Origin of the sequence: Caballeronia sp. NCF2 (genome assembly GCF_023631205.1) — a bacterium.
In the GTDB taxonomy this organism is placed as follows: Bacteria; Pseudomonadota; Gammaproteobacteria; order Burkholderiales; family Burkholderiaceae; genus Caballeronia; species Caballeronia zhejiangensis.
In genome coordinates this window covers 170538-227906 of the sequence record NZ_JALQDN010000062.1, presented here as the reverse complement: position 1 = coordinate 227906, position 57369 = coordinate 170538, and the positions used below count along the sequence as shown (strand labels likewise).

Genomic DNA, 57369 nt, shown 5'->3' with positions numbered 1-57369 from the left:
GACGGTCAATGCAGAAATGTGAAATGTTCATTGGCCTCTTCCGCGCGACGTGCTTGTCGTCAGATCAAATCACTTCACTTTTCGGTCCCGCCGCTTGCGTTCTTCGCGTCTCCGAGCGACGCCTCCTGCGCGCCCGATGCCGCCGCGCTGCCCGCGGCCGGTGCGGCGACGACGCGAACCTGCGTATCCGCGCCGACGCGTATCGCGCCATCGACGATGACGCGTTCGCCCGCCTTCAGGCCGTTCGTGATGAACCAGTCGTCGCCGTGCCATTCGCCGACTTCGACGACGCGCTGATGCGGCTTCGACTGTTCGTCGAGCACCCACACGAAGTGACTCTTCGCGCCCTGCAGCACGGCGCGTTGCGGCACGAGAATCGCGTTGGGTCGCACCGCGCCCGCCACGCGCGCCTTGACGAACTGTCCCGGTCGCAACGTGCCTTGCGGATTCGCGAACACCGCGCGCACGAGGAACGTGCCCGTCTCCGTGCTGAACGCCGGATTCGTGAAGTCGATGCGACCGGTTTGCGGAAAGACGGAGCCGTCGGCCTGGATGACGGTCACATCGAACTTGTTGTCGGGCGGAAAGCGCAGTTCGCCTTTCTTGATCTGCTCGCGATAGCCCAGCAGTTCGTTCTCCGAGATGCTGAAGTTCACCCACATCGGATCGAGCTGGTAGACGTAGGTGAGCAGGCCGCCCTGCGTCGGCGTCACGTAACTGCCTTCCTGGATGCGCGCGAAACTGGACAGGCCCTTGAGCGGCGAGCGGATCGTCGTGTAGCTGAGATTCAGTTCGGCGGTCTGCACTTCGCCTTTCGCGGCGATGACGGCGGCCTCGGCGCTCTTTTCGTTGCCGATGGCGTCATCGAGATCCTTCTTGCTCAATGCGTTCATCGCGGCGAGCGGCTTCACGCGCGCGAGATTCTGCTGCGTGACGAGCAGCCGCGCCTGCTGTTGCGCGAGCGAGCCTTTGGCCGTCTGCAGCGCGGCCTCGAACGGCCGTTTGTCCATGAGGAACATGACCTGATTGGCCGAGACGAGCGCGCCTTCGGTGTACATGCGCTTTTCGAGGAAGCCGTCGACGCGCGCGCGGATTTCGACCTCGCGCGAGCTTTGCGTCTGCGCGGTGAATTCGAAGTCGACGGGCGTCGATTGCGCCGTGACAGTCACGGCGGTGACATCGACGGCGGGCTTCTGCGCTGGCGGCGCCGGCTTCTTGCACGCCGCGAGCGAGAGCGACGCGAGCGCGGCGATCGCGCCCACGCGCAGCGCGCGCATGGAGCGCGAAGGTGGAGCGAACGAGCAGCAGTCCAGTACGTGTTCCGACACGAACGCCATGGGCGCCTCCCCCGTTGGGATGGCCGATCGTTGATGAGCGAACGCGCCAACAGAGCGCCTCGCCACGACAATGCTCGCGGTGTGCGTTTAGGCGGATGCGCCCGGAAAGCGTGCGCATTTCCGGTGCGCCTGCGCCATGCGATGAAATCGCGCGGGACAGGACTTAGGGCGACGTCAGCGAGCGCGAGCCTGATGCTTGTAATGTGGCGTAGCTGCCTCCGGTTTTGACGGTCGAGTTATAGCCAGAGAGATGCTCTTGGTTCGCCACCGAGTGGCGTGACGTGCGTGACGAGTCTACTAATAGCTGAACTCGGATGAAAACGCCATAGCGTTTATCGGCATTTTGACTGAATGGTGTGGATCGGGATGCGCAGCAATTACTGAACTGGCGTGCTGAATCGGCGGGGAAGGTATGGATGGCTTAGCGAGCCGTCGGATTCATCGTGACGATAAATGCAACGCCGAACCGAAATGTCGATATCCTGACTTGGGCGCCGTGACGCCGCCGCCGTGCGCTTTCCGGCGGCGAGTCGGAATCACAAATGCCCGAACAGCGCCCGCGGCCGGTCCCTCAACGTTCCCGCCAGCATCCGCAATCCGCTGACGAGCTGATCCCGGCTTTCCGCGCACGCGAGATTCACGCGCACCCCATGCTCGATTTCCGACCGGTCGACCGCGAACGCCGACGAGGGCATCACCACGACGCCGCGCGCCTTCGCATTCGCGGCGAAATCGTCCGCGCGCCACGGCAGCGGCAGCTTCAACCACACGAACATGCACGCCGGATCCGATTGCAGGAATTCCTGCGGCAGCAACTCGCGCGCGAGATCATGCCGCGCGCGGATTTCCGCGAGCTGCGCATTCATGATGTGCTGCGCGGTGCCGTCCTCGATCCAGACGGTCGCGATCAGCATCGACAGCGGCGCGGGCATCCACGCCGTCGTACGCACGGCCTCCGCGCATAGCGCGGCGTTGTCCTGCGGGCTCAGCAGATAACCGAGCCGCAAGCCGGGCGCTAGGATCTTCGACGTCGCCGAGATGTGATACGTCAGTTCGGGGCACAGACTCGCGAGCGTCGGCAGACGCTGCGCGACGAGCGGCCCGTACACGTCGTCCTCGATGATCGCGACGCCATGCCGCCGCGCGACATCGACGAGCGCCATGCGCCGTTCCAGGCTCATCGTCGTGACCGTGGGATTCTGCAGATTCGGCACCGTGAAAATCGCCTTCGCCGGCACGCGCCTGCACACGCGCTCGACCTCGTCGATCAGCAAGCCGTCGCGGTCGCTCGGAATGCCCACGATCTCGAACTGGAAGACGGGCGCGAGCGCCTTCAGCCCGTAATACGTGAGTTGATCCGCGAGAATCACGCCGTCCGTGCCGATCAGACTGTTGAGGACCGCATACAGCCCGTGCTGCGCGCCGCTCGTCACGACGACCTGATCCGGCGTCGGCGCGAAACCCGGCGCGCTCATCCAGCGCGCACCGGCCGCGCGCGCCCATGACGGCCCCTGCGGCGGCTGATATTCCTGCAATTGCGCAAAGCGCGGATCGCGCGGCAGTTCGCCCATTGTGCGCGCGAGGCACGCGAGGAATTCGCCGGTCGCGGGCCGGTTCACCGTAAGATCGATGACCGAGCTGCCCGTGCTCGCGGGCGGCATCTCGACGCTCGGCATCGCGCCTCCCGTGACGAGCGAGCCGCGCCGCTTGCTGCCGATCACGAGGCCGCGCAGCTGCAACTCCTTGTACGCGCGCGACACCGTCGACACGTTGATGCCCAGTTCGCTCGCCAGTTGCCGCTGCGGCGGCAGACGGCTGCCCGGCGGATACATGCCGCTGCGGATTTCCTTCTCGATGGAGCTCGACACCTCGATATAGGTCGATCGCTTCGTCGTGCCGTCGGCTTCGCCGTTTGCGCTCAGCGTCTGATCCTTGTCGGAAGCCATGAATCTGTGTCTCCATACAAACATTGCTTTGTCCGCGATTTGTGCGGAAGTCTGCCGATTCTAACTCAGCGCATCACCGACGCAATGTCTGTATGAGAGCTGAAACGCCTCTGCAAGTGCCGCTCCATCCTTCACTCAGGGAAAATCCCGGGACCACACAACCACGCTTTTAATTGCACACAAAAAAATATTGTGTGATTCTAGGATCAGAGTTTGTCTGGTGCGTGTCTCATCCCGCGCTTCCCGATTCATCCGATCTTTGTCCGCAGGAGATTCCCCGATGTCCTTGCCTGAAACCTCGCAACCCAAGCTAGGCTCCGCGCTGCGTCAGCGGCACGTCACGATGATCGCGCTCGGCGGCATCATCGGCGCGGGGCTGTTCGTCGGCAGCAGCGCGACGCTCGCGACCGTCGGTCCGGCGGCGTGCGTGTCGTATCTCGTCGCCGGCATCGTGGTGCTGATGGTCATGCGCATGCTCGGCGAAATGGCGCTTGCCGTGCCCGGCGTCGGCTCGTTCACCGAATATGCGCGCATCGGCCTCGGCAACTGGGCCGGCTTCACGAGCGGCTGGCTGTACTGGTATTTCTGGGTGATCGTCGTCGCGGTCGAAGCGGTCGCCGGCGCGGCGATATTGCAGCGCTGGATACCCGCGCCGGTTTGGGTCATCGGCCTCGTGCTGCTGTCCGTGATGACCGTCATCAATCTGCTTTCGGTCAAGTCGTACGGCGAATTCGAGTTCTGGTTCGCGTCGATCAAGGTCGCGGCGATCATCGTGTTCCTCGCCATCGGCGCGGGCTATCTGCTCGGCTTCGGGCACGCGGGCAGCGCCGTGGCGCATCTCACCGGCAATCGCGGCTTCCTGCCGTTCGGCGCGATGTCCGTGTTCGCCGCCGTGCCGACCGTCATCTTCGCGGTCGGCGGCGCGGAAATCGCGACCATCGCCGCGGCCGAATCCGACGATCCCGCGAAAAGCGTCGCCGCGATGACGCGCTCGGTCATCCTGCGCGTCATCACGTTCTATGTCGGCTCGCTGTTCCTGATTGCGTGCATCGTGCCGTGGGGCAGCATCGTGACGGGCCACTCGCCGTTCGTCGCCGCGCTGGAGACGATGCGCATTCCCTACGCCGCCGACATCATGAACGCGATCGTGCTCGTCGCCGTGCTGTCCGCGCTGAACTCGGGCCTGTACGTGTCGTCGCGCATTCTGTTCCGTCTCGCCGAACGCGGCGATGCGCCGAAGTCGCTGCTCGAGCTCACGCCGAACAAGGTGCCGCGTCTCGCGGTGGTGCTGTCGAGCGTCGTCGGTTATGTGGCGATCGTCGCCGCGATCGTGTCGCCGCAGGGCGTGTTCCTGTTTCTCGTGAACGCATCGGGCGCGGTGATGCTGTTCGTCTATCTCGCAACGGCGCTGGCGCAAATCCGCATTCGCCGACGCATTCAACGCGAAGCGCCCGAGCGTCTCACGCTGAAGATGTGGCTCTTCCCGTGGCTGTCGTATGCCGTCGTGATCGCGATCGTCGGTGTGCTTGCGGCCATGGGCGCGGACCACGAACTGCGTCCGCAACTGATGGCGAGTCTCGCGAGCCTCGCGGCCGCATCGGCGGCGTACTTCTTCGCCGCGAAGCATCATCATCGTCATGAAGAGAGCGAATCGGCGACGGGCTTCCTGTCGCAAGACAATCGGCTCGCATGGAAGGGGCAGGACTGATGTCGAACGTGGCGATCATCGGCGCGGGGTTCATCGGCATGGCGAGCGCGGCCTGGCTTACGCGCGACGGTCACAGCGTGACGCTGTTCGATCCGTCGGGCGTGGCGCAGGGCGCGTCGTTCGGCAACGCGGGCACGTTCGCGCCATACGGATGCGTGCCGGTGAACAATCCGTCCGTATTCCGCGATATTCCGCGCTTTCTCTTCTCGAACGATAGTCCGTTCAGATTGCGCTGGCGTTATCTGCCGCAACTCGCGCCGTGGCTCGCGCGCTTCCTGATGAGCTCGCGACAAAAGAATTTCGAAGCGAGCGCGCAGGCGCTGGCCGCGTTGTTGTCGCGTGCGCAGGAAGGCTATGCACCCTTGCTCGACGACGATGCCTTGAAGCGCTTCGTCAAGCCGCGCGAATGCCTTTATCTGTATTCGAGCGCGGCTTCGTTCGACGCGTCGCGCGATTCGCTGGCATTGCGCGAGAGGCTGGGCGTCGGCTTCGATGTGCTCGACAGCGGCGCGATCCGCGAACTCGAACCGCAACTCGCGCCGATTTTCGCGCGCGGCGTGCTGTTTCGCGATAGCTGGCATTTCAGCGATCCGGCGGGCTTTCTTCAGGCCTTGCACGAGCGGCTCGCCGCCCGTGGCGCGCAACTCGAACGCAAGAAGGTCGACGCGATCGAGCCGGGCGTGCAGGACGTCGCGTTGCGCGTCGAGGGCGATGCGCGCCGCTTCGATCATGTCGTCGTCGCGACGGGCGCGCGTTCGCGCGAATTCGCGCAGCAATGTGGCGATCGCGTGCCGCTCGATACCGAGCGCGGCTACCACATCCGTTATGCGTCGGCATCGAACCTCATATCGCGGCCGTGCGGCTGGGCGGAGCGCGGCTTCTACATGACGCCGATGAGCGATGGCATTCGCGTCGCGGGCACCGTCGAACTCGCGGGTTTCATCGAGGAGCGCAATCGCGCGCTGCTCGATCTCGTCACCGTATCGTCGAAGCGCGCGTTGCCCGCGCTCGGCACGCCCGATCGCGAATGGCTGGGCTTTCGTCCGACGCTGCCGGACGGCGTGCCGGTCATCGGCGCATCGAAGGCGAGCGAGCGCGTCGTGTATGCGTTCGGGCATCAGCATCTTGGCTTGACGCTCGCGGGCGTGAGCGGACGCATCGTCGCCGATCTCATCGCGCGACGTTCGCCGCCACTCGATCTCGCGAGTTATCGCGCGTCGCGTTTTCACTGAGGAGCATGAACATGAATCGCCGTATCTTTCTTTCGGGCGTGACCGCGGGCGTGCTTGCCGCGTACATGCCGATGTCGTGGGCCGCCGATCCCGAGGTCGTGAAGATCGCGTTCGTCGGACCGTTGACCGGGCCGGTTGCGCGCGTCGGCAAGGACTTGCAGTACGGCGCGCAACTCGCGATCGACGAAGAGAACGCGAAGCATCCCATCGTCGGCGGCAAGCCCGTCAAGTTCGAACTGGAGGTGTACGACGATCAGGCCGATCCGCGCGTCGCGATTCAGGTCGCGCAGAAAGCGGTGGATAGCGGCATCGTCGGCGTGATCGGGCATTACAACTCGGGATGCAGCATTCCGGCATCGACCGTCTATCACCAGGCGAATGTCGCGATGATCACGCCCGGCTCGACGAATCCGCAACTCACGAAACAGGGCTTCAAGAACGTGTTCCGCACGATGGGCCACGATGGCGTGGGCGGCGTGGTGGCGGGGCGCTTCGTCGTCGAGCAGATGAAGCCGAAGCGCATCGGCATCATCGACGATCGCACGGCGTTCGGGCAAGGTCTCGCCGATGCCTTCGAGAAGGGCGTGAAGGAAGCCAACGGCAAGGTCGTCGCGCGCGAATACACGAACGACAAGGCCGTCGATTTCCGCGCGATTCTCACGACGATGAAGAGCCAGAACGTCGATCTGATCTTCTTCGGCGGACTCGATGAACAAGGCGCGATGCTCGTCAAGCAGATGCGCTCGCTCGGCATGACGACGCAGCTCTTCGGCGCGGGCGCACTGAAGAGCAACGCGTTCCTGCAGATCGCGGGCACATCGGGCAACGGCACGCAGGACCTCGAGCCCGGTCCCGCGCTCGACAAGCTGCCTTCCGCGCAGGAGTTCGGCAAGCGCTACAAGGCACGCTTCAATCAGGATGTCGAACTATATGCGCCATTCGCCTACGATGCCGCGCTCGCGATGATCAAGGCCATTCACGATGCGAACTCGCTCGATCGCGGCAAGATCGTGGAAGCGCTCGCGAAGGTCAACGTCACCGGCGTGACCGGCAAGATTTCGTTCGATCCATATGGCGATCTCATCAAGCCTCCATACACGCTCTTTCAGGTCGAGCAAGGGCAATGGAAGAGTTTGAGGACGGTCGGCGGAAGCGGCGTATGAGCTTCAGCGAAACCGTAGGCGTTCGGACGTATCGTTTCGACGATCTCAAGACGCTATTGGCGAAAGCGAGTTCGCGACGTTCCGGCGACGAACTCGCGGGCATCGCCGCCGCGACGGAAGAAGAGCGCGCGGCGGCGAAGTTGGCGCTGTCGAGGGTGCCGTTGCGCGCGTTCATCGAAGAAGCGTTGATTCCGTATGAGGACGATGAAGTGACGCGCCTCATCATCGATGAACATTCGCGGGAGGCGTTCGCCGTCGTGTCGCATCTGACGGTCGGCGAGTTCCGCGAATGGCTGCTCGCCGATACGACCGATACCGCCGCGCTCGTCGCCGTATCGCAAGGGTTGACGCCCGAGATGGTCGCGGCCGTATCGAAGCTGATGCGCAATCAGGATCTCATTCTCGCGGCGAAGAAACGTCCGGTCGTCACGCGTTTCAGGAATACCGTGGGATTGCCGGGGCACATGTCGGTGCGCCTGCAGCCGAATCATCCGACCGACGATGTGCAAGGCATCGCCGCTTCGATGATCGATGGCCTCATGTACGGCTGCGGCGACGCGATGATCGGCATCAATCCCGCATCCGACTCGCCGCAGGCCATCGGCAAATTGCTCGCGATGATGGATGCGTTCCGCGAACGCTACGACGTGCCGACGCAAACCTGCGTGCTGACACACGTGACCAACACGCTTGCGGCGATCGAACACGGCGCACCGGTCGATCTCGTGTTCCAGTCGATCGCGGGCACGCAAAAGGCGAATGCGTCGTTCGGCATCTCGCTCGCGTTGTTGCAGGAAGCGTATGAAGCGGCTTTGTCGCTGAAGCGCGGGACGGTCGGCGAGAACCTGATGTACTTCGAGACGGGACAGGGCAGCGCGTTGTCGGCGAACGCGCATCATGGCGTCGATCAGCAGACTTGCGAAGCGCGCGCCCATGCGGTCGCGCGCAAGTTCGATCCGTTTCTCGTGAATACCGTGGTCGGCTTCATCGGTCCGGAATACCTCTACGACGGCAAGCAGATCACTCGCGCCGGACTCGAAGATCATTTCTGCGCGAAGCTGCTCGGCGTGCCGATGGGTTGCGACATCTGCTACACGAATCACGCCGAAGCCGATCAGGACGACATGGACAATCTGCTTACGCTGCTCGGCGCGGCCAACGTGAACTTCATCATGGGCGTGCCCGGCGCAGACGATGTCATGCTGAACTATCAGAGCACGTCGTTTCATGACGCGCTGTATGTGCGCGACGTGCTCGGTCTGAAACGCGCGCCGGAGTTCGAAGCGTGGCTGCGCGCGATTCAGATCACGAATGCGCGCGGCATGCTTCAGACGCGCGCCGAGTGGCCCGCCCTGAACGACTGGATGAGGGCGTGATGAGCGTCAGCCAGAATCCGTGGAAAGCGCTGCGCCGTTTCACCGATGCGCGCATCGCGCTGGGACGCGCGGGCAACAGCGTGCCGACCGCGCCGCTGCTCGCGTTCAATCTCGCGCATGCGCAGGCGCGCGATGCGGTGCATCGGCCGCTCGATGTCTCGTCGTTGCTGGGAGAACTGGCTTCGAAGCGATTCGCATGTGCTTCGGTATGCAGCGCCGCTTCGGCACGCGATGTTTATCTCCGTCGTCCGGATCTTGGCCGCATGCTGAGCGACGACAGCGCCGCGCGTCTCGCGACCCACGCGACGGACGCGGATGTCGTGTTCGTCATCGCCGATGGACTGTCGTCGAAAGCAGCGGCGACGCACGCGATACCGCTCATCGAAAGAACGATCGCGCGGCTCGACGGATGGCGCATCGGTCCGGTCGTCGTCGCGACTCAGGCGCGCGTCGCGCTCGGCGATTGCATCGGCGCGATATTGAGGGCGCGCATCGTCGCGGTGCTGATCGGTGAGAGGCCGGGGCTCAGTTCGCCCGCGAGCCTCGGCGTGTATGTGACTTACGATCCCGTGCAGGGCCGCAGCGATGCGGAGCGCAACTGCATATCGAACGTGCGTCCTGAAGGACTTGCTTACGACGCGGCCGCGTTCAAGCTCGCGTGGCTGCTGAACGAAGCGCGCACGCGCAAGCTGACGGGCGTGAGCCTCAAAGACGACAGCGCGACGACGCTGCCCGGGCGAACGATGGATCGCCTATCGGGTGCATAGCAATGGACGATGCTTCGCGTAAACCCCGTCGAAAGAAAACGCTTCACGTAAGAAACGGGTAAGCGGACGCTTTTACCTTAGTCTCCAGCGCATCGTAAACGAGGCATTCATGCAGGAGACGACGGAAATGGATCTGAAGATCGTAGAGAAAATAAAGTCGAGCGCCGCTTACGGCGAACTGGTGCGAAAGCGCTCGAAGCTCGGCTGGACGCTGACGGCACTCGTGCTGGTCGTCTATTACGGCTATGTGCTGCTCATCGCATTCAACAAGGATCTGCTCGCCGCGAAGATGGGCGCGGGCGTCATGACATGGGGCATGCCGATCGGCCTGTTCGTGATCGTGTTCACGGTCGTCATCACGGGGCTGTATGTGCACCACGCCAACAGCACGTACGACGAACTCACCGACAAGATCAAGCGGGAGGCCGCATGAAGCCGCAACGCATCGTCACGGCGGGCGCGCTTTTCGCGGCGTCCGCGAGTTCATTTGCAGCAGGCGGCGATCTCGGTCAGGCGGTCAAGCAGGCGACCAACTGGACCGCGATCTGCATGTTCATCGCGTTCGTGATCGCGACGCTCTTCATCACCAAATGGGCCGCGAAGAAGACGCGTTCCGCGGCCGAGTTCTACACGGCGGGCGGCGGCATCACGGGCTTTCAGAACGGTCTTGCGATCGCGGGCGACTTCATGTCGGCGGCGTCGTTTCTCGGCATTTCGGCGGCGGTTTATAGCAATGGCTATGACGGGCTGATCTATTCGATCGGCTTTCTCGTCGGCTGGCCGATCATCACGTTCCTGATGGCGGAGCGTCTGCGCAATCTCGGCCGCTTCACATTCGCCGATGTCGCCGCGTATCGCTTCAAGCAGACGCCGATTCGCGCGTTCGCTGCATCGGGCACGCTCGTGGTCGTCGCGTTCTATCTGATCGCGCAGATGGTCGGCGCGGGACAGCTCATCAAGCTGCTGTTCGGGCTCGAATACTGGATCGCGGTCGTGATCGTCGGCGCGCTGATGATGGTGTACGTGCTCTTCGGCGGCATGACCGCGACGACGTGGGTGCAGATCATCAAGGCGTGTTTGCTGCTTGCGGGTGCATCGTTCATGGCGTTCATGGTGCTGTGGCAATTCCACTTCAGCCCCGAGGCGCTCTTCGCGAAGGCCGTCGACGTGCACGAGAAGAAGGCGTCGATCATGGGTCCGGGCAACTTCATCAAGGATCCGATTTCGGCGATCTCGTTCGGCATCGCGCTCATGTTCGGTACGGCCGGTCTGCCGCATATCCTGATGCGTTTCTTCACCGTGCCCAACGCGAAGGAAGCGCGCAAGTCGGTGTTCTGGGCGACGACGTGGATCGGCTACTTCTACATACTCACGTTCATCATCGGCTTCGGCGCGATCGTGCTGGTGAGCACCAATCCGATGTTCAAGGATGCGGGCGGCAAGCTGCTCGGCGGCACGAACATGGCGGCGGTGCATCTCGCGAGCGCGGTCGGCGGCAACGTGTTCCTCGGCTTCATCTCGGCAGTTGCGTTTGCAACTATCCTCGCAGTGGTGGCGGGCCTGACGCTCGCGGGTGCATCGGCGGTGTCGCACGATCTCTATGCGACCGTGTTCAAGAAGGGCAAGGCGTCCAGCAAGAGCGAACTGAAGGTGTCGCGCATCACGACGATCGTGCTCGGCATCGTCGCGGTCGTGCTCGGCATCGTGTTCGAGAAGCAGAACATCGCGTTCATGGTGTCGCTCGCGTTCGCGGTCGCGGCGTCCGCCAACTTTCCGGTGCTCTTCATGTCGGTCCTGTGGCGCGGCTGCACGACGCGCGGCGCGGCAATCGGCGGCTTTCTCGGCCTGCTTTCGGCGGTCGTGATGACGGTCCTGTCCAAAGCCGTATGGGTCGATGTGTTCCACTACGCGGATGCGCCGTTCCCGTATGCATCGCCTGCGCTGTTCTCGATGGCGATCGGTTTCATCGGCATCTGGCTCTTCTCCGTAACCGATCAATCGGCGCGTGCGCGTGTCGATAAAGCAGGCTTCGAAGCGCAGACCGTGCGCTCCGAAACGGGCATCGGCGCGGTGGAGGGCGCGAGCCATTGATGTGATGTTGAGTGAGCGGCGCGCGCAGTATTCGTATACCCGGGATGCCGCGCGCGTCCGAATGGCGAGTGGAAAATGCGTTAAGCTCGATGCACCTGATTGCACGAAGCGCCAACGCATTGGAGCGAGCCATGGAACTGCAGTGCCCCAGTCTTTTCGAACAATCGGCGTATATCGGCGGCGCGTGGATCGACAATACTTCGCTGCCGCGCGTGTCTGTCATCAATCCATCCACTAAAGAAATCATCGGCTCGGTGCCGCAGGTCACGGACGAGCAGGTGACGGAGGCCATCCAGTGCGCGCACGCGGCGCTGCAGGACTGGCGCAGCTGGAGCAGTCGCGAGCGCGCGTCGGTGCTGAGAGAGTGGGCGCGCCTCGTCGAACATCATCGCGACGATCTCGCCATCATCCTCTGCCGCGAACAAGGCAAGCCGCTGCACGAAGCGCGCTCCGAAATCACGCAGGCCGCGAATTATCTCGACTGGTTCGCCGAGGAAGCGCGCCGCATTTACGGCGACAACATTCCCGCGCCGCGACGCAATCAACGCATACGTGTGCTGCATCAGCCGATTGGCGTGTGCGGCGCGATCACGTCATGGACCTTTCCTTCGTCGATGGTTGCACGACGCGTCGGCGCTGCGCTCGCGGCGGGCTGCACGGTCATCCATCACCCCGATCCGCAGACGCCATTCTCCGCGCTCGCGCTGTGCGTGCTCGGCGAGAACGCGGGCTTGCCGCGCGGCGTGCTCTCCGTGTTGACGGGCGAGGGCGAACCGGTTCGCAGCACGCTGCTTGCGAGCCCCGACGTGAGGAAAGTATCGTTCACCGGTTCCATCGAGGAAGGCAAGCGGCTGATGACTTTATGCGCGCCTACCGTGAAGAAGATGTCGCTCGAACTGGGGGCGAACTGTCCGTTTATCGTGTTCGACGACGCGGACATCGACCTCGCCGTGAAGGGCGCGCTCGATGCGCGGTTTCGTCATTCGGGCCAGGCGGCGATGTGCGCGAACCGCTTCTTCGTGCATGAGGACGTGTACGAGACTTTCGTCGCCAAGCTCGTGTCCAAGGTCGCGTTGCTGAAAGTGAGCGACGGGCTGGACGAGGGCGCGCAGATCGGCCCGCTTATCGGCGATGCGGCGGTGACGCGCATCGAAAGTCTCGTCGACGAAGCGGTCAGGCTCGGCGCGAAGATCGCAGCGGGCGGCTCACGCGTCGCGCCGGGATCGAACTTCTTCAGGCCGACGGTGCTGACGAACGTCGATCCGTCGATGAGCGTATGCGGCGACGAAGTGCTCGGCCCGATTGCCAGCGTGCTGCCGTTCAGGGACGAGGACGACGTCGTCACGCTCGCGAACGATACGCGCACGGGGCTCGCGGCGTACTTCTATACCGCCGATATCAGCCGCGCATTCCGCGTCATGGAAGCGCTCGAATGCGGCGTCGTCGGCGTGAATGACAGCCTCGTGTTCAACGAAGTTGCGCCCTTCGGCGGGATCAAGGAATCGGGCATGGGGCGCGAAGGGGCATCCTCGGGAGTCGAGGAGTATCTCGAAGCGAAGTATGTCTGTTTCGGGAATCTGGAGCGGTAGGACGGCGGACGCATCACTCCGGCGGCCTCACCACCAGAATCGGCAAATGACTATGTGTAAGCACTTTCTGCGTTTCACTCCCGAGCAATAGCCCGCGAATTCCGCCGTGCCCATGCGACGCCATCACGATGAGATCGCAGTGCCGCGCTTTCGCCGTATCGAGAATCGCCTCATACGGATGCGCTCCCGTCGGCGCTTCCGTATCGCAAGCGACGCCGGCCTGCGCGGCGATACTTCGCAGATTCTCGAGATATTGCCGCGCGCGGGCCTGATCCGCGGCGTGCGCCTCATCCTGACTCGCGCCGACCATCTCGGCGCTATAAACGGTCATATGAAATGGCCGCACCATATAAAGACCGGTGATGCGCGCACTGTTCTCTTTGGCGAGCGAGACCGCCATGCGGACAGCCGCTTCGGAGAGCGCGGACCCGTCAGTGGGAACCAGCAGATGGTTGAACATGATGACGTCCTCCGGTTCTCTGGGGACATGAAAGAAACACGCGAACCGACGATTCAAGTATAGGCGAGCGCCAGAATTCCAGCGCGAAAATCAGATCCACGAGAATGTTTTCATCGTCCGCATCCGCATGGTACAAACGTTCCGGCGGTACCCCGCGCACGAGAAAAATGTGTCGTCGAAAGCGACGGACAGGCGGCTTCTGTTTCGGCACCTACGCATTCGAAGTCGATTGCTTCATGACGCTAGCGTCCCATCTCGGCGCTCGCTTCTTCATGCAGACGCACGGCCATGACGGGCGCTTCCGGCCCCACGTGCGATAACTTCATCAGACGCGGTTGCAGCAGCAGCGCAACGAGCCCGCTCCATCCAGTCTGATGCGACGCACCGACACCGCGCCCGTTGTCGCCATGAAAGTACTCGTGAAAGAGAATGAGATCCTGCGAGCGCGGATCGGCTTGCAGCATCGGATACGCGGCCATCACAGGACGCTTGCCTTCTTCGTCTTTCAAAAAGAGCATGCTGATGCGCCGTGAGAGATCGTCGGCGATTTCGTTCAGCGAATGAAACTTGCCCGATCCCGTCGGATGCTCGACGCGAAAATCATCGCCGTAGTAGCGATGAAACTCGTAGAGCGATTCGATCAACAAGTAATTGACCGGCATCCAGATCGGCCCGCGCCAGTTCGAATTGCCGCCGAATACGCGCGAATCCGATTCCGCGGGCAAGTACCGGATGCAGACGTTCACGCCATCATGATCGAACACATAAGGCTTGTCGCAATGCACGCGGGATAACGCGCGTACGCCATAGTCCGACAGGAACTCCGCTTGATCGAGCGTGCGGCGCAACAGCGCTTTCATGCGATGTCCGCGCAAGAGCGAAAGCAAAGTCGTGTTGCCTTTGCCAGGCTCGGTCCAGCGCGATACGAGCTTCGCAAGGTTCGGCCGATGATCGAGAAACCATACGAGGCGTTCACGCAGTCCGGGCAAGTCGCCGTACACGCTTTCCTCGAGCACATGAACGGCGAAGAGCGGAATCAGTCCGACGATCGATCGAATGCGCATGGGCACGCGCGCGCCGTTCGGCAGATGCAGTACGTCGTAGAAGAATTCGTCGCTGCCGTCCCATAGGCCGGTATTGCAGACTTCGCCGCAGCTCACGGCTTCCGCGATATACAGGAAGTGCTCGAAGAACTTCACCGCGATCTCGACATATGATTCGTTCGTCATCGCGAGTTCGAGGCCGATCTGCATGAGGTCGAGCGCGTAGGATGCCATCCATGCGGTGCCGTCGGCCTGATCGATACGTCCGCCGGTCGGCAGCGGCTGCGAGCGATCGAAGATGCCGATGTTGTCGAGGCCGAGAAATCCGCCCTGAAAGATATTGCGGTCGTCGGCGTCCTTGCGGTTGACCCACCACGCGAAGTTGAGCAGCAGCTTGTGGAACATGACCTCGAGGAACGCGTGATCGCCGATGCCGGTCATCTCGCGATCGAGCTCGAACACGCGCCATGTCGCCCATGCGTGAACGGGTGGGTTCGCATCGCCGAATGCCCATTCATAAGCGGGCAATTGCCCGTTCGGATGCATGTAGCGTTCTTTCACGAGCAACAGCAATTGCTTCTTCGCGAAGTCGGGATCGATCGTCGCGAACGCGACCGCATGGAACGCAAGGTCCCACGATGCGTACCACGGATACTCCCACTTGTCCGGCATCGATACGATGTCGCCGTTGCACATGTGCCGCCAGTCAGCATTGCGGCCATGCCGCCGTTCTTTCGGCGGCGTGGGCTGGCCCGGATCGCCGTCGTGCCAGCGCGTGACGTCGAACTGATAATACTGCTTCGTCCATAGCATGCCGGCGAGCGCCTGGCGTTGCACGAGACGCGCGTCGGCATCGTCGATATCGTGTTGCAGCGTCGCATAGAACTCGTCGGCTTCCGCTTCGCGACGCGCGAAAAGCTGGGCCAGGTCGAGCGGCGGATCGTTCGAAACCGATGCCGGGCGCCAGCGCAAGTACATCACGGAACTTTCATGCGGTGAGAGTTGCAGATGCACATGCGCGGCGCAACGCGTGCCGCGATCGCGGCGTATCGCCTGTTCGTCGCCTTCGACGAGATAGTCGTTGAAGCCATCCTTGAACGGCCCCGCGCCTTCGATGCCGTATATGCGACGAACGTTCGTCTCGTTCTCGCAGAAAATCCATTCGACCGGCGCCTGCGCAGAAGCCGTGACATCCATCTCGCCATGCGACGGATTGTGCGCGATGACGCGGGCACCTTCGCGCGCATCGTGTTCGAGCTTCAGCGACGGCTTGCCCCATTTGCTCGACCACGCCCACCGGTTGCGCGCCCAGAATTGCGGCAAGAGATGAAGCGTCGCGGCTTCGTCCGCGCGATTCTCGACGGTCACGCGCATCACGATGTCATCGGGCGCGTGCTTCGCGTATTCGACATAGACATCGAAGTAACGGTCGCAATCGAATACGCCCGTGTCGGGCAGTTCGTATTCGGGCTGATCGGGACCGCGCCGTTTGTTCTCGTCGATGAGTTGCTGATACGGATACGCATCGTGCGGATACTTGTACAGCATCTTCATGTACGAATGCGTCGGCGTGCCGTCGAGATAGAAGTACAGTTCCTTTACGTCTTCGCCGTGATTGCCTTGCTCGTTCGTGAGACCGAAAAGCCGCTCCTTGATGATCGGATCGCGGCCGTTCCACAACGCGAGCGACACGCACCAGTCGAGCGGGTCGTTGCCGAATCCCGCGATACCGTCCTCCCCCCATCGATACATGCGGCTGCGCGCATGGTCGTGCGGAAAGTAGTCCCACGCCGTGCCGTATTCGCTGTAATCCTCGCGAACGGTGCCCCATTGACGCTCGCTCAGATACGGGCCCCAGCGGCGCCACCGGTCGAGCCCGGCGCCATGCAGACGGGAGCCTTCCTTCGTTTGCAGCAGATGGATTGCGCGTAGCGGTGGCATGCGACCTCCGTTGCGGTTGCTCATCCAGCACGTTCGATGCGCGGTTTTCCGATGATAAGCGAAGTGAAAAAAAGCGCGGCGATTGCCGCGCTGCGAGAATCATCGCGCCGTTTTTAGCGGGATACCGTCCGGATGACGATTCGCGTCGTTCATGTCTTCGGGGAGAAGATTGCCGTCCGCGAGCCGCCGGTCTGCTTCGGCGATCTCCGGATAGCGCTCCGGATAAAGATGCCGTTCGCTGACGGCCGCATCGAACGTGCGCGACCACTTCGCGATGACGACCGTCGCAAGGCTGTTGCCGATGGTGTTGCACGTCGCGATTGCCATCGACATGAAGCGGTACACGCCAAAGATCAACGCGAGTCCTTCGACGGGAAGGATGCCCGTCGACGTGACGGTCGCTGCAAACACCACGAACGATCCGCCGGAAACCGTGGCTGCGCCTTTGGACGTCAGCAGCATCAGCAGCAGAATGCCGATCTGATGTTCCAGCGTGATCTGCACGCCATAACCATGCGCGATGAACATGACGCCCATCGACATGAAGATCGACGTGCCATCGAGATTGAACGCATAGCCTGTGGGCAGCACGAGTCCGACCGTCTGCTTCGCGCAGCCGAGCCGTTCGAGCTTGATCAGAAGACGCGGCAGTGCGCTTTCCGACGACGCAGTACCGAGCACGATGAAGATCTCGTCTCTGATGTAGCGCAGAAAGCGCCACAGGCTGAAGCCCGCGAGCTTCGCGATGATGCCCATGACGACGACGATGAAGAGTACGACCACCGCATAGAAACTCACGACGAGCTGCGCCAGCGCGATCAGCACTGCCGTGCCGTTGCTGCCCACCGAATACGCGACCGCGCCGAACGTGCCGAGCGGCGCGAGCTTCATCACGAGGTTGATGAACGAGAACAGCACTTCCGAAACGAGATCGCGCGTCGTGCAGTCGACGCAGCACATCGAAACCTCCGCGAAGCTCGCGAAGACGCTGCGCTGCGCACAGGGCACACCGTGGCTGCGCATATCGAGCGTGCGTATCGACGGCGACAAGGACAGTCCGCCCGTTGGCTGGACCGATGTGTATATCGATCCGGAATACGAGGACGTCGCGCAAGCCGCGAAGGAGAACCCGGATACGCTCATCAGCGCGCTGATCGAAGCGCGTTACGGACGCTGCATCGACGAGATTCAGCAGGACGTGCGTGCCATTGCCGTATCGGCGGAGATGGCGAGACGCCTGCGCGTCGAGGCGGGAACGGCGGCGCTGGAAATCGTGCGCCGCTATCTCGACGCGAGCGGCGCGACGTTCGAGATATCGGTGACGGTGCATCCCGCAGAGCGCTTTTCGGTGTCGATGCGTCTCAAGCGATCGCCGGGCTAAAATCGTCGCGGGCGTGCTATCGAAGTTATCCGGCGTGCGTTTCCGAATAACGCAGAAGGAGGACGCCATGGGCAAGAACAGGGCGGCTACGCAAGCCATGAGCTTTAATCGGCTTGCGCGATAGCGGGCATCGGAAGCCGGCACAAACAGCACGCTCGTGTCGAGCTGCATCGAACCGAACGGACCGGGGCATTGATGCGCCCTGAGCGAAGCGAATCGATTCGTATGACGATGCGAGCTATAGAATAGGCCACCGGCGCCAGACGCTCACGAGCGCGCCCTGACTTCGATCCTCGCACCCTCATATGGATGTTCGCCAGCTTCGCTACTTCGTCAGCATCGTCGATTACGGCAGTCTCGGCAAAGCAGCGGAAAAGCTCTACGTGGCACAGCCTTCGCTCAGCCAGCAAATGGCGCGGCTCGAAGAGGAACTCGGCGTCACGCTCCTTCTGCGCAGCAATCATGGCGTCACCCCCACGGCCGAGGGCGACGCGCTCTATCGGCATGCACGCGTCGTGCTGCGGCAAATGGAGCAGCTCAAGCAGGAAGTGACGAAGGGCGCGGGCGCGGAATCCGGCACCGTGGCGGTCGGCCTGCCGACGACGATGGCATCCGTTCTCGCCGTGCCCCTGTTCGAGCGCATTCAGGACCGGTATCCCGGCATACGCCTGCAGTTCTTCGAAAGCATGAGCGGCTATCTGAACGAGTTGCTTGCCAATGGCCGGCTCGACCTCGCGATTCTGTTTCGTGAATCGGATACACCCGGCATCACCGCGTTGCCCGTGCTCGACGAAACGCTTTATCTTGCGGGCGAGCCGGGCGGCGGCATCTCGCCGCGCGCATCGACATGTCCGCTTGCGAAGCTCGCGGGCGTGAAACTCGTCGCGCCCGGCGCATCGAATGGCTTGCGCTTGCTGATCGAGCGCACGTTCGCGAGCGAGAAAGTCGAGCTGAACATCGTTGCGGATATCGACTCGTTGCCATCGCTTTTGCTTATCGCGCATTCGGGCAGAGCCTGCACGATTCTGCCTTCGTCCGCGATCGTGCAATGGAACGAGGCGTTGCTGCCGAAAATGCGCAGAATCGTCGATCCGATCATCAGGCGCCCGGCCAGCATTTGCTGGCCCAACGATGCGCCGATGAACTCAGCGACCGTCGCCGTGCGCGCGACGTTGATCGAGTTGATCGCCGAGCACATTGACCGCGATCGCTGGCAAGGCGTGACGATGCGACGAACCTAGATCGCCTTCGCCGCGCGCAAGCGTTCGATGGCTTCGCTATTCAGCCCCAGTTCGCGCAACACGGATTCCGTGTGCTCGCCGAGCGCGGGCACGGCGTCCATGCGCGGTTCATCGGCGCTGAAGCGTCCCGGCGGATAGAGCGCGGGAATCTTGCCGGCGGGCGTATCGACCTGTGTCCAACGATTGCGCGCTTCGAGCTGTTCATGCTTCCAGACATCGTGCATGTCGTTCATCCGCGCATTCGCGATGCCCGCTTCTTCAAGCCGTTCGATGACCTGTGCGGCCGTCAATGAGGCGAATGCATCGACGATGAGGCGCATCAACTCGTCGCGATGCTGCGCGCGAAGGCTGTTTGCACAGAAGCGCTCGTCGCGCTGAAGCTCGGGCATACGAAGAACGATTTCGCAAAACTTCTTCCACTCGCGCTCGTTTTGCAGGCCAAGCATGACGGTCTTGCCATCGCCTGCGGGGAAAGGGCCGTAAGGGAAGATCGTCGCGTGCGATGCGCCCGCCTTGCGCGGCGGCGTCTGACCGTCGATCGCGTAATAGAGCGGATAGCCCATCCATTCGACCATGCTTTCGAACATCGAAATGTCGATGCGTTTGCCGCGCCCGGTGCGTCCGCGTTCGATGAGCGCCGCGAGTATGTTCGTGTAGCCATACATGCCGGCGGCGATATCTGCGATCGAGCAGCCTGCTTTCGCCGGTGCGCCTTCCGAACCCGTGATGCTCAGAAAACCCGCTTCGCTTTGAATCAGCAAGTCATACGCTTTCTTGTCGCGCATCGGGCCATCGGAACCATAGCCGGAGATATCGCACACGATGAGCCGCGGATAGCGCTCCTTCAACGCGTCGTAATCGAGGCCGAGCCGTTGCGTCGCGCCGGGCGCGAGATTCTGCACGAATACATCGGCATCGGCGAGCAGCTTGTGCACGACATCGAGTGCTCCAGGATGCTTGACGTCGAGCGTCACGCTTTCTTTCGAGCGGTTCGTCCACACGAAATGCGATGCGAGTCCCGACACACGTTCGTCATAGTTGCGAGCGAAATCACCTGTGCCTGGACGCTCGATCTTGATGACGCGCGCGCCGAGATCGGCGAGCTGACGCGTGCAGAAGGGCGCTGCAATTGCATGCTCGAACGTGACGACCTTGATGCCTTGCAGCGGGCGCATGACCGGCCTCCTTCAGAACGAACGCGGCAGGCCGAGGATATGCTCGGCGACGTAAGAGAGAATCAGGTTGGTCGAAATCGGCGCGACCTGATACAGACGCGTCTCGCGGAATTTGCGTTCGACATCGTATTCCGCCGCGAAGCCAAAGCCGCCGTGAAATTGCAGACAGGCGTTGGCCGCTTCCCATGATGCATCGGCGGCGAGCAGCTTCGCCATGTTCGCCTGCGCGCCGCAAGGCTTGTGCGCGTCGAAGCGTTCGCATGCCTTGAAGCGCATCAGGTTCGCGGCTTCGACATTGACGTACGCGCGCGCAATCGGAAACTGCACGCCCTGATTCTGCCCGATGGGACGCCCGAACACGATTCGATCGTTCACATACTGCGTGACCTTGTCGATGAACCAGTAGCCATCGCCGATGCATTCCGCCGCGATCAGCGTGCGTTCGGCGTTTAGCCCATCGAGTATGTACTTGAAACCCATGCCTTCTTCGCCGATGAGATTCTCGGCAGGAATCTCCAGATTGTCGAAGAAGAGCTCGTTGGTTTCGTGATTCACCATGTTGAGGATCGGCTGCACCGTGAGGCCATTGCCGATTGCTTCACGCAAATCGACGATGAAGATCGACATGCCTTCGCTCTTCTTCTTCACGTCCGCGATCGGCGTCGTGCGCGCGAGCAGAATCATCAGATCCGAATGCTGCACGCGCGAGATCCACACCTTCTGGCCGTTTATCGCATAACGATCGCCTTTTCTTTCCGCGGTCGTTTTGATCTTTGTCGTGTCGGTGCCGGTGGTCGGTTCGGTCACGCCCATCGATTGCAGACGCAACTCGCCCGATGCGATCTTCGGCAAGTAGCGTTTCTTCTGTTCCGTCGAGCCGTGACGCAACAACGTGCCCATGTTATACATCTGCCCATGACACGCGCCCGAATTGCCGCCCGAGCGATTGATCTCTTCCATGATGACGGACGCTTCGGTAAGCCCCAGACCCGAGCCGCCGTATTCCTGCGGAATCAATGCGGCGAGCCAGCCCGCTTTCGTGAGGGCATCGACGAATGCTTCGGGATAACCGCGTGCTTCGTCGATCTTGCGAAAGTATTCGCCGGTGAACTGGCCGCAGAGATCGCGCACGGCCTCACGAATGTCCTGATAAGCGTCGGATGTCGATTCGATCATGATGTGCCTGCGGATGTGTGGAGATCGTCAGCCGAGCGTGGCGCGCGCCGTCATGCCGAGCCAGCCTTCGTGATCCTTCGACCAGAGTTCGACAGTCCTGCCATCCGCCGATGGCTGCCCGCACAGATGCAGCGTATTGCCCGCGAAACACGGGCGCTGCGCCTTGAATGCGAAGTCGATGACGGTCGCGTCGGGCAACTCGCGGCGCAGCAGGTCCATTAATAAGGTGGCAATGAGCGGCCCATGCACGACAAGTCCCGGATAACCTTCGACTTGCGTCACATAAGGCTTGTCGTAGTGAATGCGATGCGCGTTGAAGGTGAGCGCCGAATAGCGCAGCAGCAATGTCTCGTCAGGAACGAGGTCGCGTTGCCATTGCGCATCGCGAGGCGCGGCGACCGGAGCGGGCGCGGGCGCACCGGGCGCTGCCGGCTCGCGATACACGATGTCGTGCTCTTCCTCGATCGCGGTCGCATCGCCGCGGTAAATGCGATGCCTGACTGTCACGAAGCCGAGCTTGCCGGTGCGTCCTTGCTTCTCGCTGACATTGAGAATCGTCGATTCGCGCGTAATGCGTTCACCGACGATCACCGGCGCGGGGAAGCGCAGGCGTCCGCCGGCCCACATGCGGCGCGGCAAACCGAGATCGGGCAGAAAGCCGCCTTTCTTCGGATGACCGTCTTCCGCGATGAGCGACTGTTTTGCAATGGGCCGGAAGAAGATCCAGTGCCACAACGGCGGAAGGGCATCGCCTTCATGCGGGGCGGCATCGTGATCGAGTGTGGCCGCGAGGGCCGCGACGGATGTGGGCGCAACGATATCGACGGCGCGCTCTGTTTTCATTGTGTCGTCTCCATTGCCGGGCGGGGCCGGTGAATTACGACTTTAGAGAAATATCGCGCGGGGCGGAAATATCGCTTTCATGTGCCGGGCATAGGTTCAACCTATGACGTGGTGTCATCAATCTCATGACGCGCGGGCCATTTTTCTCCGCGATGCAGCGCCATAACATTCGATCCGTCGAAGTCAAACGCATCACGAGAAAGGAGCCGGATCATGTATGTCGTCACGGGAATCACAGGACAAGTCGGCGGTGCGCTCGCAAACGCGCTGCTGAAAGCGGGCAAGCCCGTACGCGCCGTCGTGCGCGATGAGAGGAAGGGCGCGGTTTGGTCGGCGCGCGGCTGCGAACTCGCACGCGCCACGATGACCGATGCCGATGCGCTCGCTCGCGCCTTCGAAGGCGCGCAAGCCGTGTTCATTCTGCCGCCGTCGGAATTCGATCCCGAGCCGGGTTTTCCGGAAGCGCGCGAAGTCATCGATGCGATCGTCGCGGCCATCGCGCGTGCCAGGCCGCGCCGGATCGTGTGCCTGTCGACGATCGGCGCGCAAGCCGCTCAAATCAATCTTCTGACGCAGCGCACGCTGCTCGAAGAAGCGCTTCGCAAGCAGCCTGTTCCCGTCACGTTTCTGCGGCCGGGCTGGTTCATGGAGAACTGCGCATGGGATGTCGATTCGGCGCGCAACGAAGGCATCGTGCATTCGTTTCTGCAGCCGCTCGATCGCGCGATTCCGATGACCGCCACCGACGACATCGGCGAACTCGCCGCGAAGCTCATGCAGGAAACATGGACGGGCATGCGCGTCGTCGAACTGGAAGGACCGCAACGCACGAGCCCGAACGATATCGCCGCTGCGTTTTCATCCGTGCTCGGCAAGCCGGTGCGCGCGCAGGCAGTGCAACGCGAGACGTGGGAAGGACTGTTCGCGAGTCAAGGCATGAAGCATCCGATGCCGCGCATTCAGATGCTCGATGGCTTCAACGACGGATGGATCGACTTCGAAGGGCGTAGCGAAGATATCGTCAAAGGCAAGACGCCCATCGTCGATGTGATCCGCAAGCTCGCCGGACGTCAATCGTGAACGCCCTCGGCCCGCGACGCGCACATCCGCCACGATGACGCCGGCTTCGGCGCATCGACGGTATCACGCCACCAGCGCTCGCCGCGATGCGGCGCTTCGAGATCGAGCCGCTCGCCCATGCGCGGTGTCGCCACCGCGACGCCTCGCGCGAGCGCCAGGCCCGTCACGCGCTCGAAAGGTTCTTGCCACGGATGCATCGCGAGATCGAACGTGCCGTTGTGAATCGGCACGAGCCAGCGTCCGCGCAAGTCGATGTGCGCCTGCACCGTCTCCTCGGGCTGCATGTGCACGTACGGCCATTGCGGATCGTATGCGCCGGTCTCGATCAGCGTGACGTCGAACGGGCCGAGGCGCTCGCCGATGGTCCCGAAGCCGTCGAAATAGCCGGTGTCGCCGCTGAAGAACACGCGCACGTCATCGTCGACGATGACCCACGACGCCCACAGCGTGCTGTTGCCATCGAAGAGACTGCGGCCGGAGAAGTGCTGCGCGGGCGTGGCGGTGAACGTCAGGCCGTCGATCTGCGCGCTTTGCCACCAGTCGAGCTGACGCACTTTTGCGGCATCGATGCCCCATTCGATCAAACGATCGCCGACGCCCAGCGGCGTGAGAAAGATCGCTGTCGTCGAGGCAAGCGCAAGCACGGTTTCGCGATCGAGATGATCGTAGTGATCGTGCGACAGGACCACGCCGCGCAACGGCGGCAGATCGCCAAGCGCGATGGGCGGCGCGTGAAAGCGCTTCGGCCCGACGTTCTTGAACGGCGACGCGCGCTCGCCGAACACCGGGTCCGTCAGCCAGTATTCGCCGCGCAGCTTGAGTAGCATCGTCGAATGGCCGAGGCGGAAAAGGCTGCGGTCGGGCGCGGCATCCAGATCGGCGCGGGTGAGGGTATCGACGGTCGGCGCTTGCGTCGGCACTGTGTTGCGCGGTTTGTGGAGCAGCATGTTCCACATGATGCGCAGCGTCTTGCCGAAGCCTTCGACAGGACGCGGCTTCACATTGCGAAAGCGCTCGCCGTCATGTTGCGGCGATGCGCTCGACAACGCGCGTCCGCGCTTTGCTGCGGCGAAACCCAGGGCACGGCTGATGCGATCGGCGAACGAAGTCATGAACGTGAAGGGACGTGAGCCCGAAGCGGAAAGTAGACTGCACAGTGTAGTTTAATTTTGAGAGAAAAGTAGACCGATCGGTGTAAAATGTGGGGATGGATTCAAGCGACATCAACGACATTCCCCAGCGTCTGACTGACCGGAAGCGCGCCGCGATCGTGAACGCGGCCGTTGCGGAGTTCATCGCCGCGGGCTACGACGCCACCAGCATGGACCGCATCGCCGCGCGCGCGGGCGTTTCCAAACGCACGGTCTATAACCACTTCGAGAGCAAGGAGGCGCTGTTCGCCGCGATCCTGCATCGGCTATGGGATACGAGCGAGACCGGCGATGCGGTGGCTTATAGCGCGAGCGAACCGTTGCGCGCGCAATTGCTCGCGATGCTCACGCGCAAGCTGCGCCTCATGAACGATGAGGCGTTTCTGTCGCTCGCACGCGTGGCGATCGCGGCGGGCATTCACTCGCCCGAGCGCGCGCGGGATATGGTGGCGCGCATCGGCGAACGCGAGGAAGACGTGACGGCCTGGATTCGCAAAGCCGCCGCCGATGGCCGGCTCGCAGTCACCGACCCTGTTTTCGCAGGGCAGCAACTGCATGGCATCGTCAAGGGTTTCGCGTTCTGGCCGCAAGTGACGATGGGCCAGCCGCCGTTATCGAAGAGCGAGCAAAAGAAAGTGGCCGAAGCCGCCGCCGACATGTTTCTCGCACGCTACGAACGCGCTGCGCCCGAACACGGGTGACGCAGCATCCGCGAAGAAGCCGAACGTTCATGCGCGAACCCGAATAAGCAGATTTCGCCGCGATTAAGGTATAGGGTCTAAAAGTGCGCGGATTCTTGCGCACGGCGTTCACCTGGCGGTTTTTATCGTCGGGCAGCGGTAAGCCTTCGTCGAAGGAGAAAGTCATGAAGACCGTCCTCGTTACGACCACGCTCGTGGCCGCGTTTTCCCTCGTCACCCTCACTCAGGCGCAAGAGCCGAGCGATACCCTGCAGTCCATCCCCGCACCCGTTCAGCAGAACGCGCAGGGCGCCGCGTCGTCCGGCGACACGGCCTATGGCGGCGTGGCACCGGGGCAGAGCAGGAGCGGGAGAACAGCGAACTGGACCGGCGGCACGCAGAGCAATTGCAGTCCGCGACCGTTCTGCAACGTCTATTCGGGCGGGCAGTAAGCGCGACGCTGAGAGGGCGGTTTTTTCGGACCGATGCTCGCCCGAAAAAGCCGCCCGCAACGAGGCCGTCACCGGAGGCTGTTAAAATCGCGATACGTTTTCTACGGGCACGATGTGATGGGCTTCGAACAACTCGCCGGACTGAAAGAGCAACTCGCAAAACAGGCTGCTGCCAGCAACGCAGCGAAGAAGAAGGCGCCGCGCGTGCGGCGTCCCGCGCCGGCGGGCGCGAAGGCGGCGGCTCCGTCCAAACCCGCGGCGGCCGCGTCCAGGCCTGCCGCGGCGCCATCGAAGCCGGTTGATCCTGTCGTGCATACCATCGGTAAGCTGCAGAAGCGTTTTCCGCTCGCATTTCCGAAGAATCCCGCGCCTAAGGTTCCGCTGAAGGTCGGCATTTTCGAAGATCTGATGAAACACGCGGAAGAACTCGGACTCAACGAGAAAGAACTGCGTGCGGCGATCAAGGTCTGGTGCCGCGGCAACCGTTACTGGACCGCGCTCGTGCAAGGTGCGCCGCGAGTCGATCTGACTGGCGCGCAAGCGGGCGAAGTATCGTCGGCGGATGCGGAACGCGCCGTTTATCTGGAAACGAATCGACTGGCGCGCTCGGCGTCGGCGTCGGCTTCGGCCACCGCTTCCGCTCCGAAAGCCGCAGAGTCCGCGGAATCCGCCAAGTAACGCGAGACGCGACACCGCGCGCAGTTCGCATCGCGCGCGGGTTTCCCTTTTCCTTTCGCGCTAGTCCAAAAGTTCGTTATGGCGTGGCCCGAATGCTTCGCTATCCGAATCATAAAGGGCGCAAAAAACGCGACGCCTTTCAGCGTCGCGTTTCTTCGAATCAACCTTCGATCAGAACCGGTGACGCAGACCGACGCGCGTCACGAACTGCGTGTTCGCGCCCGCACTGCCGATGAACGACGCCGACGAGCCGATCTCCGCTTGCACCGGCGTGCCGTTGTTGCTGCCCGACGCCTTCTGATACGCGCCGCTCGCATAAACATCGGTGCGCTTCGACAGCGCGTAGTCGACCACGGCGTTGATCTGATGCCACTTGCCTTCGAGGTTGCCGCCGAGATCGGAGAACGTGTAGCCGAGGCCCGCGTTCAGCGCCGGCGTGAACGCGTACTTGCCGCCGATTTCAAAGTTGTTCAGGTTCGACGATGCAGCCGTGATCGGCTCGAAGCGCGTATGCGTCCAATTCGCCCAGATCGTCGCGGCGGCGATCGTGTAACGCGCGCCGATACCGTACGTTTCCAGATCGCGCAGCCCTTGCGTGTTCACGTTCGCGATGCTCACGCTGAACGCCGGCGTCGCCCCATTCGGATAGCGGATGTTCGTGTACGCCGCGCCGATGCCGAACGGGCCTTGCGCATAGTTCAAACCGAAGCTGTACGCGCTTGAGGCGCCTTGCACGGCAGACGTGCCCGTTCCCGTCGTGGGCGAACCCGCGAAGTTCGTCGAGTTCGAGAAGCCATACATCGCGCCGAACGTCACGCCGTGGAAATTGGCGCTGCTGAACTTGACCGCGTTGTTGATGCGGCTCGACGTCAGCTGATCCAGATCGTTGATGTGATACGCGTAATTTCCGGCGGCCGTCTGGCTGCCCATCGTGTAGTTGCTGCCGAGATAGTCGGTCGAGAACGAGTATTGACGGCCGAAGGTCAGCGAGCCGAAATCGGTCTTCGCCAGACCGACATACGCCTGACGGCCGAACAACGCGCCGCCCTGCCCGAGCGTGCCGTCGCCGCTGTTGAAGCCGCTTTCGAGCACGAAGATCGCCTTGAGACCGCCGCCCAGATCTTCCGTGCCGCGCAGGCCCCAGCGGCTACCCGACGCGACGCCGTCGCCGTACTTCACTAGGCTGTCGTGGCCGCTCGCGGTCGCGACTTTATTCGCATAGGTGATGCCCGCATCGATGATCCCGTATAGCGTGACGCTGCTTTGCGCGTGTGCCGCGATGCCGAACATGCCGAGAACGGCCGCCGCTACGATGTGCTTCTTCATTCTTCTTTCTTCCTTGGTGTTGTCCGCGTGAAGCGGATGCCGCTCGACGCGGCCCGGTTCAGGAATCGCCGCCACGCATTCGTTGAGCGCGAGCGCGGCCATCCCGGCTTCGCGAAGGAATTTCGCAAAGGTCGAGTGCTTCGTGATGGGTAGGGCACTTCGTCAGACGAAACGAGCGATGTCCCGTTGCAAGAACGCAGGCAAGTCGCGTTGCCTCGGCACCTTCGGCCGGCGACTGACGCTATAGCCGGTGGAATATAGCGCGTCGTCAGGTATCGGTAAATTCCGCGAAGCGCCTTGTAGCGTTTCTTCCACAGCAGCGTCACGAGCGGCACCCGATTCTCCATGCACCGTCTGCAACTAACGGTCCATCCCGCCGCACCACGGCCTGCGAACAGGCGCGCGCATTGCAACGCAGGGCAGGCGATCATGCAAGCAACGCGGGTGTGTCTTTAGATCGAACTCAAAAAACAAGGGAGACGGTATGACCGAGCAAAAACACCATGACGCCTGCCGAGCGGGCGTCGCGTTCATCGACGCGCAATTGACCGCGCTCCATGCCTACGCAAGCCTGCTGTCCGACTGGATCGAGCGCGGCGCGCCGCCGCCGGACTTCGCGAAGGCGCAGCCCCTACTTGCGCGCAAGCGCTCGCATCCGGAAGCGCACGCGCACAGCGAGGACGGCACGCCCACCAAAAGCCCGCCGCCGGAAGACGCGCGGTCGTGGCCATCGTTCGATACGGCCGATGCGCGCATCGCGTTCGCGCTGACCGTGCCTTGCTCGAATGCGATCCTCGCGGTCGCCGAATACTTCGATATCCATCGCTTGTCGGCGTCGCGCGCGCCCGAAGTGCAGTTTTTGATGCGTCTGCGCGATGCGGCCGTGAACGGCAATACGTTCAGCCTCGCCGGCGACGACTACATGCCGCACGCTGCTTACGCCGGCTTGATCGTCGATCACTCGCTCGACGGAACGTTGCTCTTCAGCGATGGTGTGAAGCCGGGTTTCATCGAATTCGGCGATACGGTCGGCCTATTGCGCTATCTGACGAAGCTGTTGAGGAGCATGCAAACCGCGATCAGCGCGGGCGATGCGGGATGAAGCATCCACGAACATGATCGGGCGCGAAGTTTGCGCGTATGACGGCGACACCAACCGGTCATACGAACATGGACGAATCGCTGAAACGCCTGCGGGAAAGAATCGCGAAGCAGATCGCCGAGCGCGGGGCCACGCTCGTCTCGATGCGTGAAAGCGCGACGCTCGCGCGCACGAATCACGATCGTGAACGCATTCTTCTGACGCTTGCCGTGCTCGACGAAGAGCTCGCCGGATGGAAAAAGATCGCGGCGCGTGTCGAGCAGGCGGTTCTGTTCGAGCCGCGGAATCATCGCGCCATTCGCATGCCGGCAATGCGATAAGTCACTGCCGTTCGACGAGGAGCCCGCAAGCACGCGCGTTGAAATTGCTTCAACATGTAGCGAGATCCGCTTACATGGAGAACCGCAATGACAGCTTCGAAAGGCAGCCACGATACGCCCGTCTGGTTCATCACCGGATGTTCGACCGGCTTCGGCCGCGAACTCGCTTCCGCCGTGATCGACAAGGGCTGGCGCGCTGTCGTGGCCGCGCGCAATCCGGATAGCGTCGGCGATCTCGTCGAGCGTGGCGAAGGACGAGCGATCGCCGTGCGTCTCGACGTCACGCGTGCCGATGAAATCAAGTCTGCAATCGCCGATGCCTACGCCGCCTTCGATCATATCGACGTGCTCGTGAACAACGCGGGCTTCGGCTATCTCTCGGCTGTCGAAGAGGGCGAGGAAGACGAAGTGCGCGCGATGTTCGAAGCGAACTTCTTCGGCGCGGCCGCGATGATCCGAGCCGTATTGCCGCGTATGCGCGAGCGCCGCTCGGGACATGTCGTCAACATCACATCCGTGGGCGGGCTGGTCGGCAATCCGGGCAGCGGGTATTACGCCGCGACGAAGTTCGCGCTCGAAGGTCTCGGCGAAGCGCTCGGACGCGAAACGGAAGGGCTCGGCATCAAGGTGACGGCGGTCGAGCCCGGCCCGTTTCGCACGGACTGGGCGGGCCGCTCGCTGAAGCAGACGCGCAATCCGATCGACGATTACGCGCAGACTTCGGGCACGCGGCGCGCGGCGATCGCGGAGCGAAGCGGCAAGCAGCCGGGCGATCCGGCGCGCGCGGCGCAGGTCATCATCGAAGCGGTCACATCGCCGGAGCCGCCGGGACATCTCGTGCTCGGCGGCCCCGGACTCGAACTCGTGCGCAACAAGCTCGCGAAGCTCAACGCCGATATCGACGCATGGCAGGCGCGCAGCCAGTGGGCCGATAACCCGGTGCAGTGATCATGAAGCGGCTCGCCGCGCAGGAACAGCGCATCCTCTCGCTCGTCGCCGACGATGCCGCTCTTCTGCACGTTGCAACGCCGCGCGTGCGCTTCGTGAATACGTCGAACGGACCGTGCTACGAAGCCTTGTTCAATCGCATCGAACTTGATCGCGCCACGCTCGCGTTGCCGGAGCCGTTGCTTCGTATCGTCGTGGCGCACGAAGTCGGGCACGCGACGCAACGCAAGACGATGCTGCTCGATTTCGCATGGACCGTGCTTTCAGTGATGATGCTGTTATCGGTACCGTGCATCGTCTTCGCGATTTCATCGGAAGATGATCTCTGGCGCATCACCTTTCCCGGTATCGGCTTCGCGTTCACTTTGTTCGTCTGTCTGAAGATTTGGAGCGTGCGCGCCGCAAAACGCGCCGCCGCCTTCGAACTCGATGCGGATGCGAAAGCCGCCGCGCTTTGCGGCCCGGCATTGGCCCTGGCTGCGCTCGAAGCAATGGCGGCGCGCGGACATGTCGATGCAGCGCGCCTCGATGCGATGCGTGCGCGCCTCGTGTCGACGTCGCAATAGTTGCCGCGCGTAATGCCTCGATGGATAGCGTCGGGCTGGCGCTCGCGAAGCATCTCGTCGAATTGCATGGCGGCGCGATTTCCGTCGAAAACGAAGGTCCGGGATCATCTCGTGAAGCCGGTCGATGGCGATGTGCTGGAACGCGTGCTGAATCTCGTGGCGCAACGAATCGAAGCGGCCTGACAAGACGCGTCATCCAATGAAAAGGCACGGGCGTCCTTAACGGACGCCCGTGCCTTTATGAGCCGTGCCGTCTTATTGCGTCTGCGAAGCGGGCGGTGTCGCCGACTTCTTGTGATGATGCTTCTGGCCTTTCTTTTTATAGGCGGGCCGCGGCTTGTTGTCGGGATACTCCGCGGCCGCGAACGACAGCGTCGGCGCGGCAAACGCCGCCAGCACCAGAAGCACGAGAGATTTCTTCAAGGACGTTTTCATCGGGGACTCGCTTGGAGGAGATGGCCTTAGAAAGATGAATCGACATGCGCTTGAGAGACGCGCGGCATCGCCCGGTTCCTCGTCGTGTCGACGCCGCTGAGGCAACAGTATATTGCACAAAAAAAGGCAATTCATCAGTGGGCGGGCATAAGGCGTTGAAGCAGCGGGATTTTTGTCGATTCGCACTGCTTTCATAAACGCCGATCCGCTGCCTGCCGTCCGCGACAAATGTCATCAACTGCATCTACTATCGTGCCTGTTCTCAACTCAGGGACGATCCAGTGAAAGAAGACGACATCCGCAGGAATGCGTTCGCCATGCCTGTGCTCAATCCCGCTTATCCGCGTCCGCCGTTCCGCTTTCTCAATCGCGAGTACTTCATCATTTCCTACGAGACCGATCCCGACGCGCTGCGCGCCGTGGTTCCGGAGCCGCTCGAAGTGGATAACGGTCTCGTACATTACGAATTCATTCGCATGCCGGATTCATCCGGTTTCGGCGATTACACCGAAAGCGGCCAGGTGATTTCCGTCATCGATCCGGATGGCAAGAAGGGCAGCTATACGCATGCAATGTATCTCGACGACGAAGGTCCGATCGCGGGCGGCCGCGAAATCTGGGGCTTTCCGAAGAAGCTCGCGTCGCCGCGTCTTGGCGTCGATGGCAAGGACACGCTGCTCGGCACGCTCGACTACGGCACGCAACGCATCGCGACGGGCACGATGGGCTACAAGTATCGTCCGCTCGATCTCGAAGCCGAACGCAGGAAGCTCGCGGATACGCCGAACTATCTGCTGAAAGTGCTGCCGCATGTCGACGGCACTGCGCGCGTGTGCGAACTCGTGCGCTTCTTTCTGCGCGACGTGAGCGTGATCGGTGCATGGGAAGGTCCGGCCGCGCTCGAACTGCACGCTCATGCGCTCGCGCCGGTCGCTGATTTGCCGGTGCGCAAGGTCGTCGGCGCGCGGCATGTCATCGCGAATCTCACGCTCGATATCGGCGAAGTCGCATACGACTATCTCGCGCCGCCCGATGAACTCAAGCTCGCGGTCAACCAATAACAACGGCAAAGGAGTATTCACATGGCACTGCAAGGAAAAGTCGCGCTCGTGACGGGCGCTGCGAGCGGCATCGGCGAACAGACGGCGCGCAAGCTCGCGACCGATGGCGCGGCGGTCGTCATCGCCGATCTGAATCTCGCGAATGCGCAGAAGGTTGCGGACAGCATCGTCGAAGCGGGCGGCAAGGCGATCGCCGTGTCGATGGACGTGACGAGCGAAGATGCCGTGAACGCGGGCATCGAAGAAACGGTGGCGAAGCTCGGCGGTATCGACGTGCTGGTATCGAACGCGGGCATTCAGATCGTCGCGCCGATCGAAGAGTATGCATACGCCGACTGGAAGAAGATGCTCGCGATCCATCTCGACGGCGCGTTTCTCACGACGAAAGCCGCGATCAGACATATGTACGCGTCGGGCAAGGGCGGCTCGATCATCTACATGGGATCGGTGCATTCGCATGAAGCGTCCAAGCTGAAGTCGGCCTATGTGACGGCCAAGCATGGCTTGCTCGGGCTCGCGCGCGTCGTCGCGAAGGAAGGCGGTCCGCGCGGCGTGCGCGCGAATGTCGTGTGTCCCGGTTTCGTGCGCACGCCGCTCGTCGAAAAGCAGATTCCCGAGCAGGCGAAGGCGCTCGGCATTTCGGAAGAAGAAGTCGTGAAGAACGTGATGTTGAAGGAAACGGTCGATGGCGAATTCACCACGGTCGCCGATGTCGCGAACACCGTCGCGTTCCTCGCGGGCTTCGAATCGAATGCGCTGACCGGGCAATCGGTCGTCGTGAGTCACGGCTGGTTCATGCAATAACGACAAGGAGAATCCATGCGCCGCAGTCAACGCAACACACTCACGCAGGCGAATCACGTCGCGCTGCCCGACTACGATGACGTTTGCCTCGTGCTGCAAGGCGGCGGCGCGCTGGGTTCGTATCAGGCCGGCGTGTTCGAAGGGCTCGCCGAAGTGGGCGTGGATCCCACATGGACCTCGGGCATTTCGATCGGCGCGTTGAATACCGCGATCATCGCGGGCAACGCGCCCGAGAATCGCGTGGCCGCGCTGCGCGGGTTCTGGAACACGATCTGCCAGCCCGCGGATCTCGTCGGGCATGTGGGCGCGTTCATGCCCGCCGCGTTCGGCTTCGCGAATATCGGCCGCAAGTTTTCGAGCATGTGGGCCGCGGCGCGCGCGCTCACCGAAGGGCAGAAGGGCTTCTTCTCGCCGCGCGTGCATTTGCCTTTGACGCATGCGAAGAGCAGACGCCCAAGCGACGTGAGCTTTTACGATACGTCCGCGTTGCGCGCGACGCTGCTGCAGTTCGCCGATTTCGACCGCATCAACGATGGCGCGATGCGTGTATCGGTGGGCGCGGTGAACGTACGCACGGGCAATCTCGTCTACTTCGACAACACGAAGATGCGGCTCGAGCCCGAGCACTTCATGGCATCGGGTGCGTTGCCGCCGGGCTTTCCGGCTGTGGAGATCGACGGCGAGTTCTACTGGGACGGCGGGCTCGTATCGAATACGCCGTTGACGGAGATCATCCGCGAAAGTCAGCACAAGGACACGCTCGTGTTTCAGGTGGACCTGTGGAGCGCGCGCGGCACGTTGCCCGGCGATTTTCTCGATGTCAGCGAGCGCACGAAAGACATTCAGTATTCGAGCAGAACGCGCGCCATCACCGATTTCGTTTCGCATAACCAGAAGCATGCGCGACTCATCAAGGAGTTGCTGGAGCATGTTCCGGAAAAGACGCGCCGCTCGCATCCGCTGCTGCGCGAGGCGCAGAAGGTCGCGGATGGCGGCGCGGTGAACGTCGTGCATCTCATCTACAAGAACAAGTTTTTCGAAGGGCACTACAAGGATTACGAGTTCAGCAACGATACGATGGACGAGCACTGGGCGAGCGGTCTGGAAGACATTCGCCGTTCGTTCGGACATCCGGACTGGTTCGAGGTGCCGAGTCACGATCTCGGCTTCGTGACGCATGACGTGCATCGTTACGAACCCGCGCCGCAGGCGACCGCTGACATGCCGAAGGCGGCGGCGAACAAACTGGATGACGTGGTCGAAGGCGTTTGAAGCGTTGCGGCGTTTGAATTACTCTGGTTAGCCTCGTCACAACGCCTGCGAGGCAAGCCATGCCCGACTGGAAACCCGCGACTTACACGTCCGTCAGTCCCTATCTCGTCTGCGCAAACGCGCCGGCGATCATCGCATTCCTCGAACGTGTCTTCGATGCACAACTGCTGCGCCGCTTCGATCGTCCAGATGGCACGCTGATGCACGCCGAATTGCGTATCGACGATAGCGTCGTGATGATCGGCGGCGGCGCGACCGATCAGCAATCGCAGGGTCCGCACATCCACGTCTACGTGCGCGATGCGCAAGCCGTCTACGATCGCGCGCTCCGGCACGGCGCGCAAAGCGTGCAGGCGCCCGCGCGCAAACGCGACGACGACGACTTTCGCGGCGGCTTTCGCGATGCCGCCGGAACGACGTGGTGGGTCGCGACGCAATGACGGGTCAGCGCTTTTTTCGCTTCGCGCGCGCGGCCGGCGCACCGAGACTTTCGCGCAACGCATCGGTCAGCGTCTTGAGAAACTGATCGACGGCAGGCGGCAGACGCCGCTCGCGCATCACCGTGACCTGCAGCAGGCGCTCGTTGAGCAAAGGCTCGTCGATGGGCGTCGCGACGAGCGTCGGCGGGCCCGGATCGCCTTCGAGCGCGACCGCGCTGCCGAGCGTGATCGCGCCGGTGAGCGCGGCGAAATGATGCATCGCGCTCGAGTTGTTGCTCGTCAGAACCGGCTCGAGATGCACGCCGCGCGCCGAGCAGCACCAGTCGATCAGCTGGCGCACCGTCGTGCCGCGATCGAGCACGGCGGTCGGGTACTGAAGCACGTCATCGAGCGTGATGCTCGCCTTGCCCGCCAGCGGATGCGTCGGTGGCAGCAGCGCGCAGACCGGCGCCTTCACGCTGTATTCGACGCTCAGCGCGGTAGATGTCGATGTCGAGAACGCAAGGCCTACATCGACTTCGCCGCTCGCCACCCAATGCTCGACCTGTCCCGGCGTACCCGAACGCATCACGAAACGCGTGCCCGGATGCGCGCGATAGTGCGACGCCATCACGCTCGGCAAAAAGCAGCGCGTGAAACCCTCCGTGCAGCCGATACGCACGATCCCGAGCCCGAGCGCATGCATCTCCGATATCTCCGCGAGCACCGCGTCGCCGTCCATGAGCGCGCGGCGCGCGTGCTGCACGAGCAATTCGCCCGCTTCCGTCAGGATCATGCCGCGCGGCATGCGCTCGAATAGCGGCGTGCCCGCCTGTTCCTCCAGCTTCGCGATCTGCCGGCTGATCGCCGACACCGCGACGTGAAGCTGTTCCGATGCCGCCGCCAGCGAACCCGAGCGCGCGACTTCTACGAAGTATTTGAGAGCGATGCCATGCAGCACGATGCCTTCCCTGAGCGTTGCCTTTTTGGCAATGCTAGTCGCAAATTTTGAAATTGTCGCGAATTTTTGGCGTTTCTAGACTGGCCGGAATGAGTAGCCACAATTGCCCGGAGACGTCGTGAAAGAACATCAAGAAAGTCGTGAAGCCGCCATCGCCATCGCTTGCAAGATGTTCGATTCGGGCGCGTTCTTCGCGGACCTGCAGCGCCGCGTCGCGTTTCGCACCGAGAGCCAGAACGGGCGGAATCCCGCGCTGAACGCGTATCTCACCGATGAGATCAGCGACACGCTCGCGCGCCTCGGTTTTACGGCGCGCGTCGTCGACAATCCGGTCGCGGGCGGCCCGCCGTTTTTGATCGCCGAACGCCACGAATCCGACGACTTGCCGACGGTGCTGACCTACGGTCATGGCGACGTCGTGCGCGGCTACGACGAGCAATGGCGCGCGGGCCTGAAGCCGTGGGAGATCGTCGTCGACGAAGACCGCTGGTACGGCCGCGGCACCGCCGACAACAAAGGCCAGCATTCGGTCAATTTCGCGGCGCTCGCCGCGGTGTTGCAGGCGCGCGCAGGCAGGCTCGGCTACAACGTCAAGGTGATCTTCGAAACGGGCGAGGAGGTCGGCTCGCCGGGTCTCGATGAAGTCTGCGCCGCGCACAAGAATGCGCTCGCGGCGGATGTATTCATCGCGTCGGACGGGCCGCGCGTATCCGCCGAACGTCCGACGCTCTTTCTCGGCTCGCGCGGCGGCGTGCCGTTCGAACTGACGGTGAACCTCCGCGAAGGCGGACATCACTCCGGCAACTGGGGCGGCGTGCTGCGCAATCCGGCCGTCGTGCTGTCGCATGCGATCGCGAGTCTCGTCGACCGCAACGGCAGCATCGTCGTCGAAGGATTGCGGCCGCCGCCGATTTCCGATGCGGTGCGCGAAGCCCTCGCCGATATCGAACTGGGCCGCGACGAAAGCTCACCCGAGATCGATCCCACGTGGGGCGAGCCGGGCCTGACGCCGACCGAACGCGTGATCGGCTGGAACGCGCTCGAAGTGCTCGCGATGAAATCCGGCAACGCCGATGCACCCGTCAACGCGATTCCGCCGTTCGCGAAAGCGGTGTGCCAGTTGCGCTTCGTCGTCGGAACGGATTGGCAGAACCTGCAGACGCATCTCGAACGTCACTTCGCGCAGCACGGCTTCACCGAAGTGACCGTCAAGGCGACGCGCGGCACGCCCGCGACGCGCCTCGATCTCGACGATCCGTGGGTTCACTGGGCACTCGATTCGATGCGCGCGACGACCGGCAAGAAGCCCGCGCTGTTGCCGAACCTGGGCGGCACGGTGCCCAACGATGTCTTCGCGAAGACACTCGGCCTGCCGACGCTCTGGGTGCCGCATTCGTATCCCGCGTGCAACCAGCACGCGCCGAACGAACACGTGCTCGGCTCCGTCATGCGCGAATCGCTCGGCGTGATGGCGGGCCTCTGGTGGGACCTCGGCGAGATGGGCGCGGCGATCGTCGCCACGCGCGACGCGCATTGATCGAACGCCACTAATGACACGCTGACATCATGAACAAAAAGCCCCTGAGCCTGACGCAAATCGTGCTCGCGACTTCGGTCGGCAACGCGCTCGAATGGTTCGATATCGCGATCTATGCGTTTTTCGCGGTGTATATCGCGAAGAACTTCTTCCCGGCCGCGAACGAGACGGCGTCGATGCTGCTCACGTTCGGCTCGTTCGGCGCGTCGTATCTGGTGCGGCCGATAGGCGGCATGGTGCTCGGCGCATACGCGGACAAGCGCGGGCGCAAGGCTGCGTTGATGATGTCGGTCGGGCTGATGATGATCGGCACGGCGATCATCGCGGTGATTCCGCCGTATGCGTCGATCGGATTGATCGCGCCCGCGGGGGTGTTCATCGCGCGCCTGATCCAGGGCTTTTCGGCGGGCGGCGAGTTCGGGCCGTCGACGGCCATGCTGATCGAGCACGCGCCGGATCGGCGTGGCCTGCTCGCGAGCTGGCAATTCGCGACGCAGGGGCTCGCGACCTTGCTCGCGTCGATTTTCGGCTTCGCGCTCGCCAAGCTGATGCCCGCCGCCGAGCTTGCCGCATGGGGCTGGCGCATTCCGTTCTTCTTCGGCTTGCTGATCGGACCGGCGGGTCTTTTCCTGCGCCGCTATCTCGAAGACGCGGCCGATTACACCGAAGCCGAGCACACGTCGACGCCCGTGCGCGATGTATTCACGCAGCAAAAGGCGCTGCTGCTCATCTCGATCGGCGCGCTGACGGTATCGACGGCGGTGAACTATCTGCTGCAATACGTGCCGACGTTCGCGATCCGCGAACTGCATCTCGATGCATCGACGGGTTTCGCCGCGAGCACCGTCGCGGGCCTGATGCTGACGCTGGTGACGCCTTTCGCGGGGCATCTCTCGGACAGGATCGGCCGCGTGAAGCAGATGTCGACGGCGGCGCTCCTGCTCTTCGTGACGGGCTATCCGGCGTTCGCGTATGTCGTTTCGCATGTGTCGGTGGCGTCGCTGTTCGCGCTCGTCGCGTGGCTCGCGCTGCTCAAGGCGATCTATTTCGGCGCGCTGCCGGCGTTGATGTCGGAGATCTTTCCCGTGTCGACGCGCGCGACGGGCATGTCGATCGGCTACAACATCGGCGTGACGGTGTTCGGCGGCTTCACGCCCGCGATCATCATCTGGCTCCTGAGCGCGACGGGCAGCAAGGCCGCGCCGAGCTTCTACATGATGTTCACGGCGGTGATCAGTCTCGCGGCGCTCGCGGCGGTGAGCCGCGGCAAGGTGCAGATGCGAGCGGCGAGCGCGGCCGCCTGAGTCCGCTTCTCTTTTTGATACGAACGCGCCGATTGCCGATGACATCGACAATCGGCGTTTCGCTTTGTATCGCACTGTATCCGCACCGAATCCCGACACACGGCGTTTCATAATCCGCTTTTCGCGAAACAAGCCAGATACGTCCGCGAGTTCAAATACCTCCAAGCCGAACGATTCGCAACACACGGCGAATCGCCAAGACGGCCTTCCATCAAAATTCACTGGAGGTAAATCATGAAAGTCATCCAATCGCTGATCGTCGCCGCTGCCGTCGCGCTTCCGGTTCTTTCGTTCGCTCAGTCGAATCAGCCGATCACCCGCGCCGAAGTGCGTGCGCAACTCGTCGAGCTGGAAAAGGCGGGCTACGACCCGGCAAGCGATCAGACGCAATATCCGCAAAACATCCAGGCCGCGCAAGCGCGCGTGGACGCCGCGAAGGGCCTGACGGCTTACGGCGCGCCGGCGAACGGCAACGTCGCGTCGGGCACGCGTTCGGCGGATACGGATGTCATCGGACTCGGCCCGGTTTTCGCGAAGCCGTAATCGCACCGATTTAACGAATTAGAAAGCCCGGACGAAATTGCTCGTCCGGGCTCGACGCGTTTCTGTCAATAACGTATTACGCCACGGTTTCAAGGTCCCGCAGACGATACACTCTCGCTACAAAATCCTATTTTCGACGGCATGCGACGTGCTTCGATTGGTCGAGCGCGGAAAATGGGTATCATCCATCTCCGCCCCGCGCGGATTTAGCCGAACGTAACAATGTATCGCAGTGTTTTGAGTGCGACGCCACTGATTTTCGAGGCGCTTATGCCCACAGACGTAGACAACATCACCGACGAGCAAATCGCGTCGATCGCCGATCGACTGACCGAAGAAGGTCGCAAGGTTTCTCCCTTGACGGTTTGGGCGGAGGCCGGAAACGGCTCCGTCGTCGCCATCGCGGCCGGCCTGCAGCGCTGGCGCGAGGCGCGGTCCCCGGACATGCCGCAGCAGCAGGCGCCGACCGGACTGCCCGACGACCTTGCCGAGACGCTCGTGAATGTCGCGCGGCGGCTTTGGACCGTCTCGCGCGACGAAACCGAGCGGATGTCCGGACAGCGGCTGTCCGCCGTGAGCCAGCGGCTCACGACCGCGCTTGCGGAGCGCGACGAGGCGCTCGCCGAATTCCAGAGGACCGGCGACGAGGCCGCGAAGAACCGCCAGCAAATGATGGAAATGCTGAGCGCATTGCGGGCGTCCGAGGAATCGGTCGTGCGACTGCGCGAAGAGGCCGATGCAGCCACGATACGCGCGCAGACCGCCGAGACGCGCATCGAGGAAGCGGCGCAGCGCGCGTCGGCGGAGCGGGCCCAATTGGAAACCGTGAACGCATCGCTCGAAGAAGAGCGGCGGGCGAAAGAAGCGCTGAACGCGGCGCTGGCGGCCAAGGACGAGGACATCGCGCGCATCGCGCAAGAGCGCGATCAGGCACGCGAGCAGCAGGCGAATCTGCATGCGTCGCTTGCGGGCAAGGACGAGGAGCTTGCGCGCATCGTTGAGGAGCGCAATCAGGCACGGCAGCAGCACGAGCAATTGAGCGCGTCGCTTGCGGGCAAGGATGAAGAACTCGCGCGTATCGCGGAAGAGCGCGATCAGGCGCGTCAGCAGCACGAGCAGTTGAGCGCGTCGCTTGCGGCCAAGGATGAAGAACTCGCGCGCATCGCCGAGGAGCGCGATCAGGCGCGTCAGCAGCATGAAGCGCTTGGCCTCGTATCGCAGGAAAAATCGGCGGAAGCCGAGCGCCTGTTGCAGGACCTCAACGCGGCGCATACGCGCGCGCAGGCCGCCGAAGCGCAGGCGAGCGAAAACCTCGCCCGCATCGCCGCGCTGGAAGCGGAACTGAACGACGCGCGCAGCGCACTGGCAGCGGAGCGCGAAAGCGCGGCTGCGCGCGGCGCGGAAGTTTCTGCGCAGCGGGAACATGCCGAGCGCATCGGCGCCGAGCTGGACGAAGCCCGCAAGCAGGTCAGCGCGCTGATGGAAGAAAAGGCCGAGCAGGGCGCGGAACTCGCGCGCGTATCGAACGATGTCAACGCGTTGCGCGAACGCGCCGAAGCCGCCGAGAGAAACGCGACCGATCTCGCGAAGCGTCTCGTCGAAAAGGAGCAGGGCGACGAGTCCGAGCTGGCATCGCTGCAGCGTCAGGTGGCGGCGCAGGCGAAGGCGCATTCGAAGGCCTACGACGACCTTCGCGCCAATGCCGAGCAGTGGGTCACGTACGCGAAGGACCTGCGCCAGCGCCTCGACGTGGCGAACGAGAAGATCCTTTTCATCGATGCCCGCAGCACCGGCGAGGTCGCGCTGATGCGGCGGCTCGCGGTCGAACTGGAGCGCCTGAAGCCCGATCACGAGCTCGTGTTCCGCGAGGCGCAGCAGAAGCTGATCGGCGACAAGATGGCGCAACAGCTCGCGCAGAAGGGCTATCGCTACGATCCGGCCACGGCGGTGATGTCGAAGATCGAAACGTGACATCGGCGTGACGATGCATACGCGGACCCTCACCGTCACCGTCGATCGCGACTGGCGCGAGCTTTACGACGCGATCTGGCGTCCGGAAGTCTTCCCGACGTGGGCGTCCGGACTGGCGCAGTCGACGCTCGAAGACATGGGCGATCACTGGCGCGCACGCGGTCCGGCAGGCGAAGTGACGATCCGCTTCACCGAGCACAACGCGTTCGGAATCATGGATCATCGCGTCGGTCTGCCGGATGGCGGCGAGGTCTACGTTCCGTTGCGCGTGTATCAGAACGGCGCGGGCGCCGATATCGCGCTCACGCTGTTCCGCCAGCCCGGCATGTCCGATGACACATTCGCCGCCGACGCCGACTGGGTCCGCCGCGATCTCGCCGCGCTTGCGGCCCGTTACGGCAAGCGCTGATTTTCGCGTATCCCTTCCAGTCAACGCCGGCAAGCTATCATGTGGTCATTCCAAACATGCCGCACGGGCTGGAGAACCATATGGCTGGACCTCAGGAAAGCGTCAGCATGGCGTTGTTCTGCGACTTCGAGAACGTCGCGCTCGGCGTTCGCGATGCGAAGTACGAAAAATTCGATATCAGACCCGTGCTCGAACGCCTGCTGCTGAAGGGAAGCATCGTCGTCAAAAAGGCTTATTGCGACTGGGACCGCTACAAGGGCTTCAAATCGGCGATGCACGAGGCCAGCTTCGAGATGATCGAGATTCCGCACGTGCGTCAGTCCGGCAAGAATTCCGCCGATATCCGTCTCGTCGTCGATGCACTCGATCTCTGCTACACGAAAGCGCACGTCGATACGTTCGTCATCATCAGCGGCGATTCGGACTTCTCGCCGCTCGTGTCGAAACTGCGTGAGAACGCGAAGAAAGTCATCGGCGTGGGCGTGAAGCAATCGACGTCGGATCTGCTCGTCGCGAACTGCGACGAGTTCATCTTCTACGACGACCTCGTGCGCGAGCAGCAACGCGCCATCGCCAAGCGCGAACAGCGCGATGCGAAGCGCGCGTCCGACGAAGAGCGGCAACCGAAGCAGGAGATGGAATCGCGCAAGTCGCACGCGATCGCGATTACCGTCGAGACCTTCGAGGCGCTCGCATCGGAACGCGGCGAGAGCGGCAAGATCTGGGCATCGGTGCTGAAGAGCGCCATCAAGCGCCGCAAGCCGGGTTTCAGCGAGACGCAATACGGCTTTCGCGCGTTCGGCAATCTGCTCGACGAAGCGCAATCTCGCGGTCTGCTTGAAGTCGGCCGCGACGATAAATCCGGCGCGTTCGTGTTTCGTTCTGCTCACACGGCTCAGGTCGCGCCGATGGACGTGAGACCGAGCGAGCCGCCAGCGGTCGCGCCCGCTAAAGAACACGAGGGAGCGGCGAACGGCCGGCGCAAGGAGAAACGCGGCGGGAGAAAGTCTGCACGCGTGGCGGCGCCCGAACCTGTGTTCGTCGTCGAAGAAGCGCCGGCGCCCGTCGAGGTCGAAACGCCCGAGCCGTCGCAGGAACACGCGCCCACTCCCGAGCCTGCACCGAAAAAGCCCGCCGCGCCGCGCCGGTCGCGCAAGACCGCGGCGAAACGAAGCGCCGCCGCCGACGTGCCGCATGAAAGCGCCGCGCCCGTCGCCGAGCCCGATGCCGAAGCGAAGGCGGAGAAGCCATCGCGCAAGCCGTCAGCGCGGGGCAACCGCTCGCGCAAGACTGCCGACAAGCCGGTCGAATCGTGATGCCACGGCGCGTCAGCCGGTACGCTGCTCCGCCGTCGCCGACGCATCTTGCTCTTGAACGCGCACGGCGGCGTGCTCTTCGGCGCGCCAGCGCTGCCGCGAGCGATACATCGTCGCGACCGCGATGCGCGCCATCTTCACCCAGCCCGAGTGACGCGGGTCCGCGAGCATGCTGAGCGCGCGCGCATAGTCGAGCGTGAGGCCGGGCGTCCAGGCCATCGTCGCAGCGCGTTTGCGAACTTGCGCGGCGACCCACAACTCGGGCGTCGTCATGATACGCACGAGCGGCTTCCATCCGCCGCCTTTGCCCCACACGCGCGCCGACGCGCCTTCGATCGCCGCTTCCAGCGCCCGCGCCACGGAACTCGAACAGTTGCGGTACGTGAGGTTGTACGTCGTGTCGCGCCGATACTCCTGCCAGAAGCGCGCGAGCCGCGCCGGATCGTAATTGCGGATACGCACCTGCTGCGTCGACGGACACCACGCCTTCGATTCCGTTTCGTAGTCCGGCTGAAAGAGGCCGGGCACGTCGTTCTCGCGCGTCGCGCGCAAGGTGCGTGAGAATTCGTCCGGCGACCGGTCGATTTCGACCGCCGGATAGAGGCTGATGTACACGCCCTCGGGCGTCTCCAGCGCCGCATGGCCGGTCGAGATCGTGCCGTTCCTGTCGACGGCGGCGATATAGCGATCGATGATCAATTGCCTGCGCGGTTGCGACTTCGCCGTGCCGACGGGCGTCCACACATGCACCGTCAGCGCGGCTTCGCCGGGCGCGGGCGGGCCGTCCCAGACCGCGCCTGCGAACGATGGCGCGGCGGGCTTCGCGTCGTCGTGAGCGGAGTGGGTTGCACCGTCATCGACGGCGGGATTCGCCGCCATGCGCCGCACGCGCGCTGCGAGCAGGATCATGTTCCAGCCGCCGAAGAAAAGCCCGAACGCGACGCAATACGCGACCGTGCCCGCATAGTGATCCGGATACGGCTGATAGAAGAAGATCGCGATGGCGATCTCGAGCACGCCGCCCGCCATCGCGATACGCCATTTGCGAAAGCGGACCACGCGCGCGGAAATGATCTGGAGCGCGCCATCGACGAGAAAAAGCGTGCCGAAGATGAGCGACAGCACGAAATTGCCGTGCTCGCCGCCGAACAGCACGAGCAGCGCCGAGAGGCAGAAAGTCGCGCCCTTCACGTAGCGCAGCTTGCGCTGGCCGCCCATGCCGGTCCACGCGACGGCCAGCGTGGCGAGGCCTTCGAGCAGCATCAGCAGCACGAAGGGGACGATGGGAAAGTACAGGGAACCGTCGAGCGCGTCGATGAAGATGACGCCGCCGAGCGCGATGCTGAGCAGGCCGAGCGTCATCACCGAGCGCCAGCGCGTGCGCAGATAGTCGACGCCGAGAAGAATCATCACGAGCCGAACCATCGCTTCCTCCGTCTGGTCATTCGACGCCTCGTGCGCGACACGCGCGGCCACACACTATATAAGCCATGGACGGCGGATACGGCAAGAAGCGCAAACCCCAGACGAATGCGCGCGGCGTCATGCGTGCTGCACGACGCCGCGCGATTTTCACCTACTGCACCGCATGCTTCGCGGCATCTTCGATCACGGCCGCGACCTGCTGCGGCTTCGATTCGTACACGGAATGGCTCGCGCCCGGAATGACCGTGATGTGACTGTGCGCGCGTTCGTAGTACCAGCGTTCGAGATCCGGATTGATGATCTTGTCGCCGCCCGCCACGATGCCCCAACTCGGTTTCGTCGTCCACGCCGCGGCGGAGAGCGGCGTCGTGAAGACTTGCGCCGCAGTCAGGATCTGCGAGCGCGATTCGAACGTCGCTTGCCTGAGCGGAAGATCGGCGGCGAAGTCTTTCGGGAAGACGGCGGGATTCAGATACGTGTAGCCGTCCGCGGTCTTTTCGACGGCGTTCGTCTGCTTCGCGAGGAAGCTCGGCGTCTTCTTGCCGAGCGCGCCTTCGTCCTCGCCGACGTTCGGCGCATGCGCCGCGACATAGACGAGCCCGGCGACGTTCGGATGCACGCCCGCTTCCGTGATGACCGACCCGCCGTAACTATGACCGACGAGAATCGTCGGACCGTTCTGCAGGTCGAGCACGCGCTTGGTCGCGGCGACGTCCGCGTCGAGCGAGGTGAGTGGCTCCTGCACCATCGTGACGTGATAGCCGTCGCGCGTCAGGATGTCGTAGACCGGCTTCCATCCCGAGCCGTCGACCCATGCGCCATGCACGAGGACGATGTTCTTGATCGGCGCATGCGTTTGCGCGGATACATTCGCCGATGCCAACACGCCAGCCGATAACGCCAGTGCCGACGCGACTTGCAAAATTCGCTTCATGAAAGACTCCGCTAGTGCGAACGATGGATCAGCTGCCGAAGAACGGCTGGCAGAAGTCGGCCGGACCGACGCACGCGTTGTTCATCGCGGCATGCTTCGACGCGCTCGCTGCCGATGCGCTCGTGCCGGTCCGTACGCCGCCATACGCTTGCGATGCGTCGGTGTGTTGCGCGGCGATTTTGCCTTCCGCTGCCTGAATGTCCGCGGGGTAATACGGATCGCTCGCAATCGCGGGGTTATAGCCGGCTTGCTCGACGGCGACGAGATCGGCGCGGACTTGAGCGCGCGTAACGGGGCTGTTCGATTGCGCGAATGCGATCGCGGGCGCGGCGAGCGTGGCGACAACGAGAGAGAGGCTGACGAGGTACTTGTTCATGATCGACTCCAAGGTGGATTGAGTGATGCGATTGATCGGGTATCCGAAATAATGGATGTTCTTCGGTTTCCCTCGATAAGGCCGTTGGTCTGCGTTCGCGTTTCGACCTTGACGACACTGTATCGGCCACGGAACGGCTCGACTACACCTACGAAGGAGCGTGCGTGCACCAACCTTCTATGCATCGATTAAACGTTCGCGTGGCGTGCGCGCCGTGAATCCAGCCGTCTGTCTGATGCGCTCATACGAAGGTGTTAGTTTTCGCGGGCGCAGCCGCCGCGCGCATTAAACCTTGATATAGGCCGGCGCAACCATCGGGCAGTTGGCGCGCGATTTCGGTTTCATTACCTTGGAGTGGCGATGCCGATTCCACGCATTTCTTCGACAAGGAGCCGAACATGGCTGAAGCTGCACTCGCCCTCGATCCGTGGGCGCGAACGATCTTCCTGCTGACATCGTTGAGTGATGGCGCGAGCTTCGAAGCGCCTTCGCCGAGGCGTCCTTTCGCGCAAGGCGGCGATCAACGCGTCGCGGTAAAGCTGATCGAGCGGCCATCGAGCACGACGGCGACGATCGAATGGCGCGACTCGACGCGCTGCTGTTATGGCGATCAGGTGTGGCGTGCGATGCGCGCGCGCACCGTCGGCGTATGCGCGATGAGCGGCGTCGAGATTCGTCGCGGCGATCGTGTTTATGCGCCGAATCCGCGTCCGGTTCCGGGCAATGCGGGCGCGATGATTCTCGCGTCGGTGCTCGATGAGCTGACACCGTCCTGAACTCGTCAGACGAAATCAGTCGATGCCGACGCCCCAGAAACGCGTCATGCCGAATCGATCGATCCTGAAGCCCGTCACATTGCGCGCGACCGGCTGATAAACGGTCGCGTGCGCAATCGGCGTGAACGGAACCTGTTCCTTGAAGATTCTCTGCGCTTGCTGATAGCGCGCGGTGCGTGCATCGATATCGAGCGTGGCCCGCGCTTCCTTGATGAGATCGTCGTAGGGCTTGTAGCACCACTTCGCGAAGTTGCCGCCCTTCACGGCGTCGCAGCCGAGGAGCACGCCGAGCCAGTCGTCCGGATCGCCATAATTGCCGCTCCATCCGATGAGTAGCGCGTCATGCTCGCCGGCGCGCGCACGGCGTACGTACTCGCCCATTTCGTACGTGACGATCTCCGCCTGCACGCCGATCTTCGCCCAGTCCGCCTGAATCATCTCCGCCATGAGCCGCGCGTTCGGGTTGTACGCGCGTTGCACCGGCATCGCCCATAGCCTGAGTTTGAGTCCGTTCGCGTGACCCGCTTGCGCGAGCAACGCTTTCGCGCGTGCCGGATCGTACGGCGCGTCGCGAATGCCGAAGTCGTAGCCCCATTGCATCGGCGGCATCGGATTGGTTGCGGCGCGCGCGGTGCCTTGATAGACGGCGTCGAGTATCGCGTGCTTGTCGATCGACATGTCGAGCGCGCGGCGCACGGTCACGTCGTCGAGCGGCGCTCTGGACGTGTTGTAGGCGAGATAGCCCAGATTGAAGCCCGGCTGATTCACGTCTTGCAGGCGCGCGTCTTTCCTGATCGACGCGATGTCGGCGGGACGCGGATAGCTCATCACCTGACATTCGCCCTGCCTGAGCTTTTGCAGGCGCACCATCGGATCGGTGGTGATCGCGAACGTCAGCGATTTCAGCCGGACGATGTTCGCCTTCCAGTATTGCGTGTTGCCCGCGAAGCGGATCGTCGCGTCTTTCGCGTAGTCGATAAACACGAAAGGACCGGTGCCGACCGGATGCCAGTTGATGTCGCTCGCGCGGCCCGCGGCGAGCAGCTTGTCGGCGTATTCGCGCGAGAGTATCGACGCGAAGGGCATCGCCATTTTCTGCAGGAAAGGCGCATCGATTCGTGCGAGCGTGAAGCGCACCGTATAGGGATCGGGCGCGTCGATGCGCTCGATGTTCGTCGCGAGACCGAGGTCGCGGAAATACGGAAACGACACGGGATAAGCGCGGCGAAACGGATGCTGTGCATCGCGCATGCGCTCGAACGTGAACACGACGTCGTCGGCGTTGAATTCGCGCGTCGGCGTGAAGTAGCCAGTCGTATGAAACTTGACGCCGTGGCGCAGATAAAACGTGTATTGAAGGCCATCCGGCGAGCGTTCCCACGACTGCGCGAGCCCCGGCTCGATATCGCCGTTTTCCCGATCGAACTCCACGAGCCGGTTGTAGACGGTATAGCCCGCCGCGCTCGCTTCGATCGACGACGTGAATTGCGCATCGTCGAATCCGGCGGGGCTGGCTTCGGAGCAGTACACGAGGCTTTTGTCGGGCACGCGCTGCTGCGCGGCGGCGAAATCGGCGATGCAGGCTTGCGCGACCAGCAGCGCATGAATCGCCCGCCATGCGTGCTTGCTTTTGCCTGTCATATGCGTGGCCTCGCAGTGTGCCGATGGCGAATGCAGTATAGGCAGCGCAGCACGCTCTTACAATTTGCGCACGGCATGCGCGCTTCGCATGACGAACGTTCGACCATCGCGCATGAGCGCGCGAGTCGGTATAGCATGCATCGCATGAAGATACTGTTGACCGGACCGGCGGGGCTGTTTCGCGAGGGCGTCGCGGCGCTCCTGCGGGGATTCGCGCAGGATGCCGAAGTGCACGCGGCCGACCGTCTTCCCGATCGATGGCCGGACGAACGCAAGCCCGATTGCATCGTCATGGACGGCGATCGTCTGAACGATGTCCGCGCGCAACTCGACGCCGCGCGCGAACGTGTCGGAACGACGCCCGTGATCGTGCTGTTGAGCATGGCCACGCGCGAGCAAGTCGATGAACTGATCGCGACGGGCGTCGCGGGATGTGTCGAGAAATCCGCTTCGGCAGAGCTTCTTTTTGGTGCGATCGGCCTCGTGCTGGCAGGCGGCGTTTCGCTGCCGCGCTCGCTGCTTTCGTCGGAGAGAAGCGAATTGCGCATGCCGTCCGGAAACGTCGCGCCGGACCCGAACCTGCATCTGACGCCGCGTCAGCTCGAAGTGCTCGCGCTGCTCGCTCGCGGACGCTCCAACAAGACGATCGCGCGCGAACTCGATGTCGCCGAGGCCACGGTCAAGACGCATCTCACGACGATATTCAAGGCGCTGAACGTATCGAGCCGTGGCGAAGCGAGCGCGGTTGCGGCGCGCATGGCGAAGATCCGCGAGACGCAGGTCGATCACGCCATCAGCGGTCAGCTTCCGGTCGCGCGCCTGCTCGCCAGAATGGAAAGCCAGCGTTTCCGGCCCGGCGAAGTGCTGTTTCGCAAAGGCGATCCGAGCGGCCAGATGTTCTACGTCGAGAAGGGCACGGTGCGGCTTTCGGAGCTCGGCATCGAACTGGGCGCGGGCACGGTGCTCGGCGAAATCGGGCTCTTTTCGCCGGAGCATCGGCGCACGTCGACGGTGATCTGCAAGACGGACTGCGAGATGCGAACCGTTTCCGCCGCCGATGCCATTCGGCTCTACTATCAGGAGCCCGAATTCGCGCTTTATCTGGTCCAGCTCATCGCGAGCCGGCTGCAGGCCGACAAGGATCGAGGCGCTTAGGAACGCTTCCGTACATAGTGCGGAAAAGGCGCCTTGCTATTCACCGATGCAATGACTACGTTATGGTGTGCGGCAGACATTTCGTGACCCGAAACATCGGACGCGAGTAAAAGATGCCGGGCGTCGCGGCCATTCAAATCATCATCAAACACCGCGCGAGACCCGCGTCTGCCGTCCTGCTGCGCTTGATGCGATCCCTCGGTGAGAGCATGGGCCATCCGTTATCGAACGGACGCGCCGTCGATCGGTCTTGAAAGTATGAACGCGGAACTTGCCGGTACGGCCAATGTGTTGCAACGCGTCGTGCGTACGATCCTGTTCGCCGATCTCGTCGAGTCGTGCCGGCTCGCCGAAGCGGACGAAGCGGGAACGGCCGCGCGCTGGCGCAATCTGCGCGCGGTCATTGAAAACCGCATCGTGCCGGAGCATCAGGGGCGGCTGATCCGCACCGAAGGCGACGGCCTCATGATGCTGTTCGAGCACGCGTTGCCGGCGGCGCGTTGCGCGCTCGACATTCAGGCGGCGTGCAGGGCGAGCGCGGCCGATCGCGGCGACGGCAACGCCGCGGCCGAGCCGCTCATGTTGCGCGAGAGTCTGCACGAGACCGAGCTTTTCGCGGACGAGCGCGACGTCTACGGACGCGGCGTGAATCTGGCCGCGCGTCTCTACAACCTCGCCGGACCCGGCGAAATCGTGATGTCGGATTGCGTGCAGGCGCGGCTCGCGGGCGTTTTCGACGCGTGCATCGAGGATCTCGGCGAGTGTCATCTGCGGCATCTGGCGCATCCGGTGCACGCGTTCCGTCTCGGCGGACCGGGGCCGCGTCCGGTGATCGCGCCTAACGCCATCGGCGCGGCGGTGCTGCGGCCTTCGATCGCGGTGATTCCGTTCGCGTCGCGCTGCCTCGACGCGAGCCATGACGTGCTCGGGGAGATTCTCGCCGACGACATCATCATCGGTCTCTCGGGCAGCGACGAACTGCGCGTGATCTCTCGGCTATCCACGAGCGCGTTGCGTGACCGGAGCGCGAACGCGTCGCAGGCGGGCGCGCTGCTCGATGCGCGCTACGTGCTGTCGGGCGCGTATCGCACGCATGGCGGCAAGATCGTGCTCGCCGTCGAACTCGCCGATACCAAACTCGCTTGCGTCGTCTGGGGCGAAACGCTCACCGACAGCATCGACGCCGTCATCGCGGGCGAAAGCACGCTCGTCGCGCACATTCATACGTCGGTTAGCACGCGGATCGTGTCGCACGAGCTCGAACGCACGCGCAGCCAGTCGCTGCCGACGCTCGAAAGCTCGACCTTGCTGCTCGGCTCGATTGCGCTGATGCATCGCGGCGTGCGCGACGAATTCGAGCGCGCCGGCCAGATGCTCGACGTGCTCGCGGAACGCGCGCGCGGCCAGGCGACGCCTTACGCATGGCTCGCGAAATGGCATGTGCTGCGCTTCAATCGCGGCTGGACGACGGACCGCGTCGGCGAGGCGCATTCCGCGCTCGCCTGCTCGCGGCGCGCGCTCGACGCCGATTCGCGCTCGTCGATGGCGCTCGCGGTCGAAGGTTTCGTCCGCACGAATCTGCTCAAGCAGCTCGATGCCGGCGAGGATTGCTACGAGCGCGCGCTGGAGGCGAATCCCAACGATTCGCTCGCGTGGCTGCTCAAGGGAACGCTTCATGCATTCAAGGGCGAGGGCGACGAAGCCGTCGCGGCGACGGGACATGCGCTCGCGCTCTCGCCGCTCGACCCGCTGAAGAGTTTCTACGAGTCGCTCTGCGCGACGGCGGCGCTTTCCGCGCGCCAGTACGAGCGCGTGATCGAACTCGCGGAGCATTCGCTGCGCAACGGGCCGAATAACACGTCGACCTTGCGCGCGCTCGCGATCGCGCAGGCGGAACTCGGTCTCGTCGACGATGCGCGGCTCACGATCCGCAAGGTGCTCGCGATCGAGCCGCATCTCACCGTGCGCGGCTTTCTGGAGCGTTCGCCGAGCGCGGCGTTCGAGACGGGCCGCATCTGGTCGGACGCGCTGCGGCGCGCGGGTTTGCCGTTGCAGTAGCCCGCAGGCATTCCTGACGAAGCAAAGAGGTGAACAAATGGCGACTCTCGGCGGAGTGGGCGGCGTAGGTGGTGTCGGTGGCGTGGGCGGCGTCGGTGGCGTGGGCGGCGTCGGGGGAGTGGGAGGCGTCGGCGGAGTCGGCAGCGCCGACATGCTCGGCGGCGCCGAATCGCAGACGATGGGTCTCATCGGCCATCGCGACGGCATCTGCGGGCCGTGGCAGCCGGGTCAGCCGTTTGGGATCAATCCCGAAGAGGACGAATTCCGGACGGACGCGAACGGCAATCCCGTTCGCAATCTCGACGACAACGGCCAGCTCTGGCGCTGGGACGACTGGGTGCGGGCGAGCGTGTTCGACTTCGAACTGGTGTCGAATCTCGCCTTCACGCTCTCGCCAAAGGATGCGGAAGAGGAGGCTGGCGGGACCGGCGTGACGCTGTGGGATCGCGGTTTCAGGATCGACCCGAACGACACCGCGCCCAAGTTCGATCCGCCCAAGCTGATCGTTCAGATGCATCGGCCGGGCAAGGACGTGTTCGTCAAGCAGCTCACGTTCATGGATCGCTACTCCGACCTGCGCGCCGAACGGGCCAACGAAACGCTGCTGCAGATGGGACCGCAAGCAGCCTTCTGGAGCTCGATTCTTTTCCTGAGTCCGCAGCGCACGCCGAAGACGCTCGAACTGCTCGCGACGGCGGTGCGTTTCGCGATCGCCGTGGAAATGCGTTTCAAGCACGCGCTCGCGTGCAGCCGCGCGATCGACTATTCGCCGCAAGTTCAGCCGATGATCCCGACGCCCGGCCACGGCTCGCTGCCGAGCGGACATTCGACGCAGGCGTACATCGTCGCGGGCGTGATGAACGATTTCTTCCGAGATTTACGCAACGCGCCGATGGCGACCGGCGCGCAGCCGTCGACGGCGCTGCACACGCAGCTTTACGCGCAGGCGCGGCGCGTCGCGCTCAACCGCACGATCGCGGGCGTGCACTTCCCGGTGGACACGGCGGCGGGGCATCTGCTCGGGACGACGCTCGCGGAGTATTTCGTGCATCGCTGCAAGATTGACGGCGATCGGGGCACCTTCACGCCGCGCACGTTCCGGGGCGACCAGTTCGACGGCGAAGAGGACTTCAACGATCAGGAGCCGCTCCTCTGGCCCGCCAACGCCACCGCCGCGCAGCAGTCCGATCCGCCGACGATGGTGTCGCCCGATTACCCGCATATCTGGCTCGGCAAGCCGAAGCCGACGGGCGCAGGCTCGCCGATTCTCGCCTGGCTATGGAACGAGGCGAAGAACGAGTGGAACGGCAAGGGCTTGAGCGGAAATCGCGTGCCGACATGAACGCGATCTGGCAGGTCCATTCGGATGCCACGCCGCTGCTGGACGAAACCGAAGCCGGCGTGCTGGGCGTAACGCGCGCCGATCCATACCTCGTGTGGGCCGTTCTCACGCGATTCGCAGACCTGGGCGGCCCGCCGCCGGGCTTCGTGCCGATCGCCATCGAGACGGCGCAGGGCACGACGGCGCGCAAGCTCGCCGAGACGGTGCAGGGCAAGAGCGGGATATGGATGTCGGCGCTCTATCGTCATCCGGCCGCGGGTCTCGAAAACACGCGCTTTTGCACCGCATTCGTGACGGCGGCGTTTCTCGATCATCTGAAGACCGATCTCGCCGGCATGATCGAGCGCTTCACGCTCGCGATGCCGGTGCTGGCCGGCGAGCCGCCGCGCAGCGATCCCGTGCCGGTCACGAATCAGGACAAGCTCGCTCACGCGCCGCGTCGCCATGGCGCGCCCAAGGTCGTCGTGGTCGGCGCATGCGACGACGCCATCGCGTTCGCGCACGCGCATTTTTACGCCGATGCGGCCGGCACGGACTCGCGCGTGCGCTGTTTCTGGAATCAGGACGATCCGGCCAACGACGCGCAAGGGCTCGGATACGGGCGCGAGTTCCTCTCGGCGGACATTCACAAGCGGATGAACGACGCGCGGCGCGACGGCGTCATCGACGAAGAGGCGCTCTATCGCGATGCGGGCGCGACGGCGCTCGCCCGCGGATGGACGCACGGCACCGCGACGCTGGACCTCGCCGCGGGCGTCGATTTGCGGCGGCCCGATCTTTCGGCGCCGAATCCGAATCGAGCGCCGGATCCGCCGCCCGAACTGGTCGCCGTGCAATTCCGTCAGCCGGGCCGGACCGTGCGCGACACGTCCGGCCTCTGGCTCGACGCGCAGGCGCTCGATGCGTTGCGCTACATCATCGCGCGCACGCGGGACATCGCCGGCGATGTGAGCCGCGCGTTCATCAATATGAGCTATGGCTATTTCGCCGGTCCGCACGACGGCACGTCGATGCTCGAATGCGCGATGGACGAGCTCTCGCAAACGCAAGCCTGCTCGATCACGCTCCCGGCGGGCAACAGCAATCTCGACCGCTGTCACGGCACGCTGTCCATCGCAAAGGACGCGACAAAAGAACTGCGCTGGCGCGTGTTGCCCGAGTGTCTGACGCCGAGTTTCGTCGAAATCTGGCTGCCCGATATCGGAGATTCGAACATCGAAGTCGCGGTGCGGCCGCCCGGCGGCGGCGCGAGCGCGGGAATCCAGCCCGGCAGCGTCGCCGCCTGGACGCTCGGCAGCGAGCGCCTGTGCACGGTCGTGCATCTCGGCCGCGGCGCGCGCGGCAAACCGCCGATGATTCTCGTCGCGCTCGCGCCGACGATGACGCGCGACCCGAACCGGCGTCCCGCGCCGAGCGGCGACTGGATGATCGAGCTGAAGAATGCCAACCAGAACAGTGACATCGAAGTCCAAGCCTGGGTGCAGCGCAACGAGACGCCCTTCGGCTTCCCCGTACGCGGACGCCAGTCCCGCTTCGACGACGATGCTTACGTGCGCTTCGACAAATACACCGCGCCACAGGACTACGACGGCCCCAATCCGCCGAGCTGGATCCGTCGCGAGGGCACGCTCAGTTCGATCGCGACGGGCTTTCAGACGTGCGTCGTCGGCGGCTATCGCAAGCAGGACCTGGCCACCGCGCCGTACTCCTCGTCGGGCTTCGACCGCGCGGGCAAGCCGCCCGATCGCGCCGGGCCCGACGTGGCCGCCGTATCGGATCGCTCGATCATCCGCAAAGGCGTGATGGCGGCGGGCACGCGCAGCGGCTCGGCGCTTGCGTTCGAGGGCACGAGCGCCGCCGCGCCGCAAATCCTGCGCAAGATCGCGGTGTCGCCGCCCCAGGGCGCCACCTTTTCGACGACGCCCCGTCAAGACACGCGCAACAAGGCGACGTTGCAGACGATCACGTCCGCCGGCGTCACCGAGCAAGGCCGCAAGCTCGACGCGGACGAGCGGGGCCGGCGCGTGTCGCAGGGCAACGTCGGCGCGGGCATCGTGAAAACGCCGCCGACGGACATCGAAGACCGCTGACGCCCGCTCATTCGTGCGCTTCTAGCGCGAGCAGATTCAGCACGATCAGGATCGCGTCGCGGTTCTCCGGCGCGATCGCGATGCCGAGCGTGTCCTCCATCCAGCGGCCGATTTTCGTCGCGGCGAAGGATTTCGGCGTCGCTCTCTTCTTCATCGTCACGCCGAGCTTGCGCGCGCGATAGTGATACGACGGCACCTCGTACCGGTCCGCGACGGCCTTGAGCCCGCCCTTGCGTTCGCCGCACGCGCCGAGACTCCCCGCGAGGACGATCCGGTCCGGCGCATCGAGCGCCGCGACGAACGCGCGCGCGAGACCGCGCACGTCCGCCTCGCTCAGACCGAATTCGGCGAGCGCGGCTGCCACCGGATCGTCGGGAGCGTGCGCGCGCGAATCGACTTCGGCCTGCACGCCGTCGATCTCGATCGACAGATTGCGCTGCAGGCTCGCGCTGCGCAGACAGTCGATCAGGAAGCGGCGAAAGTACGCGCACAGCGCATGCGCCGTGGACGGCGCGCTCTCCGGCGACGCGTGCGACGGGCGCTGCTCGAAGTCGAGCCGCAACACGCGCGAGAAGAAGAATTGCGAGATCAGCTCCTCCTTGTCCTCGGGCAGTCCGCGCAACTCCGACGGGTAATAGCCGCGCAGCGCCGCCAACACCAGCTTGTAGATCTGGCCGATTTCGCTGTCGGAGAGACTCGTCCGGCGATGCCACAGTTCGGCGAGCGTCGACGTTTCGAGCGCGAAGGCGCTTGCGTCGCGATGAGTCAGCGCGTCCATGATGACGCTCCCGTTCCCCTGAATCCTCTGTGCGTGAACATGGCCCCTCCTGCGTTTGCTGCGCCGCCCGGCGCGTGGCCCGAGGCGTGTCGGCTTTTCAGCCGTTCCTGCGAGCCGGCGCTTTCAAATTAGTCACGGCGGGGCGCGCGCAAAATCGGCTGGATGGCCTACATCGAAAGTCGTAGAAAGGGGATGGCCATAAAGTTTTCGGCTGACCGGCCGATAGCGCATGAGGAATCGAGCGCCGGGCGTCATCTCGGCGTGGGCCTGAGGCGGTCGAACCGCAAGAAAAAGCAGTCGCAAAAGACTGACAAGAAACGAGAGAGGGCCGATGACTGGTGTCTACAATCCGCTGCTGGTCTGCCTGTCGCTGGTGGTCGCGTTCCTCGCGTCCTACACGGCGATGGAGCTGTCCGGCGGCCTGAATGCGCTTGCGAGCGCGAAACGCCGCCCCGCCTGGCTTGCCGGCGGCGCGGTGTCGATGGGCGTCGGCATCTGGTCGATGCACTTCATCGGCATGCTCGCGTTCTCGCTGCCGATTTCCGTCGGCTACGACGTGTCCATCACGGCGGCGTCGCTCGTGCTCGCGATCGGCGTGTCGTTCATCGCGCTCGCCACCGCGAGCCGGGGCGCGCTATCGTGGCCGCGCCTCGTCGTCGGCGGCACGATCATGGGCGTCGGCGTCGCGGCGATGCACTTCACCGGCATGCGCGCGATGGAGATGTCGCCGGGAATCGACTACACGGTCTGGAAAGTGGCGCTGTCGGTCGCGGTCGCGATCTTCGCGTCGATGGCCGCGCTCTGGCTCGCGTTCACGCTGCGCGCGTCGAACGTGGAGAACCGCGTCGTCAAGCGGCTCGGCGCGGCGATCATCATGGCGGTCGCCATCACCGGCATGCACTATCTGGGCATGGACGCGGCCAATTTCGCGCCGGGCAGCCTCTGCCTCGCCGATGCCAAACTCGACGCGAACTGGCTCGCGCTCGTCGTCACGGCGATGTCGTTCACCGTGCTCGTCGGCACGCTCGCGCTGTTCGCGCTCCACACGAGCAGCCTGTCGATCTCGCTGAAGCGCGCGAACCGGCAACTGCGCTATCTCGGCACGCACGACGCGCTCACGAGGTTGCCGAACCGCCAGCAACTCACGCTGCGCATCGCGCAGGCGATCGAAGACGGCGCGCGCCGCGCGTCGCCGTTCGCGGTGCTCTTCATCGATCTCGACGGCTTCAAGTCGATCAACGATTCGCTCGGTCATGGCGTCGGCGACGATCTGCTGCAGGTATGCGCCGAGCGTCTGCGCGAGGATTTGCGCCATACCGACATGGTCGCGCGGCTCGGCGGCGACGAATTCGTGATCGTGGTCGGGAACGCGGCGGACACCTCGGCGGCAATGACGGTCGCCAATGGCGTGCTGGGGCGTCTCTCGCAGGAGATCGTCGTCAACGGCTTGCCGCTGCGCGTGAGCGCGAGCATCGGCATTGCGTTTCATCCGCGCGACGGCGCGAACGCCGACGAACTGCTCCACAGCGCCGACGCCGCCATGTACGCCGCGAAGCAGAGCGGGCGCAATACGGTCCGCGTGTTCGAGCCGCAGATGAATCACACGGCGCTCAGGTCGCTGATCCTTCAACGTGACCTGCATCGCGCGTTGAGCGACGACCAGTTGAGCCTGTCGTTTCAGCCGAAGTTCAGCGTCGCGTCGCAATCGGTGACGGGCGTCGAGGCGCTGATTCGCTGGCGTCATCCGGAGCTCGGCGAAATCGCGCCGCTCGAATTCATTCCGATCGCCGAGCGCTCCGGCCTCATCGTCGAAATCGGCGACTGGGTGTTGCGCGAAGTGTGCCGCAACATCGCGCGATGGGACGCGGACGGCCTGCCGGCGATCTCGGTCTCGGTGAATCTGTCGCCGATCCAGTTCAACGTGCCCGATCTCGTCGCGCGCGTCGATGCGCTGATCGCCGCGTCCGGCGTCGATCCGTCGCGCCTCATG

Annotated in this window: 51 protein-coding genes and 1 pseudogene (2 of these 52 running past the window's edge); 34 read left to right on the top strand and 18 right to left on the bottom strand. The window is 63.5% G+C overall.

Translation table 11 applies throughout. The features are described 5' to 3' along the window. From NCS02_RS21945 to NCS02_RS21935, 3 genes are all read right to left on the bottom strand, one after another. Window positions 1-31 carry the start of an efflux RND transporter permease subunit gene (locus NCS02_RS21945; protein ID WP_008348476.1) on the bottom strand. 3182 nt of this gene lie to the left of the window's left edge, so 31 of the gene's 3213 nt are visible here — the first part of the coding sequence; the start codon lies at window positions 29-31; the stop codon falls past the left edge of the window. A 43-nt stretch (window positions 32-74) separates the two neighbouring features. Then, entirely contained in the window at window positions 75-1337 is a 1263-nt protein-coding gene (locus NCS02_RS21940; protein WP_250519979.1) for an efflux RND transporter periplasmic adaptor subunit, read from the bottom strand. Window positions 1338-1873: 536 nt separating this feature from the next. Further along, window positions 1874-3283, bottom strand: coding sequence for an aminotransferase-like domain-containing protein (locus tag NCS02_RS21935; protein ID WP_175981168.1), 1410 nt, complete (start codon window positions 3281-3283; stop codon window positions 1874-1876). 280 nt (window positions 3284-3563) lie between these two features. Between NCS02_RS21935 and NCS02_RS21930 the strand changes: the two genes are divergently transcribed. The 8 genes from NCS02_RS21930 to NCS02_RS21895 all read left to right on the top strand — a co-directional run bounded on the left by NCS02_RS21930 (window position 3564) and on the right by NCS02_RS21895 (window position 13209). Continuing rightward, window positions 3564-4991: an amino acid permease gene (locus NCS02_RS21930; protein ID WP_008348471.1), complete on the top strand. Its 1428-nt coding sequence runs from the start codon at window positions 3564-3566 to the stop codon at window positions 4989-4991. Beyond that, the gene (locus tag NCS02_RS21925) at window positions 4991-6223 is read left to right on the top strand and encodes an NAD(P)/FAD-dependent oxidoreductase (RefSeq protein WP_250503333.1); all 1233 of its coding nucleotides are present in this window, start codon (window positions 4991-4993) and stop codon (window positions 6221-6223) included. The genes NCS02_RS21930 and NCS02_RS21925 overlap by 1 nt, the downstream gene beginning before the upstream one ends. Before the next feature lie 11 nt (window positions 6224-6234). After that, on the top strand, window positions 6235-7386 hold the full coding sequence (locus NCS02_RS21920) for a branched-chain amino acid ABC transporter substrate-binding protein (RefSeq protein ID WP_250459892.1): 1152 nt from the start codon (window positions 6235-6237) through the stop codon (window positions 7384-7386). Then, window positions 7383-8762, top strand: coding sequence for an ethanolamine ammonia-lyase subunit EutB (locus tag NCS02_RS21915; protein ID WP_250503323.1), 1380 nt, complete (start codon window positions 7383-7385; stop codon window positions 8760-8762). The genes NCS02_RS21920 and NCS02_RS21915 overlap by 4 nt, the downstream gene beginning before the upstream one ends. Next, window positions 8762-9529: an ethanolamine ammonia-lyase subunit EutC gene (gene eutC, locus NCS02_RS21910; protein WP_250503322.1), complete on the top strand. Its 768-nt coding sequence runs from the start codon at window positions 8762-8764 to the stop codon at window positions 9527-9529. The genes NCS02_RS21915 and eutC overlap by 1 nt, the downstream gene beginning before the upstream one ends. A 127-nt stretch (window positions 9530-9656) precedes the next feature. Further along, window positions 9657-9962: a DUF485 domain-containing protein gene (locus NCS02_RS21905; protein WP_250523288.1), complete on the top strand. Its 306-nt coding sequence runs from the start codon at window positions 9657-9659 to the stop codon at window positions 9960-9962. Then, complete coding sequence (locus NCS02_RS21900) at window positions 9959-11620, top strand: cation acetate symporter (RefSeq protein ID WP_008348460.1); 1662 nt, start codon at window positions 9959-9961, stop codon at window positions 11618-11620. Before NCS02_RS21905 ends, NCS02_RS21900 begins: the two co-directional genes overlap by 4 nt. 131 nt (window positions 11621-11751) lie before the next feature. After that, a complete protein-coding gene (locus NCS02_RS21895; protein WP_008348458.1) occupies window positions 11752-13209 on the top strand; it encodes an NAD-dependent succinate-semialdehyde dehydrogenase in 1458 nt (485 codons plus the stop codon). A gap of 13 nt (window positions 13210-13222) precedes the next feature. Here NCS02_RS21895 and NCS02_RS21890 read toward each other — a convergent pair whose 3' ends face one another. From NCS02_RS21890 to NCS02_RS21880, 3 genes and pseudogenes are all read right to left on the bottom strand, one after another. Further along, the gene (locus NCS02_RS21890) at window positions 13223-13669 is read right to left on the bottom strand and encodes a universal stress protein (RefSeq protein ID WP_008348456.1); all 447 of its coding nucleotides are present in this window, start codon (window positions 13667-13669) and stop codon (window positions 13223-13225) included. A 242-nt stretch (window positions 13670-13911) separates the two neighbouring features. After that, a complete protein-coding gene (locus tag NCS02_RS21885; protein ID WP_033536231.1) occupies window positions 13912-16653 on the bottom strand; it encodes an MGH1-like glycoside hydrolase domain-containing protein in 2742 nt (913 codons plus the stop codon). Window positions 16654-16752: 99 nt separating this feature from the next. Continuing rightward, window positions 16753-17586 (bottom strand): annotated as a pseudogene (locus NCS02_RS21880) (cation:dicarboxylate symporter family transporter); the annotation flags it as partial. Window positions 17587-17593: 7 nt separating this feature from the next. Between NCS02_RS21880 and NCS02_RS21875 the strand changes: the two are divergent. Both NCS02_RS21875 and NCS02_RS21870 read left to right on the top strand, forming a co-directional pair. Next, window positions 17594-18034 carry a GntR family transcriptional regulator gene (locus tag NCS02_RS21875; protein ID WP_250436752.1) on the top strand — a complete coding sequence of 147 codons (441 nt, stop codon included), beginning with the start codon at window positions 17594-17596 and terminating at the stop codon, window positions 18032-18034. A gap of 305 nt (window positions 18035-18339) precedes the next feature. Then, a complete protein-coding gene (locus tag NCS02_RS21870; protein ID WP_250503321.1) occupies window positions 18340-19275 on the top strand; it encodes a LysR substrate-binding domain-containing protein in 936 nt (311 codons plus the stop codon). Here the strand turns inward: NCS02_RS21870 and NCS02_RS21865 are convergent. The 3 genes from NCS02_RS21865 to NCS02_RS21855 are packed head-to-tail and all read right to left on the bottom strand — an operon-like array spanning window position 19272 to window position 22469. After that, window positions 19272-20450 carry a CaiB/BaiF CoA transferase family protein gene (locus NCS02_RS21865; protein ID WP_250503320.1) on the bottom strand — a complete coding sequence of 393 codons (1179 nt, stop codon included), beginning with the start codon at window positions 20448-20450 and terminating at the stop codon, window positions 19272-19274. The two genes, NCS02_RS21870 and NCS02_RS21865, sit on opposite strands and share 4 nt — an antisense overlap. A gap of 12 nt (window positions 20451-20462) precedes the next feature. Next, on the bottom strand, window positions 20463-21626 hold the full coding sequence (locus NCS02_RS21860) for an acyl-CoA dehydrogenase family protein (protein ID WP_250441058.1): 1164 nt from the start codon (window positions 21624-21626) through the stop codon (window positions 20463-20465). Between the two features lie 27 nt (window positions 21627-21653). Next, the gene (locus NCS02_RS21855) at window positions 21654-22469 is read right to left on the bottom strand and encodes an HTD2 family dehydratase (protein ID WP_175981154.1); all 816 of its coding nucleotides are present in this window, start codon (window positions 22467-22469) and stop codon (window positions 21654-21656) included. 213 nt (window positions 22470-22682) lie between these two features. On the opposite strand from NCS02_RS21855, the gene NCS02_RS21850 reads away from it, so the two are divergent. Then, on the top strand, window positions 22683-23549 hold the full coding sequence (locus NCS02_RS21850; protein ID WP_250503319.1) for an NmrA family NAD(P)-binding protein: 867 nt from the start codon (window positions 22683-22685) through the stop codon (window positions 23547-23549). Here the strand turns inward: NCS02_RS21850 and NCS02_RS21845 are convergent. Beyond that, window positions 23540-24661, bottom strand: a complete 1122-nt coding sequence (locus tag NCS02_RS21845; protein ID WP_175981151.1) for an MBL fold metallo-hydrolase — start codon at window positions 24659-24661, stop codon at window positions 23540-23542. The two genes, NCS02_RS21850 and NCS02_RS21845, sit on opposite strands and share 10 nt — an antisense overlap. A gap of 95 nt (window positions 24662-24756) precedes the next feature. Between NCS02_RS21845 and NCS02_RS21840 the strand changes: the two genes are divergently transcribed. The 3 genes from NCS02_RS21840 (at window position 24757) to NCS02_RS21830 (ending at window position 26510) form a co-directional block, all read left to right on the top strand. Next, a complete protein-coding gene (locus tag NCS02_RS21840; RefSeq protein WP_250436737.1) occupies window positions 24757-25401 on the top strand; it encodes a TetR/AcrR family transcriptional regulator in 645 nt (214 codons plus the stop codon). A gap of 164 nt (window positions 25402-25565) precedes the next feature. Next, a complete protein-coding gene (locus NCS02_RS21835) occupies window positions 25566-25832 on the top strand; it encodes a hypothetical protein (RefSeq protein ID WP_250436735.1) in 267 nt (88 codons plus the stop codon). Window positions 25833-25949: 117 nt separating this feature from the next. Next, window positions 25950-26510 carry a ProQ/FinO family protein gene (locus tag NCS02_RS21830; protein ID WP_175981146.1) on the top strand — a complete coding sequence of 187 codons (561 nt, stop codon included), beginning with the start codon at window positions 25950-25952 and terminating at the stop codon, window positions 26508-26510. 171 nt (window positions 26511-26681) lie between these two features. On the opposite strand, the gene NCS02_RS21825 is transcribed toward NCS02_RS21830, so the two are convergent. Then, on the bottom strand, window positions 26682-27836 hold the full coding sequence (locus NCS02_RS21825) for a porin (protein ID WP_250503332.1): 1155 nt from the start codon (window positions 27834-27836) through the stop codon (window positions 26682-26684). 484 nt (window positions 27837-28320) lie between these two features. On the opposite strand from NCS02_RS21825, the gene NCS02_RS21820 reads away from it, so the two are divergent. The 4 genes from NCS02_RS21820 (at window position 28321) to NCS02_RS21805 (ending at window position 30772) form a co-directional block, all read left to right on the top strand. Further along, the gene (locus NCS02_RS21820; RefSeq protein ID WP_250436732.1) at window positions 28321-28938 is read left to right on the top strand and encodes a hypothetical protein; all 618 of its coding nucleotides are present in this window, start codon (window positions 28321-28323) and stop codon (window positions 28936-28938) included. A gap of 38 nt (window positions 28939-28976) precedes the next feature. Then, on the top strand, window positions 28977-29258 hold the full coding sequence (locus tag NCS02_RS21815) for a hypothetical protein (protein ID WP_250503318.1): 282 nt from the start codon (window positions 28977-28979) through the stop codon (window positions 29256-29258). Window positions 29259-29345: 87 nt separating this feature from the next. Then, window positions 29346-30206, top strand: coding sequence for an oxidoreductase (locus NCS02_RS21810; protein ID WP_008348423.1), 861 nt, complete (start codon window positions 29346-29348; stop codon window positions 30204-30206). Window positions 30207-30208: 2 nt separating this feature from the next. Beyond that, window positions 30209-30772 (top strand): M48 family metalloprotease, encoded by a 564-nt coding sequence (locus tag NCS02_RS21805; protein ID WP_033536229.1) that lies wholly within the window; start codon window positions 30209-30211, stop codon window positions 30770-30772. 255 nt (window positions 30773-31027) lie between these two features. Here NCS02_RS21805 and NCS02_RS21800 read toward each other — a convergent pair whose 3' ends face one another. After that, entirely contained in the window at window positions 31028-31195 is a 168-nt protein-coding gene (locus NCS02_RS21800) for a hypothetical protein (RefSeq protein ID WP_175980852.1), read from the bottom strand. A gap of 293 nt (window positions 31196-31488) precedes the next feature. On the opposite strand from NCS02_RS21800, the gene NCS02_RS21795 reads away from it, so the two are divergent. Genes NCS02_RS21795 through NCS02_RS21780 form a run of 4 tightly spaced genes read left to right on the top strand, consistent with a single transcriptional unit; the run spans window position 31489 to window position 34784 of the window. Further along, window positions 31489-32268, top strand: coding sequence for an acetoacetate decarboxylase (locus tag NCS02_RS21795; RefSeq protein ID WP_034473154.1), 780 nt, complete (start codon window positions 31489-31491; stop codon window positions 32266-32268). A gap of 21 nt (window positions 32269-32289) precedes the next feature. Then, the gene (locus tag NCS02_RS21790) at window positions 32290-33072 is read left to right on the top strand and encodes a 3-hydroxybutyrate dehydrogenase (RefSeq protein ID WP_008348415.1); all 783 of its coding nucleotides are present in this window, start codon (window positions 32290-32292) and stop codon (window positions 33070-33072) included. Between the two features lie 15 nt (window positions 33073-33087). Then, a complete protein-coding gene (locus tag NCS02_RS21785) occupies window positions 33088-34344 on the top strand; it encodes a DUF3734 domain-containing protein (RefSeq protein WP_250459914.1) in 1257 nt (418 codons plus the stop codon). A 59-nt stretch (window positions 34345-34403) separates the two neighbouring features. After that, complete coding sequence (locus NCS02_RS21780) at window positions 34404-34784, top strand: VOC family protein (RefSeq protein WP_250503317.1); 381 nt, start codon at window positions 34404-34406, stop codon at window positions 34782-34784. A 4-nt stretch (window positions 34785-34788) separates the two neighbouring features. On the opposite strand, the gene NCS02_RS21775 is transcribed toward NCS02_RS21780, so the two are convergent. Then, window positions 34789-35724, bottom strand: a complete 936-nt coding sequence (locus tag NCS02_RS21775; protein WP_034473156.1) for a LysR family transcriptional regulator — start codon at window positions 35722-35724, stop codon at window positions 34789-34791. Window positions 35725-35893: 169 nt separating this feature from the next. Here NCS02_RS21775 and NCS02_RS21770 point away from each other — a divergent pair, with 169 nt between their 5' ends. The 6 genes from NCS02_RS21770 to NCS02_RS21745 all read left to right on the top strand — a co-directional run bounded on the left by NCS02_RS21770 (window position 35894) and on the right by NCS02_RS21745 (window position 42804). Beyond that, window positions 35894-37261, top strand: coding sequence for a M20 family metallopeptidase (locus NCS02_RS21770; protein ID WP_284504370.1), 1368 nt, complete (start codon window positions 35894-35896; stop codon window positions 37259-37261). A gap of 26 nt (window positions 37262-37287) precedes the next feature. Then, entirely contained in the window at window positions 37288-38565 is a 1278-nt protein-coding gene (locus NCS02_RS21765; RefSeq protein WP_033536226.1) for an MFS transporter, read from the top strand. Window positions 38566-38799: 234 nt separating this feature from the next. After that, a complete protein-coding gene (locus tag NCS02_RS21760) occupies window positions 38800-39108 on the top strand; it encodes a DUF4148 domain-containing protein (protein ID WP_008348405.1) in 309 nt (102 codons plus the stop codon). 270 nt (window positions 39109-39378) lie between these two features. Then, entirely contained in the window at window positions 39379-41079 is a 1701-nt protein-coding gene (locus tag NCS02_RS21755; protein ID WP_250503315.1) for a DNA-binding protein, read from the top strand. 13 nt (window positions 41080-41092) lie between these two features. Further along, a complete protein-coding gene (locus NCS02_RS21750; protein ID WP_008348401.1) occupies window positions 41093-41488 on the top strand; it encodes an SRPBCC family protein in 396 nt (131 codons plus the stop codon). Between the two features lie 80 nt (window positions 41489-41568). After that, entirely contained in the window at window positions 41569-42804 is a 1236-nt protein-coding gene (locus NCS02_RS21745; protein ID WP_250503314.1) for an NYN domain-containing protein, read from the top strand. A 12-nt stretch (window positions 42805-42816) separates the two neighbouring features. On the opposite strand, the gene NCS02_RS21740 is transcribed toward NCS02_RS21745, so the two are convergent. The 3 genes from NCS02_RS21740 to NCS02_RS21730 all read right to left on the bottom strand — a co-directional run bounded on the left by NCS02_RS21740 (window position 42817) and on the right by NCS02_RS21730 (window position 45539). Continuing rightward, window positions 42817-44229, bottom strand: a complete 1413-nt coding sequence (locus NCS02_RS21740; protein ID WP_033536287.1) for an HdeD family acid-resistance protein — start codon at window positions 44227-44229, stop codon at window positions 42817-42819. A 151-nt stretch (window positions 44230-44380) separates the two neighbouring features. Continuing rightward, window positions 44381-45163, bottom strand: coding sequence for an alpha/beta hydrolase (locus NCS02_RS21735; RefSeq protein ID WP_175981129.1), 783 nt, complete (start codon window positions 45161-45163; stop codon window positions 44381-44383). A gap of 28 nt (window positions 45164-45191) precedes the next feature. After that, window positions 45192-45539 carry a DUF4148 domain-containing protein gene (locus NCS02_RS21730; RefSeq protein WP_250503313.1) on the bottom strand — a complete coding sequence of 116 codons (348 nt, stop codon included), beginning with the start codon at window positions 45537-45539 and terminating at the stop codon, window positions 45192-45194. A gap of 398 nt (window positions 45540-45937) precedes the next feature. On the opposite strand from NCS02_RS21730, the gene NCS02_RS21725 reads away from it, so the two are divergent. Further along, complete coding sequence (locus NCS02_RS21725) at window positions 45938-46315, top strand: DUF3331 domain-containing protein (RefSeq protein WP_008348391.1); 378 nt, start codon at window positions 45938-45940, stop codon at window positions 46313-46315. A 15-nt stretch (window positions 46316-46330) separates the two neighbouring features. Here the strand turns inward: NCS02_RS21725 and NCS02_RS21720 are convergent, their stop codons facing one another. Next, entirely contained in the window at window positions 46331-47956 is a 1626-nt protein-coding gene (locus NCS02_RS21720) for an ABC transporter substrate-binding protein (protein WP_250503312.1), read from the bottom strand. Window positions 47957-48100: 144 nt separating this feature from the next. Here NCS02_RS21720 and NCS02_RS21715 point away from each other — a divergent pair, with 144 nt between their 5' ends. From NCS02_RS21715 to NCS02_RS21700, 4 genes are all read left to right on the top strand, one after another. Beyond that, entirely contained in the window at window positions 48101-49111 is a 1011-nt protein-coding gene (locus tag NCS02_RS21715; protein ID WP_033536286.1) for a LuxR C-terminal-related transcriptional regulator, read from the top strand. 258 nt (window positions 49112-49369) lie between these two features. Continuing rightward, complete coding sequence (locus tag NCS02_RS21710) at window positions 49370-51169, top strand: adenylate/guanylate cyclase domain-containing protein (protein ID WP_250503311.1); 1800 nt, start codon at window positions 49370-49372, stop codon at window positions 51167-51169. A 37-nt stretch (window positions 51170-51206) separates the two neighbouring features. Next, window positions 51207-52511 (top strand): phosphatase PAP2 family protein, encoded by a 1305-nt coding sequence (locus NCS02_RS21705; protein WP_250503310.1) that lies wholly within the window; start codon window positions 51207-51209, stop codon window positions 52509-52511. After that, window positions 52508-54601, top strand: a complete 2094-nt coding sequence (locus tag NCS02_RS21700) for a S8/S53 family peptidase (RefSeq protein ID WP_250457321.1) — start codon at window positions 52508-52510, stop codon at window positions 54599-54601. Before NCS02_RS21705 ends, NCS02_RS21700 begins: the two co-directional genes overlap by 4 nt. Window positions 54602-54608: 7 nt before the next feature. Here the strand turns inward: NCS02_RS21700 and NCS02_RS21695 are convergent, their stop codons facing one another. After that, entirely contained in the window at window positions 54609-55379 is a 771-nt protein-coding gene (locus NCS02_RS21695) for a hypothetical protein (RefSeq protein WP_250503309.1), read from the bottom strand. 331 nt (window positions 55380-55710) lie between these two features. Here NCS02_RS21695 and NCS02_RS21690 point away from each other — a divergent pair, with 331 nt between their 5' ends. Next, window positions 55711-57369, top strand: partial view of a putative bifunctional diguanylate cyclase/phosphodiesterase gene (locus NCS02_RS21690; protein WP_250457322.1) — the 5' portion only. It continues 441 nt past the right edge of the window; the window shows 1659 of its 2100 coding nt (coding positions 1-1659); the start codon lies at window positions 55711-55713; its stop codon lies beyond the right edge, outside the window.

Bases quoted from the DNA above. Each gene is read 5' to 3' on its own strand.
- NCS02_RS21940 (WP_250519979.1), bottom strand. From the start codon at position 1,337: ATGGCGTTCGTGTCGGAACACGTACTGGACTGCTGCTCGTTCGCTCCA.
- NCS02_RS21935 (WP_175981168.1), bottom strand. From the start codon at position 3,283: ATGGCTTCCGACAAGGATCAGACGCTGAGCGCAAACGGCGAAGCCGAC.
- NCS02_RS21930 (WP_008348471.1), top strand. From the start codon at position 3,564: ATGTCCTTGCCTGAAACCTCGCAACCCAAGCTAGGCTCCGCGCTGCGT.
- NCS02_RS21925 (WP_250503333.1), top strand. From the start codon at position 4,991: ATGTCGAACGTGGCGATCATCGGCGCGGGGTTCATCGGCATGGCGAGC.
- NCS02_RS21920 (WP_250459892.1), top strand. From the start codon at position 6,235: ATGAATCGCCGTATCTTTCTTTCGGGCGTGACCGCGGGCGTGCTTGCC.
- NCS02_RS21915 (WP_250503323.1), top strand. From the start codon at position 7,383: ATGAGCTTCAGCGAAACCGTAGGCGTTCGGACGTATCGTTTCGACGAT.
- eutC (WP_250503322.1), top strand. From the start codon at position 8,762: ATGAGCGTCAGCCAGAATCCGTGGAAAGCGCTGCGCCGTTTCACCGAT.
- NCS02_RS21905 (WP_250523288.1), top strand. From the start codon at position 9,657: ATGGATCTGAAGATCGTAGAGAAAATAAAGTCGAGCGCCGCTTACGGC.
- NCS02_RS21900 (WP_008348460.1), top strand. From the start codon at position 9,959: ATGAAGCCGCAACGCATCGTCACGGCGGGCGCGCTTTTCGCGGCGTCC.
- NCS02_RS21895 (WP_008348458.1), top strand. From the start codon at position 11,752: ATGGAACTGCAGTGCCCCAGTCTTTTCGAACAATCGGCGTATATCGGC.
- NCS02_RS21890 (WP_008348456.1), bottom strand. From the start codon at position 13,669: ATGTTCAACCATCTGCTGGTTCCCACTGACGGGTCCGCGCTCTCCGAA.
- NCS02_RS21885 (WP_033536231.1), bottom strand. From the start codon at position 16,653: ATGCCACCGCTACGCGCAATCCATCTGCTGCAAACGAAGGAAGGCTCC.
- NCS02_RS21870 (WP_250503321.1), top strand. From the start codon at position 18,340: ATGGATGTTCGCCAGCTTCGCTACTTCGTCAGCATCGTCGATTACGGC.
- NCS02_RS21865 (WP_250503320.1), bottom strand. From the start codon at position 20,450: ATGCGCCCGCTGCAAGGCATCAAGGTCGTCACGTTCGAGCATGCAATT.
- NCS02_RS21860 (WP_250441058.1), bottom strand. From the start codon at position 21,626: ATGATCGAATCGACATCCGACGCTTATCAGGACATTCGTGAGGCCGTG.
- NCS02_RS21855 (WP_175981154.1), bottom strand. From the start codon at position 22,469: ATGAAAACAGAGCGCGCCGTCGATATCGTTGCGCCCACATCCGTCGCG.
- NCS02_RS21850 (WP_250503319.1), top strand. From the start codon at position 22,683: ATGTATGTCGTCACGGGAATCACAGGACAAGTCGGCGGTGCGCTCGCA.
- NCS02_RS21845 (WP_175981151.1), bottom strand. From the start codon at position 24,661: ATGACTTCGTTCGCCGATCGCATCAGCCGTGCCCTGGGTTTCGCCGCA.
- NCS02_RS21840 (WP_250436737.1), top strand. From the start codon at position 24,757: ATGGATTCAAGCGACATCAACGACATTCCCCAGCGTCTGACTGACCGG.
- NCS02_RS21835 (WP_250436735.1), top strand. From the start codon at position 25,566: ATGAAGACCGTCCTCGTTACGACCACGCTCGTGGCCGCGTTTTCCCTC.
- NCS02_RS21830 (WP_175981146.1), top strand. From the start codon at position 25,950: ATGGGCTTCGAACAACTCGCCGGACTGAAAGAGCAACTCGCAAAACAG.
- NCS02_RS21825 (WP_250503332.1), bottom strand. From the start codon at position 27,836: ATGAAGAAGCACATCGTAGCGGCGGCCGTTCTCGGCATGTTCGGCATC.
- NCS02_RS21820 (WP_250436732.1), top strand. From the start codon at position 28,321: ATGACCGAGCAAAAACACCATGACGCCTGCCGAGCGGGCGTCGCGTTC.
- NCS02_RS21815 (WP_250503318.1), top strand. From the start codon at position 28,977: ATGACGGCGACACCAACCGGTCATACGAACATGGACGAATCGCTGAAA.
- NCS02_RS21810 (WP_008348423.1), top strand. From the start codon at position 29,346: ATGACAGCTTCGAAAGGCAGCCACGATACGCCCGTCTGGTTCATCACC.
- NCS02_RS21805 (WP_033536229.1), top strand. From the start codon at position 30,209: ATGAAGCGGCTCGCCGCGCAGGAACAGCGCATCCTCTCGCTCGTCGCC.
- NCS02_RS21790 (WP_008348415.1), top strand. From the start codon at position 32,290: ATGGCACTGCAAGGAAAAGTCGCGCTCGTGACGGGCGCTGCGAGCGGC.
- NCS02_RS21785 (WP_250459914.1), top strand. From the start codon at position 33,088: ATGCGCCGCAGTCAACGCAACACACTCACGCAGGCGAATCACGTCGCG.
- NCS02_RS21780 (WP_250503317.1), top strand. From the start codon at position 34,404: ATGCCCGACTGGAAACCCGCGACTTACACGTCCGTCAGTCCCTATCTC.
- NCS02_RS21770 (WP_284504370.1), top strand. From the start codon at position 35,894: ATGTTCGATTCGGGCGCGTTCTTCGCGGACCTGCAGCGCCGCGTCGCG.
- NCS02_RS21760 (WP_008348405.1), top strand. From the start codon at position 38,800: ATGAAAGTCATCCAATCGCTGATCGTCGCCGCTGCCGTCGCGCTTCCG.
- NCS02_RS21755 (WP_250503315.1), top strand. From the start codon at position 39,379: ATGCCCACAGACGTAGACAACATCACCGACGAGCAAATCGCGTCGATC.
- NCS02_RS21750 (WP_008348401.1), top strand. From the start codon at position 41,093: ATGCATACGCGGACCCTCACCGTCACCGTCGATCGCGACTGGCGCGAG.
- NCS02_RS21745 (WP_250503314.1), top strand. From the start codon at position 41,569: ATGGCTGGACCTCAGGAAAGCGTCAGCATGGCGTTGTTCTGCGACTTC.
- NCS02_RS21740 (WP_033536287.1), bottom strand. From the start codon at position 44,229: ATGGTTCGGCTCGTGATGATTCTTCTCGGCGTCGACTATCTGCGCACG.
- NCS02_RS21735 (WP_175981129.1), bottom strand. From the start codon at position 45,163: ATGAAGCGAATTTTGCAAGTCGCGTCGGCACTGGCGTTATCGGCTGGC.
- NCS02_RS21730 (WP_250503313.1), bottom strand. From the start codon at position 45,539: ATGAACAAGTACCTCGTCAGCCTCTCTCTCGTTGTCGCCACGCTCGCC.
- NCS02_RS21725 (WP_008348391.1), top strand. From the start codon at position 45,938: ATGGCTGAAGCTGCACTCGCCCTCGATCCGTGGGCGCGAACGATCTTC.
- NCS02_RS21720 (WP_250503312.1), bottom strand. From the start codon at position 47,956: ATGACAGGCAAAAGCAAGCACGCATGGCGGGCGATTCATGCGCTGCTG.
- NCS02_RS21715 (WP_033536286.1), top strand. From the start codon at position 48,101: ATGAAGATACTGTTGACCGGACCGGCGGGGCTGTTTCGCGAGGGCGTC.
- NCS02_RS21710 (WP_250503311.1), top strand. From the start codon at position 49,370: ATGAACGCGGAACTTGCCGGTACGGCCAATGTGTTGCAACGCGTCGTG.
- NCS02_RS21705 (WP_250503310.1), top strand. From the start codon at position 51,207: ATGGCGACTCTCGGCGGAGTGGGCGGCGTAGGTGGTGTCGGTGGCGTG.
- NCS02_RS21700 (WP_250457321.1), top strand. From the start codon at position 52,508: ATGAACGCGATCTGGCAGGTCCATTCGGATGCCACGCCGCTGCTGGAC.
- NCS02_RS21695 (WP_250503309.1), bottom strand. From the start codon at position 55,379: ATGGACGCGCTGACTCATCGCGACGCAAGCGCCTTCGCGCTCGAAACG.